This window comes from Bifidobacterium imperatoris (assembly GCF_002860405.1).
GTDB classification, from domain to species: Bacteria; Actinomycetota; Actinomycetes; order Actinomycetales; family Bifidobacteriaceae; genus Bifidobacterium; species Bifidobacterium imperatoris.
Genome location: NZ_NMWV01000004.1, coordinates 1 through 52,840, shown reverse-complemented (window position 1 = coordinate 52,840; position 52,840 = coordinate 1). Strand labels below are relative to the sequence as shown.

Below are 52,840 nucleotides of genomic sequence, written 5' to 3'. Positions count from 1 at the left end.
GCGTCTTCAGGCCGGCAGACGACTGCGTCGGATCGCCGTGGCGTTGGCGCGCGTCAGGAACAAGGATGACGCGGCGGCGTGGCTCGTCTCCTACAACCAATGGGAGCAGGACTTCGCCGGTTTCCTCGACGAGCAAAGCCGGTACGCGGACGGCAGCGTGAACGACGCGCACCAGCGGCTCGTCAAGGCCAGGCGCATGATCCGCAGACGCATCCGCGAGGACCAGCTGCTCACGTTCCTCGACGAGGAGCTCATGGCCGCCGGTCCGGTGCCGTCGACGAACAACCTCGTCGAATCATGGAACGGTCGGCTGCGTGACATGCTGCGCCATCATCGCGGCCTGCGCCTGATACGACGGCTGAAGGCGATCTGCTGGTGGTGCCACCAGCACACGGAACGCCCCGAGACGGACGCGTGGCTCGCGGCCAACGCGATCACCGACCGGCGGCTCGAGGACCTCTACAAGCACGCATGGGAGCAAAGCCCACAAGGCATGCACGAGACGTTCGGCATTCCCATGCGATACGGCACCGGCATCGACTGGAACGACTTCCACACCCACGTCGAATGGACATCAAACAACTAGGCCACCAGACACACAATTTGGCCTATAACCCGCATCCCAAGCACAAGAAATAGGGCTGGCTTCCTATCCTTAGAAGCCAGCCCTTATGCGATTGATAGAATCGAACCCACGTCGGCACTTTGCCGACCCGCTCAGTTTATCGCAGCACGCCAATCACACCCACTTGGATTCCGAATCGCCACTGCCTGGCTGATTCGGCACCAGAAGCTTCAGGATGCGATCCATGTCTTCCGGGGAAGAGAACACGATTTCGATGCGACCGTGCTTCTGCGTGCCCTTAATGGACACCTTGGTATCGAAATGATTTTCCAAGCTCTGCTGCACAGCTGAGCCAACCCACGGATTGGTCTTGGACTTCTTCGGTTTCTTCGGCTGCTCCCCCGACGCAATCTTCATCGCCACAATTTCTTCGGTGCTGCGCACAGAAAGACCTTCGGAGATAATGCGAGATGCCAGCTTGTCCATTTCCTCAGGATCGCTCAAGCCCAGCAGAGCGCGAGCATGACCAGAAGACAGCACGCCAGCAGCGACCTTCTTCTGCACTGCAGCAGGAAGATTCAGCAGACGCAGCATGTTGGCAATCTGCGGGCGAGACTTGGAAACCGACTTGGAAAGCTGCGCCTGGGTCAGACCGAACTCATCAATCATCTGCTGGTAGGCAGCCGCCTCTTCAAGAGGATTCAATGCCACGCGATGCAAGTTTTCCAGCAACGCGTCACGCAGCATGTCATCGTCAGCAGTGGTCTTGACGATGGCGGGAATGGTTTCCAAACCAGCCAGCTGCGACGCACGCCAACGGCGTTCACCCATAATCAGCTCATACGGGCTGTCCAGATGACCAGCGAACGGATTGGCAGACGATTCCTGATCGTCCTTCTTGGCTTTCGCTTCGGCAATCTGATCGGCCGGGCGCTTGCGCACCACAATCGGCTGCAAAACACCGACTTCCTTGATGGAGGCAGACAGCTCGTTGAGCTCATCCTCATCAAAAATGGTACGCGGTTGATGTACGTTCGGGCCAATGTCGCTGAGCTTCAACTCTGCAAGATAGCCGCCCTGCACAGGCTTTAGCTCAAGCTTCTCTTCGTCCTTACCGGATTTAGCGGTCTTAGCGGGCTTCGATGTTTCACGTGAAACATCCTTGCTCGTCGCCTTCGGGAGGTCGGCAACCGGAAGCTGCGGTTGAGGCGAATCCGAACCGAAGAACAAATCACTCGGGTGAGCAATATCATCCAATGCTGGCATGGCCGCGCGTTTGGCCATGTTCTTCTTCACATTGCTCGATGCCTTACCGGGAGTCGCCACCGAAGTAGCAGCAGAGGCCAGCACCTTGGTTGCCGACTTCGTTTCCGCCACCTTTTTGGCATTCTCAGGAGACTTTACTTTCTTCTCGACAGTCTCATCCCCTGGCAAATCAGGAAATAGTGCGCCGAGTCCCTTGCCCAATCGTGATTTCGATGCCATTATTTCCTCCTCGAATCAAGAGCGTCGAGTACATTCTGAGAGCGTCCAGCGATTTCCAGAGCGGCTTCACCATAAGCAATAGCACCCAAACCGCGAGGATCATAAGAGATAACCGATTGAGAGAAGCTCGGAGCTTCGGAAATCTTGACCGAGCGAGGAATCGTAGTATCCAGCACGATATTAGGATAGTGCCCCTTGACCTCGTTGTACACTTCCCTACTGAGCAGGGTACGACGATCGAACATCGTGACCAGCATAGTAGACACCAGCAGCACAGGATTGAAATGATCCTGAACCAGACCGATGGTGTTAATCAGCTGTCCCAGACCTTCCAATGCATAGTATTCAGCCTGAATCGGAATCAGCATCTCCGTCACCGCGCACATGGCATTAATTACCAACAGGCCAAGGCTCGGCGGGCAGTCAATGAAGACGTAATCATAATGCTTGTCGGACTGGCGCAGATACTGCTCAAGCGCTTCCTTCAACAAGGTATTGCGATTCGGCAAATCCGCAACCTCAAGTTCGGCACCACTCAAATCGATAGATGCCGGCACCACATCAAGCGTCGGGAAATCAGGGCAAACGCTGATGACATCTTCAATAGAGGAACGGCCTTCGAGCACATCGTATGTAGAAGGATCGCCAGAAGCATGAGGAACACCCAGTGCCGTGGAGGCATTGCCCTGAGGATCCATGTCGATGACCAGAACCTGAGCACCAAACTGTGCCATTGCAGCAGCAAGATTCACGGTGGAAGTAGTTTTACCTACACCACCCTTCTGATTGGCGACGGCAATCAGTCGAGTACGCTTCGGCTTCGTAAATACAGCCTGCTGCAGAGCCTCGTACCGTGAATTTTCATCGGCCATCTGGCTACCCAACCCAGAATTATCCCCACCAAAAATACGATGAAGGGTTTCGGAAGCAGACTCAATCACTTCCTCTTGATGATCCTTCATGGCCATCGCTTCTCCTTGCACTGATATAGTTTCAAGTCTTCCTATTCGCATGGACAGGGCGCGAAGTTATCCACTTTTTCAGACCCCAATGTGGATAACTGTGGATAAGTAGGTGTCTTCACCGCTGTCTTTTGCGTTTTTCCTTGCCAAAAATCCTTGATTTTTGAACGATTTCGAGCTTATCCACGTTTTTGCACTACCAATGTGGATAACTTAAGAGGCATGTGCAAAATGTGGATAAGTGGATAGTGGATACAATCACGCTCATCACCGCTTATCAACAATGACCACATGCGTCGGTTCCAGATTCGGACCCACAGGGGCCTCCACTACTCGCGCATTACGCCCACCGAAACGCTCTATCTGATCCTTTGCCTTGTCGAGCTCTACCTGTGCGGAACGACCCTTCAGAGCAATGAGTTGACCAGACGTCTTAAGCAACGGCAACGTCCACCCCGACAATTTGGTCATGGGGGCAACAGCTCGGCAGGTGACCACGGCAAATGGATGAATCTTATGCTTACGTACCTGAGCGATGACTTCATCGGAACGACCGCGAACCAATGTCACATTGTTCAGACCCATCAGATCCACACACTCGGTCAGCCAGTCGATACGACGTTCCATTGGCTCAATCAACGTAAATTTATGATCCGGGAGGCAAGCCGCAGCAACCAATCCCGGGAACCCACCACCACTGCCAACATCGGCCACCGTTTTAAATCGAGCCCCAGTGGTCGACTGCTGTACATATGGCACGATGGCTGCTGAATTCAGAATATGACGTTCCCAGATGATATCCACATCACGCGGACCGATAAGACCCCGAGGTTCGCCTTCGCTCTCGAGTTTCTTATGGAACAATTCGAGTTGAGGCAGCGCATCCCCAAGAATCTCGGACAGAACCGGAGATCCTTCCAAAGCGTCTGTCATGGTCACTCCCCTCTTGTGTTTCACGTGAAACATCACACATGGAATGAGGCGCCGCTGGTACGACGCCTCATAGACATGAAACCAAATGCAATCACATGCTGCTGAGATGTGGAACTACCGTTAAGCTCGGCTTTATCTCAACAGCATCCGAAATCACTCCTGGTCGAAATCCTCAGCGTCTTCGGAATCCTCGCTCTTATTGCGCAGGTAGACGGTCACATAACGATGAGGTTCTTCACCGTGAGAGCGGGACTTCAAGCCTTCCTCACGAACCACATCGTGTACGACCTTACGCTCGAAGGAATTCATCGGCTTCAAATCATATGGCTCGCCGGATTCCTTCACAGCATCAACGGCATCAAGAGCGATATCACGCAGGTGCTGACGCTTGCGCTTCAGGAAGCCATCCACATCGACAATCAGATGGGAACGCTCACCGGTCTTCTGCTGCACGGCAAGACGAGTCAGCTGCTGCAGAGCATCGACTACTTCACCATTGCGACCAATCAGATGCTTGATGTCGGTATCATCATCGGCAACGATCTGAATGGTCGGACGATTGTTGCGAATTCCCATTTCGATATCGCCTTCATAGTCAGCGATATCAAGCAAGCCCTCGAGGTAATCGGCAGCGATGTCAGCCTCTTCGTTGAGCTGGTCGATTGACTTCTCGTCATCCTGTGCCATGCGGTACTCCTTCTAACAAATGCTAAGTTTCAAGTCTAGGCCCTGTTTCCATGAACAAGGTCCAAAGTGTCGAATGTGCTCCATGTTTCACGTGAAACATGGAGCACATTCAATCAACAGATGGTTTTACTTGCGCTTGCGCTTACGCTGAGGCTGGACTCGCTGATAGCCCTTATTGTCCTTATGCTCAGCTGCTTCCTTGGCCTTGATCAGCTCCTCTTCTTCCAGAGAAGGCAGACCAGCCTTTTCGCGGCGAGCGTTCTCGCGGCGGTGATCACGCTTCTCCTTATCCTCGGCAGCCGGGGAGCCCGGAGTCGGGAAGTACGTGACCTGCCAGACCGTGCGGATCAAGTTGCAAACGTTGTTGGTCAGCCAGTAGACCAGCACAGCGAATGGCATGGCGATACCCGAGAAGATGTACATGATTGGGAAGATCCACAGCATCATCTTCTGCATGGACTCGGCCTGTTTGTTCATAGAAGCAGCGGCCATATTGCGCTTCATGCTGAAATACTGCACGAACCACAGGCAGAAGCACATCAACGCCACGAAGATGCCGATGACGATCTTGCCTGCGAAAGCGGCGGAAGTAAAGTTGTCAGTGACGCTAACGATACCGAACACATCGGTCTGGGTGAACTGCTTGGCAGTGGCCACATCGAATGCACCCAACGGTTCTTTACGCACACCATTGGCGATGTACGGAATAGCGGACAGCGTGTAGAACATGGCCATGAACACAGGGCCCTGAATCAGCATCGGCAAGCAGGATCCGGCCGGATTGGCGTTGTTGTCCTGATAGAGCTTCATCATTTCGCGGCTCTGAGCTTCCTTGGAAGCCTGATCCGTCTTGCCCTTGTACTTGTTCTGGATGCGCTGCATCTTCGGAGCAAGCGCCTGCATCTTGCGCATCGACTTGATCTGCTTGTAGAACAGCGGGAAGATGCAGATCTGCACCACCAGCACCAGGCAGATAATGGCAAGGACCCATGAAACGCCGATCTCGTTCATGCCGAGCAGCACGAAGAAATCATGCACAAGCTTCAGAATCCAAGTCTGGAGCCACTCGACCGGAGTCAGGAGCTTATAGAAGAATCCCCAGAATCCGCTATCGAGAAGGAATTGGTTTGGATTAGTCATCGATGGGCCTCTCCTTGGGTCGTGGCCAATGGTGTCAGTCGAGGTTCCTCATGAGCCTTCGACCAAGAAAATCTATAAAAAATTGAATATTGTTGCGGCACGTCGTCTATTCCCCCGCGACTCCACGGCCGGCAACGAAGCAATCGCAATACGGCGAGCACTCCCCCTTTGAAAGCGCCATACCGTTCGAAAGCCTCAATGGCGTAATTTGAGCATGACGGATAATACTTACAACAAGGCGGTGTATTCGCGGAAATGTGACGCTGGTACCAGCGCACACCGCAAATCATCACCGCCTTGATGGAAGTAGACATATCACTTCGCCTTGTTCGCCACGGCAGCAAAGCATTTGGCAATTTGGTGGTCCAAGGACTCAAACGAAGCGGAAGCTGCGCTCGGCTTGGCGCGCAACACAATGTCGCAATGTTCCGGGAGTTGGTGCTCATGCATCCTGGCCAGGACTCGGAACCTGCGCTTCACCGTGTTACGGGTAACCGCTTTACCTACGGATTTGGAGACGGCTAAACCCAGGCGACGATGATTCGCCTGGTCGTCATGCTGTTCGTCGAGCACCAGATAATGCACGACGATGTCTCTGCCACCGACTTTTCGCCGACGTTGTAATACGCCGACAAAATCACGATGGCTTTGAAGCCTCTCCACCTCGACTATGCCGCTGTGGTAATGATCGCTACGATCAGGCGGACAGGTTCTTGCGGCCCTTGGCGCGACGGCGGTTGATCACCGCGCGGCCGGAACGGGTGCGCATACGCAGGCGGAAGCCGTGCTTCATGTGACGACGACGGTTGTTCGGCTGGAACGTCCTCTTCATATCAATGCTCCTAGGTCTATTTGGCAACGCTTCGCGCTGCCCTCACGTGAGTCAAGCTATACCAACGTACTCTCAACCCTGGTCACAAGTCAAAATAAGGCACGAGTTTTCACATTTCGACACAGTGCCCGCAACACGCCGAAGACCTGAGAAGTGGCGTAATATCAACCGTTTCGCCCTAAAAGTTATCCACAAATTACATTGATGTTATTCACAATCCAGCATTTCCAACACGCAACACGGTGGATAACTTCCGTGGATAGTAGTAAACATTACCTATTGTATCCATGTACGTACGAGCAAGAAGAAGGGGTCTTTATGGCTGGTTCATCTGCCGACCCCGCGGTCGAGGCAGCCCGCATCTGGTCGGATGCGCTCACCATGCTCAAACACAGCAATTCGCTGACCCCGAGAGAGAAGGGTTGGCTCGAAGGTGTGGTTCCCGAAGGTGTATTCGGTTCCACCATTGTGCTGTGCGTGGAGTCCAATGACACGTTGCAGGCCATTCAGGGCAATCTCAATGAGCAACTGCTGCGCACTTTGCAAACCGTGACCGGCATCACGATGTTCCCGGCTTTCAAGGTTGCGCCGAAGCCCAGCAAGCCTGCGCCTGCCGCAACAGCCCAGCCGAAGGAATCGTATCCTCGGGAAAGCGCACCTACGGTCGCCGAGTTCGGTCGCGACCCTTATGGTCTCAAACAGCCTGAGCCAGTGGCGAAGCCCGAACCGAAGTATTCGCCGGTGCCGGCTTCCGAACCGCAGCAATATCCGGTCGGTGGGCAGAAGATGAATCTCGATCCGGAGACTCATCTCAATAAGAACTTTACGTTTGATTCCTTTGTGCCTGGCGATTCCAACCGTTTCGCCCGTACCGTGGCACTTGCGGTGGCCGAGGGATCGGGCCAGGACTTCAATCCGTTGTGTATTTATGGCGGATCCGGTTTGGGCAAAACCCATTTGCTCAACGCCATCGGCAACTATGCGCTGGTCAAGGATCCGAATCTGAAGGTTCGTTATGTAACCAGTGAGGAATTCACCAACGAATTCATCGATGCGTTGCAGAACCCGAACCAAAGCCAAGGCCAGATTGCTGCATTCAACCGCCGTTACCGTCAGGTCGATGTGCTGCTGATCGACGATATTCAGTTCCTCGGTGGCAAGGAAGCAACGTTGGATCAGTTCTTCCATACGTTCAATTCCTTGCATCAGGCGAATAAGCGCATCGTCATCGCGTCCGATGTGGCGCCGAAGAACTTGAAGGGCTTTGAAGCTCGACTGATTTCCCGCTTCGAATCCGGTCTGACCGTAGACGTCAAGCCGCCGGATCTGGAGACCCGTATCGCCATTTTGAGGATGATCGCCTCAATGAACGGCTCCAAGATTCCAAGCGACGTGCTGGATTTGATTGCCGAACGTTTTACGGAGAACATTCGAGAGCTGGAAGGTGCGCTTACCCGCGTAACCGCAGTGGCTTCACTGAGCAATCAGCCGGTGACTCGTGCTCTTGCCGAGCAAACGTTGCAGGATTTCTTCACTACCGACGTAGAAATCAAGCCCACGGACATCATCGGGCAGGTGGCCAAGTACTTCCATTTGACGTTTGATGATCTGGTTGGCCGTTCTCGTACCAAGAATGTGGCTTTGGCTCGCCAAATTGCCATGTATCTTGCCCGTGAAATGACCAGTATGAGCTTGCTGGATATCGGTGAAGTGTTCGGTGGACGCGATCACACCACCGTAATGCACGCATATACGCGTGTCAGCGATGAAATGCAGCAGAAGCAGGAGATCTATACCTACGTTACGGAGCTCACTGTTCGTCTGAAGCAAAATAACGCTGAATGACACAAGCCGTTTGACAGACCGTTTTCGCCACTTTTTCCAGAGGCATCAGAAAAAACGTCAAAATCGGTCTCCAGAATCGATTCTCCTCGATGATATTCGGGTTCAACACGCCGTGCGCCTGACGAAAAAGCATCAAAGTTATCCACATAGTTATTCACAAATGTGGGTAAAGTCTGCGGATAACTCGTGGATTACCCACTCATTTTCGGTGGAAAACTCGTGTATAAATCGCGTTTTGATGTGGAAATCTGAAAAGCATCAAAAATCCTGTGGATAACTCGGCTGTTTATCCACCGTTATGCAGAAGTTATCCACATTTGGAAATCTCTCGCGACGCGTTGCGGCAGAATACTTTTCCCCACTTATCCACACTATCCACCGCGCTTATTATGTAGATTACTTACAGGGTACTTAGAAAAGCATCGTCACCACAGCAACTGCCCGAGCTTTACCCGAATCAACTTCGCCGCCTAACGGCTAGAATGTTCTTCAGCAAATTCAGACGAAGGGAAAACCCACATGAAAGTCGAAATCGATACCGCGGCCTTGGCCGATGCCGTAGCCTGGACGTCTCGCGTCATCGACGCTCGACCCTCCAATCCAATTCTGGCTGGCGTTCGCCTCGAAGCCATCGATGGCACGCTCCAGTTCTCAGCCTTCAACTACGAGATTTCCGCTCGCCACCACATCGAAGCTGGCGTGGACGAAGCAGGTTCCGTTCTGGTTCTGGGCAAGCTGTTAGCAGATATCACCAAGTCGCTGCGCTCCGAGAAGACCTACTTGAGCACCAGCGATTCCACGCTGACCATCACCGCTGGCAAATCCACGTTCACTTTGCAGCTCATGCCGGATACCGAATACCCGGATTTGCCCACCGTGCCTCCGGCACTTGGCCAGGTTGATGCCCCGACTTTCGTGCAGGCAGTGAATCAGGCTTCCGTGGCAGTGTCTCGCGAAGAAAATCGCCCGGTTTTGACTGGTGTTCGTATGCAATTCCAAGGCGACAAGGTTGTTATGACCTCCACCGATCGTTTCCGTTTGGCTCGCGCCACCTTCACTTGGACTCCGCAGGACCCGGCCGTGGAAACCACCACGCTGGTTCGCGGCTCCCTGCTTAAGGATGTGGCTCGTTCTCTGGATGAGCACCAGAATATTCGTCTCGACTTCGATGCCGATAACCCAACGCTTCTGGGCTTCGAGAATGCGGGTCGTGTTTCCACTTCCCAGCTCATTGATGGTGAATTCCCGGCAGTCGATCGCCTGTTTGCAGACGAATACCCGATTCAGGCCGTGGTGAACAAGCAGGATCTGCTCGACGCCATCAGCCGTGTGGCACTGGTTGCCGAACGCAACGCTCCGATTCGCATGTCCTTCACCGGTCAGGAAGTCGCACTGTCCGCTGGTTCCGCTGATGAGGCTCAGGCCAACGAAACCTTGGACATCGACATGGATGGCGACGACATCACCGTGGCATTCAACCCCTCCTACTTGAAGGAAGGCCTTTCCGCCATCGCCGAGCCATTCGTCCGCATCAAGATGACCACCCCGGTCAAGCCGGTTGAGTTCAACGGTCAGCAGGAAGCCGACTCCGACGAGTCGATGGATTACCGCTACCTGCTGGTGCCGATGCGCTTCAACAGCTGAGGCAACCGACCGGATATCAAGAAGAAATCGTTCACATACTGATGTACGTTTCGCGTCTCGCACTCGACCACTACCGCTCCTGGAGCCAGGTAGTGGTCGATTTTGTACCAGGCGTGAATCTCATAGTGGGGAAAAATGGGCTTGGTAAAACCAATCTGGTAGAAGCCGTGGAAATCCTCTCTACCGGAGCCAGCCACCGCACCTCCAGCACCTTGCCTCTTATCGAACGAGGGCAATCCACCGCTACGATTCGCGCGAACGTGGTAGGCGCTGAATCAGCGGACGATACCGACCAAGTCACCACCTACGAGGCATCCATTCATGCACGCGGTGCCAATCGAGCCCGCATCAACTCCGGTTCATCGCTCTATCTGCGCGACATCGTCGGCCAAATCCCCTCAGTGGCCTTCACACCCGAGGACCAGCGTCTCGTTTCAGGAGATCCAGCTGCCCGGCGAACCCTGCTGAATCAAGCCGGTGCATTGCTTGAACGCGGCTACCCCGAAGCATTGCAGCAGTTCACGCGCATCGCCAAGCAGCGTGCCACCTTACTGAAACAGCTCAATGCCAGTTCCAATACTGGGCAGCCGGTAGACGCTGTCTTAAGCGGGCTGGAAATCTGGACTGGGCAGTTCATCGAAGCTGGCATTGTCTTGACTCGTATGCGCAAGCGCATCATTGATTTGCTCGCCGAACCATTTGCTGCAATCTATCGTGAACTTGCCGGCGAGACCGAGCAGGTGACACTCAGCTACGTGCCCTCATTCGACGAAGTACTGCTCTTTGACGAGCCTCATAACGCCATCAGTGAGCATTTCCAGCGCATCTACCCCGGAGAAGTGGCCCGCGGTGTGAATCTTATCGGCCCGCAGCGCGATGATCTCAGCCTGGAACTCTTCGATATTCCCGCCAAGGAATTTGCGTCCAACGGTGAAATGTGGACTATGGCATTGGCACTGAAAATGGCCTTGTTCCAAGTGATTCGAGAGCAGCTGGGCATGCGTCCGATTGTGATTCTCGATGATGTGTTCGCCCAGCTGGACGATAGCCGCCGCAGCCAGATTCTTGATTTCGCAGCCCAGCAAGAGCAGGTGCTGATTACCGTGGCATCCGAAGGTGATGTGCCGGAATCCGCGCACACCATGCTGGGTGAGAAGGCTCATGTGATTGATGTGGCCGCACTCAAGGATGCATTCAAAGATCCATTCGCTGATTTGGTACAGCAGGTGCGAGCATGATTCCGCCAGTGGCTTTTCGTCTTCATCTTGACCAGACCAAGCTGGCCTGCGAAGTTTTTGAACGAATCTCACGACGTGGAGCACTGCTGAATGATCGTCAGCATCTTCAGCAGAGACGTGAAGAAGCCATCGAAAACTTCGGTAAACCCGGGCGCGATCCCGCTGAACTCGGCAATGTGATGTCTACCATCGCCGGCAATGGCGTGTGGAGTACGAACCTGAAACTGGCGCAGTTGCGCAACCATTGGGACCAAGTAGTAGGCCCAGGCGTCGCTGCGCATTCAGCTGTGGCCGACTTCAGCGGCGGTGTGCTGACCATTCGTGCCGAATCCACGGTCTGGGCCACTCAGCTGACGTATCTGATTCCACAGCTGACTGAAACCATCCGCGGCAATCTCAAAGGATTGACCATCAACGAGATACGCGTGACCGGTCCGGCCGTGGGATATTCGCGCAAATGGGCCAGAAGAAAGTAGAAGGCAATAAAAGCCTCGCTATGGCGCTCGTCGTGCTAAACGAGTAAAATCACATGCAGTATGGTCAAAAGGCTAGAAGAGCCCTTTACGGGCTTCTTAAGCCATATCGCCCCTGCAAAAGACGAGATTTGCAAGGCTGACCTGGTAGTTACGGAAGGAAGCCTGTTGGCAGACGAAACCAGCAAAGAGGAGCAGCTGAAGGCGGCTGCAGAGCATATCAATAATGCGGAACTCACTGAAGGCGAACTCGACGAATCCATGGCCCCCGAACATTATGAGGCCTCTGATCTGAGGGTGTTGGAAGGCCTGGAGGCCGTGCGTATCCGCCCGGGTATGTACATCGGTTCCACCGGCCCGCGCGGCCTGCACCACTTGGTCTACGAGATCGTCGACAACTCGGTCGATGAGGCTTTGGCGGGATACGCCAGCCATATCGAAGTCACCATTCTGCCGGACAACGGCATTCGCGTGGTGGACGACGGCCGAGGCATCCCAGTTGACGAAGTGCCCGGCGAAGGCGTCTCCGGTGTGGAAACCGTGATGACCAAGCTGCACGCCGGCGGCAAGTTCGGCGGTGGCGGCTACGCAGTCTCCGGTGGTCTGCACGGCGTAGGCATCTCCGTGGTGAACGCACTCTCCACTCGCGTGGACATCGAAGTGCGCCGCCAGGGCTTCCACTGGACCCAGACCTACATCGACCAGCACCCCACCGCTCCGCTGAAGCAGGGTGAGCCGATGGCTGAAGGCGAGTCCACCGGTACTTCCGTGACCTTCTGGGCCGATCCGAAGATCTTTGAGACCACGGTCTACGACTTCGAAACGTTGCGTTCCCGCTTCCAGCAGATGGCCTTCCTGAACAAGGGCCTAAAGATCAGCCTGACCGATCTGCGTGAACCTGATCAGGCCGGCGATGAAGTGGCTGGAGACAATGCGCCGGAAGCCGGCGAAACCCACCAGACTGTGACCTACCAGTACCTGAACGGTATCAAGGATTACGTGGATTATCTGGTCAAGTCCCGCAAGGCCAACCCGGTTGAGGAAGAAGTCATCAGCTTTGAAGCCGAGGATCTGAAGCTCGGCATCTCCGCCGAACTGGCTATGCAGTGGACCACCGCCTACTCTGAGGCAGTGCACACCTTCGCCAACACCATTTCCACCACCGAAGGCGGCACCCACGAGGAAGGCTTCCGTGCAGCGCTGACTTCGCTGGTCAACCGTTACGCACGCGAGAAGAGCATCCTCAAAGACAAGGACGAGAACCTCTCCGGTGACGATGTGCGCGAAGGCCTGACCGCCGTAATCTCTGTCAAGCTCACCAACCCGCAGTTCGAAGGCCAGACCAAGACCAAGCTCGGCAACTCCGAAGCCAAGACCTTCGTGCAGCGCGTGATGACCGACAAGCTCGGCGATTGGTTCGACTCCCACCCGGCTGAGGCCAAGAACATCATTCAGAAGGCCATCGAGGCCTCCCGTGCTCGTCTGGCCGCGAAGAAGGCTCGTGAGAACACGCGTCGCAAGTCCATCTTCGAGTCTGCCGGCATGCCGGATAAGCTCAAGGACTGCCAGTCCTCGAATCCGGAGGAGTGCGAGCTGTTCATCGTGGAGGGTGATTCCGCAGGTGGCTCCGCCATTCAGGGCCGTAACCCGATCACCCAGGCCATTCTGCCGCTTCGAGGCAAGATTTTGAACACCGAGCGTGCCAGCCTGGACCGCATGATGAAGTCCGACACCATTGAATCGCTGATCACCGCGGTCGGCGGCGGCTATGGTGAGGACTTCGACATCTCCAAGGTTCGCTATCACAAGGTCATCATCATGGCCGATGCTGATGTGGATGGTGCCCACATCGCCACGCTGAATCTGACCCTGTTCTTCCGCTACATGCGCCCGATGATCACCGCAGGCTACGTGTACGTGGCCATGCCGCCGCTGTACCGACTGAAGTGGACCAAGGGCCCGCACGACTTCGTCTACACCGATGCCGAGCGCGACCGCGTGCTCGCCGAAGGCAAGGCCGCTGGTCGTCAGCTGCCCAAGGGCGAAGGCATCCAGCGCTACAAGGGTCTGGGCGAGATGAGCTACCAGGAGCTGTGGGAAACCACTATGGACCCTGAACACCGCATCCTCAAGCAGGTGCACATCGAAGACGCCGCAGCCGCTGACGAGACCTTCTCCATGCTGATGGGCGACGAAGTGGAACCCCGCCGACTCTTCATCCAACGCAACGCCAAGAACGTCCGCTGGATTGACGCCTGACGGAATCTCCAGTCTCCCTCTGATGAGGGAAATGTCACCGTGAAGCGGTGACGGGGAGAGACCACGTTTGAGCTTTTTAAAACACCAAAGGAATGGTAATAAGTGGCAGACGAAACAAATAACACCCCGGGCGGTGTCAACGACAACACCGACGGCGCCGACGAGCAGTTCGTTCCGGACGGCTCTATGGAGCCGTTGAGCCCGCAGGAAGCGGACAACACCGATTACGGTCTGATGACTGGAGAACGCATCCAGCGCAAGGATCTGCAGCAGGAAATGCGTGAATCCTACCTGGCCTACGCACTCTCCGTGATCGTGGAGCGTGCACTGCCGGATGTGCGCGACGGTATGAAGCCGGTGCACCGCCGTGTGGTGTACGCCATGTACGACGGCGGCTACCGCCCGGACCGTGGCTACAACAAGTGCTCCCGTGTCGTGGGCGATGTGATGGGTAAGTACCACCCGCACGGTGATGCCGCCATCTACGACACCCTCGTGCGTATGGCACAGTCCTGGTCGATGCGCTACCTGCTGGTCGATGGTCAGGGCAACTTCGGCTCCCCCGGTGACGATCCCGCAGCAGCCATGCGTTACACCGAATGCCGTATGGCTCCGCTGGCTATGGAAATGGTGCGCGACATCGACAAGGACACCGTCGATTTCGTGCCGAACTACGATGGCAAGACCCAAGAGCCGACCGTGCTGCCGGCCCGCTTCCCGAACCTGCTGGTCAACGGTTCCGCAGGTATCGCAGTCGGTATGGCCACCAACATTCCGCCGCACAACATGCGCGAAGTGGCTGAAGGCGTGCATTGGGCGCTGGAGCATCCGGATGCCAGCCGTGAAGAGCTGCTGGAGAACTTGATCCGCATCATCAAGGGACCGGACTTCCCCACTGGAGCCACCATTCTCGGCCACAAGGGCATCGAACAGGCCTACCGTACAGGCCGTGGCCTCATCACCATGCGTGCCGTGGTCAACACTGAGGAAATCAACGGCCGTATGTGCCTGGTGGTCACCGAGCTGCCGTATCAGGTGAATCCGGACCGCTTGGTCGTCTCCATTCGCGAGGCTGTGCGTGATGGCAAGATTCAGGGCATCGCCGACATGCGCGATGAAACCTCCGGTCGTACCGGCCAGCGCCTTGTGCTTGTGCTGAAGCGCGATGCTGTGCCGAAGGTGGTGCTGAACAACCTGTACAAGCACTCCCAGCTGCAGCAGACCTTTGGTGCCAACATGCTGGCATTGGTCGACGGTGTGCCGCGTACGCTGTCTCTGGATGCATTCATTCGTCACTGGGTGGATCACCAGCTTGACGTGATTGCTCGCCGTACCGCATACCTGAAGCGTGAGGCTGAAGAGCGCGATCACATCCTGCAGGGCTATCTGAAGGCCCTTGACATGCTCGACGAGGTCATTGCCTTGATTCGAGCCTCTGAAGACACGGATACCGCTCGTACCGGCTTGATGCAGCTGCTCGACATCGATCAGGTACAGGCCGATGCCATTCTGGCCATGCAGCTGCGCACGCTGACCCGCATGAACCGCGACAAGATCGTCAACGAGCATGAGGAACTGCAGCGCAAGATCGCCGATTACATCGATATCCTGGCCCGTCCGGAACGCCAGCGCAAGATCATCGGCGACGAGCTCGATGAGATTGTGGCCAAGTACGGCGACGAACGCCGCACCAAGATCCTGCCGTTCTCCGGCGAGATGAACGTTGAAGACCTGATCGCTGAAGAGAACGTGGTGGTTACCGTAACCCACTCCGGTTTCATCAAGCGCACCAAGGCCGACGAATACCGCGCCCAGCACCGCGGCGGCAAGGGCATCAAGGGCACCAAGCTGCGCGAGGATGACGTGGTCGATCACTTCTTCCTGACCTCCACGCACAACTGGCTGCTGTTCTTCACCAACAAGGGTCGCGTGTACCGCATCAAGGCATACGAGCTGCCCGAGGGCTCTCGTGATTCCAAGGGCCAGCATGTGGCCAACCTACTGCAGTTCGCTCCGGACGAGCAGATTCAGGCCGTGCTGTCCATCCCGAACTACGAGGTGGCTAAGTACTTGGTGCTCGCCACCCGCTCCGGCAAGGTCAAGAAGACGCCGCTGGCCGAATACGACTCCCCACGTCAGGGCGGTCTGATCGCCGTGCGTCTGATGGCCGACGAAAACGGCGAGAACGCTGACGAGCTGATCGGTGCCGCACTGTGCAACGCCGAGGATGACATCATCCTGGTCTCCAAGCTCGGCATGAGCCTGAAGTTCCAGGCTGATGACGATCAGCTGCGACCGATGGGCCGCCAGACCGCAGGCGTGCAGGGCATGAAGTTCCGTGAAGGCGACAACCTGCTGGCTATGGATGTGGTGCCGAACGATTCCGACAAGGACCTGTTCGTGGTCACCAACGAAGGCTTCGCCAAGCGCACCGCCATTTCGGAATACCGTCTGCAGGGCCGTAATGGCCTTGGTGTGAAGGCAGTTCAGCTGGTTGAAGGCCGTGGCTCCCTGGTGGGTGCTCTGGTGGTTTCCGAAGACGATCAGGTTATGGCCATCATGAAGTCCGGCAAGGTGATTCGCTCCAACGTGAATGAAGTCAACCGCACTGGCCGCACCACGCAGGGCGTAACCTTCGCCAAGCCAGACAAGGGCGACGAAATCCTCTCCATCGCTCGTAACGAGGAAAAGGACGAGCCGGAAGAGGAATCCACCACTGAGGCTGCACAGTCCGGTGAAGCCGCTGAAACCCCGCAATCCGGCGAGAATGTGAACAACACGGACGAGGCATGAGCCGCGTCCTGAAAAGCTGGTAGCCTCTCTAACAGCAGAGGCTACCAATAGCCTGTTTAAGGAGAAACGATGAGCGAGAATCTCGAAGGCAACGAGCCGGTTATTCAGCCCGCAGCCGTAACCCCAGCGAACGAACCCGTCGAGCCGCTGATCGGCTCTCATCAGGGTGCTCCGCGTGTGGCACGTTCTGTATCCAGTGATCCGGAGGAGTCCGCTCTGCCGAACGGCAGCACTCCGACCACCTCGCGCCCGAATGTGCGCCGCACCCCGCGTGCCCGCCGTATGAGCCTGTCTCTGACCCGCGTGGACGCCTGGTCCGTGGCCAAGGTGTCGTTCATGCTTTCCATCGCCGGTGCCATCATTCAGATTGTGGCCGCCGCCATCGTGTGGCTGCTGCTGGATGCCGTTGGCGTGTTTAACCAGCTCACCCAGATCGTGTCCGCCACCGGTCTGAACGCCGACTTCGATCTGAAGAACGTGCTGTCTCTGACCACCGTGGTCTCCGGCATGACCATCTTCTCCATCGTGGAAGTGGTGCTCTTCACCCTGCTGACCACCATCATCGCGCTGATCTACAACGTGGTCAGCTCCCTAGTCGGCGGCGTGCACCTGACCTTGGGTGACGACTGATTCGCATCCAATACCAACTACAGAAAAAGCGGCTCCTCGGAGCCGCTTTTCTATTATCAGCATCGGCCTGCAGCCTCGGAAGAATCTATCGGCCGAAGGACGATTCCTAGGCGGATTCGCGCTGGGCGATGTGGAAGTCGGCTACGATGCGTTGGCGTTTGCGGTCGGATTCGTCGTCGATACGTTCGATGAGCATGTCGACGGCCTTTTGCGCCACCATTGGGATATCCACGGCCACTGTGGTCAGAGAGGGCGTCATAATGGCTCCCATTTCGATGCCGTCGAAGCCCATTACCGCAATATCGTCGGGCACGCTGAGGCCAATATCCTTCAGTCCGCGAATCACGCCGAATGCGGTGGTGTCGGTCATGCAGAACAGGGCATCGCAGGAGCGCACAATATCGGCGTTCTGGATGATTGCCTGACGGGCATCAGTGTCATTCCAAGGCGTTGCGATAATCGGCACACTCATCCAATCCACGCCCAGCGTGTCAAACGCATTGCGGCAACCCATCAGACGGCGATGGCGGGTGTCATTGGAATCAAATGTTTCATGCTCATCGAGGCTCTCGCCCAGTCCGCCGATAATGCCGATATGTCTTTTGCCGGTACTCCACAAGTATTCAATGGCGGCCTGTGCACCGGTCTCGCTGGGCGTCAAGATCGTATCGATATCCTGCTGAGGGCGATCATCATCCAACAGCACGGTCGGTCGGTGATTCGACAACTGCTCAATTTCCGCTGCGGACAGGCGACTGGAACTGAAAATCAAGCCATCGCAGAACTGATTGGAGACTCGTTCGATGATGGAACGCTCGTTATCCGCATTGATACGGGTTTCCTGCACCACGGTCTGGTAGCCGCGCTTTTCCGCCGCTTGGGAAATCAGCGAGGCGAGCTGAGACGGATAGGGACGGTCAAGCTCGAAGATGGCGAGGCCAATGGTACTGAAATTACGCCCGTGACGGCTTGCGGAGACGCGCAGGCTGCGGGCAGACAGGCTAGTGGTGTTGAGCCGGTAGTGCAGCTTATCTGCAGCCTCGCGCACACGCTGTGCCGTCTCTGGCGTGACGTTCGTATTGCCGCGCAGCACGTTGGAAACCGTCATTGCGGAGACTCCGGCCTCGCGCCCGACATCTTTCATGGTGACCATAGAAACCCCTTTGCTGTTCACCAATATACAAAACAGGGTGGTTTATCGTTACATTGCTCGTTTTGAACCGCACCTCCGATCATCGAATCTGAATTACTTCAGTCCAACAATCGTGGTGCTGTTCAGTATCGTGACACCCCTCTTTTGTCATTTTTGTGACCGGTTACGTAGGTTGTGTATGCTTGGTAAATGCGTGACGATGGCGTCTCTTATCGATCGTCATCACAGGCATTAATCAATGCCGTTAGGCTCACTAACGGTTAGGAATCGCTACGGTAGCGATAGTCGGTCATCGGTGACTGCGAGACGGCTGACGGAAGGACGAGGAGGTCTCCTCTATGGCTGCAAGCAATGTGCAGAAAATATTTGGAGGAGTGGTCGCTGCGGCGACACTATGCGCCGGAATATTAGTAGTTCCGGCGGCATACGCAGAAGACACAGATAATCCTGTGCCAGCTACGGGAACCACATACTATGTGGATTGTTCCGCGAAAGAGAACGGTAACGGAACTGATCAAAATAGTCCGCTGAACTCATTCGCTGCAGCGAACAGTGTGACGCTGCAGGCTGGCGATCAGCTACTGTTCAAGCGTGGCACTACCTGCACCGGTGACAGTCAAACCGTTGATGGCGCTACCATCAAAGCTGCACTGCGCATCGTGAACGTAAAAGGTACTGCCGAAGCTCCCGTCATCATCAGTGATTACGGTGACGCTAACGCGGACGCGCCAAAGCTCGCTGGCGATGGCGTGGCCGATGTGGTACTGCTGCGCAATAGCGAATACATCACTGTGCAGAATCTTGATATCAGCAACACCGATCCTGAAGCGGACCACTATAAATACATGCGTCGCGGTATTACGGCAGAAAACGATAATGCCGGCGAACTGAGCGGCATCGTGATTCGCAACAATGCCATCCATGATATTTACGGCGAAAAGCAGAAGGATCTGGGCGGTTCGGCCGCAATCCAACTGGAAAATTACGGTCGTTCCATTCCGGTTGATGGCGCAACGCAAACCAAAGGCAGCATTAAATCCGATACGTCCCGCAAGACCCCTTCCTGGTTCAATGATGTACAGATTGTGGGCAATACGATCACCGATGTGAACCGCTCTGGCATCAATATGTCGTCCGACTTCCGTTGCCGTGAAGACGTGGCTTGGGAGTGTGGTGTTTCCGGATCGCTGCGTGACCAATATGCGTGGACTCCGAACACCAACCTGTACATTGCCGAAAACACGCTGAAGAATATTGGCGGCGACGGTATCGTCGTGCAGATGTCTGACGGCACAGTTGTGGAAAAGAACTATCTGGAAAACGCGGCAAGCGTATCTGGACAAGGTTCCAACGCCGGTATCTGGAATTGGAATTCGGATAACACACTGTTCCAGTACAACGAAGTGACCAATACGCAAAAGACCAGCGGTAACAACGATGGCACTGCATGGGACTTCGATTACGGCACCCGTAACACCGTATTCCAATACAATTACAGCCATGACAACGCCGGTGGTGCCACGCTCGTATGCGCCTGCACCGACTGGTACAAGTGGCAGAACAACAATGCTGAACTGATTGGCACAGCGCTGGGCGGCACCTTCCGTTACAACCTGTCCGTCAACGATGGTGTGGCAAGCAAACCTTGCGACGGCTCATCCAACACCTACCGCACCGTGACGCTCGACGGCATCACCGATATGAACTATTACAACAACACAACCATTCTGCCCAAGGGAACCAACGTCACGTTCTCGAATAATGCGCAGAACGCGGGCGTTACCTACAACAACAATGTGATTATCGCTCAGGACGGCACCGCTATGGCCGACCAGAACGACAAGCTCAACTCCGATGGCTTCCAAATCAACTACGGCAACAACCTGTATGTTGGCGGAGACAAAAACATGTGGGCTAAGGTGAACGAAAACGGCAACAAGTACGTTGCTCTTGCCGATTACATTGCTGCCACTGGTCTTGATCTTGAGGCTGTGGCCAAGGGCGATCTGAGCACGCTGTACTCCGCCAAAGCCACGGCATATGCGGCCGGCAAGGGGCGTGCAATGGCCACGGACAACTTCCCATTCGCCATCAGCAACACCTATCTGACTGGTGACAATGCTCTGAAGACTCGTGACTTCCCTCACGGCTTCAATCACGCCAAGCAGACCTACGGCACCCAGCATGTGGTGTCTGGCTGGTCTGCTCCAGCAGTAGGAGCCTTCCAAGGATCCGACACCACTGAAACCGGTGATGTGGCTGATCTGGCTGCCGGCAAGTCGGTGACTATTGACGCTCCGGGCAATGCCACCTTGGAAATCAAGGCCACTACTGCAAGCGATGCCGTGCTTGAAGCCGGCTTGGCCAATGACCGTGATTATGTGCAGAAGACCTCAGGTGCAGGCGAGCAGGTATTGCATGTGCGCACGTCGTCTGATGTGTCCAAGGTGACGTTGACCAATGCCGGAAAGTCCGGTGAGATTACTGGCATCAGCGTCAAAACCGTGTACGACCAGCTGTGGGATGGTTCATTCGAGAACATTAATCTCGGCACCAACAGTGAGCCGTGGAACGGCATTTCGCCTTGGACGCCGGCGAACCGAGACCGTTCCAAGAACCGCGACACGTACAAGGATTCCAGATTCAAGCGTTACCGCTCTGATCTGAACCAGACTGATGCTGTTGTTTCCGGTGAGCGTGCTGCCAAGTTGGGCAAGAGTGATGGCGTCTCATTCACGCAGATTGACCAGCGTAATATTCCGGCTGAGCCTGGCAAGACCTATGAGCTTGGCTTCTGGATCACCACCGGTGCCAGCAATGATGAGACACCTTCTACGGTGAGCGCCACCGTGCGCTATCGCAAGGAAGGCTCCGGCGCAGGCGGCAACTTCAGCCAGTACTCCACCGCACTGCTGAATAAGACCGTGGATGCCGAAACCGCAAAGGGCGGCGAGAAAGTCTACGTATCCGGAACATTCACTGTGCCGTGGGATGCTGCTGCCGATAGCGCGCTGTGGGTCAATATTCAGCAGCCGGATTTGGCTGACTCGTCCGCTGCATACGTGGATAACGTCACGTTGGTTGAGGCTGCTGCTCCAGCTACGGATATCGAATCCATTGCTGTGACCAAGCAGCCATCCAAGGCTGATTACCAAATTGGTGAGTCGCTGGATACAGCTGGTTTGGAAGTCACTGCTACCTTGGCTGACGGTACTACGCGCGTGCTCGATGCATCCGAATACACATTGCTGGGCTTCGACTCCTCCAAGGCCGGCGTGGTGCCGGTGACGGTCAAGCTTAACGTTGATGGCAGCAAGGTGGCACGATTCCGCGTGCGAGTGCAGAACGTGACCAACTTGGCGAACAAGTTCTGCTCGTCTGCAGCTGCTTCCGATGTGCAAACCAAGTGGGGCACGTCGAGCGCAAAGTACACTTGCGATAACAACCTGTCGACCAACTGGTCGAATTGGAAGGACTCGTCCGAAACCGCTCCAGCCAACCCATCATGGTTGAACTGGACCTTCGATCAGAAGTATGAGCTGAGCAAGCTGGAATTCTATCTCGACCAAACCAAGGCCGAGGCGGCACCTGAGCAGTTCAAGGTGCAGTATCTTGCCGACGATGGCAGTTGGGTGGATACCGACATCATCGGAAAACCTGATGCCAGTAACCCGTCCACGCCAACTACCGTGGATCTGAACAGTCTGCCGGCAACCAAGGCCATTAGCCTGATCATCACTCCTGCCAACTATGGCAGTGACTACCCATACTCCAAGGTGGCTGAGGTGAAGATCTTCCAGGCTGCCGACCCGCTGCCGACGCTCGATTCGCTGAAGATTGCAGCCGAACCGAGCCAGACCGAATACACGGAGGGTGACATGTTCTCCGCATCCGGACTCAAGGTGCAGGGTACGTGGTCGGATGGCAGCACCGATGAGCTGTCGTCTGGCGAATACACGCTGGCAGCCACCAATGCTGCCGGTGAAGCAGTGGACCTTGACCAGCCGCTGCCAGCCGGTGACCTGACCATCACAGTCACTTCTGCTGACAATGCTGAAGCCAAGGCCACATTTACGGTAACGGTTGCTCACAAGCAGCCGGAACCGGAGCCTGAACTGACGATTACGAGTATTGCTGTGGCGCAGAACCCGACCAAGACCACATATACGGTCGGTGGCCAGTTCTCTGCAGACGGCTTGAAGGTGAATGCGGCGCTGTCTGACGGCACCACACGCGAACTTGGCGCAAGCGAATACAAGTTGACTGCCTTCGATGCCTCCGATAACCCGGTTGACTTGACCAAGCCGTTCACCACGGCCGGCGAGTTCAATGTTGTGGTGACGCTGAAGTCCGACACTACCAAGACCGCCACGTTTACCGTGACCGTCAAGGCTAAGGGCAACAGCAATCAAAACAAGCCCAGCACTCAAAAGGGCGACAAGCTGACCGATACCGGTTCGTCGGTGACGATTATCGCTGGTGTGGTGGTTGCTCTGGTGATTGTGGGAGGTGTTCTGCTCATCAACCGTAAGCGTCACTAATCATTGACGAACGGCTGTTTGGCCGGAAAGCCTTTGTGTGTTCGCGCAAGTCACGTATGGTGCGCGAACATACAAAGGCTTTTGTCGTGCAAATCGTTTGTAAGTTCGCGCAGGGGTCGTGGATTGCGTGAACATACAAACGAATCAGCGCGGCAAACCTACGCTGACTGCCGAGTCACAATCTCGGTGGGCAGTAGTTTGACGGTTTGATGATCCACTACCTCGCCGTGCAGCATACGGAGCAACAGCTGCGACATCACACGGCCATGCAGCCACGAATCCTGTCGCACTGTAGTGAGCTTTGGATCCATCATCGTGGCAATCGGGGAATCATCAAAACCAGTGACCGCAATATCTTCGGGCACCCGATAGCCGAATCGACGCAGCTGATTAATCACGCCAATGGCGATATTGTCGTTGGCGCATACGATACCGTCGAGGTCATGAAGCATCGGCTGGAATTCAACTGCCGCCATCTCACCGCTGGCGATTTCCCAATCGTCGGCGTAATACACATGACTGTCATCGAAATATGCTCCCATAGCTTGTTTGAAGCCGTGCAGTCGCTTGCTTGACGATGGCGAGTAACCAGGCCCGCACACATAGGCCAGCCTGATTTTCCCTTGGTCCAGCAAATACCGGGTAATACTGCACTGACCGTCGGCGTTAGCGAAATCCACGGCTGGGTAGGAAACTGCGGTACTGCGATCGCTGGCTTCGGACAATACCACCGGACGATGCGCAGTGCGGAAAATATTGATCAGCGAATCATCCTCACTTAAGGAGAACAACAGATACCCATCGGCGAAGTCGCTTTGTACCAGCTGTGCTATGCGCTGTGTGGAATCCTCGGAATTGGCGATGAGCGTGACCATCTGATAGCCGGCATCGCCCAAGGTTTGATTGGCTTCCGCCATAGCGGCGGCAGTACTTGCTTGCAGCAGGGTGGCTATGGATTCGACCTGCACGATGAAGGCAACAGTTGAGGTACGCTGCTGAGCCAGTGAGCGAGCCGCTTTGTTCGGCGTGTAATGAGATTCTTCGATGGCCTTGGCGATGCGGCGCGCGGCATCGGTGGAAACATGCTCATTGCCGTTAAGGTATCTGGAAACAGTGCCGTAGGACACTTCGGCTAAGCGGGCCACATCTCTAATGGTCACTTTTTTGGTCGCTATTGCTGTGCGAGACATGTGGATATCCGCTTTCCTTAGTGAATTGCTTCATTGCAGTACATAATGGTAACCGGTTACGGCAAGATGTGTGAACAAAAGGCATTGATGGCGATATATCAGCTCCGTGCTTGTGACACGAAGCTTTCGCGCGGCACCAGCGTGGTGGAAAGCAGCGTATGCGTGTGGGTGGCGGAGTCGTAATTCAGCGACTGGGACAGTACCAGCAGCGCGGTTCTCGCCAGATCCTGCTGGTTGATGTCGTACGTGGTCAGCGGAGGCGACACATACTGTGCGATGGTCTGATTATTAATGCTGATCAGGCTCACATCCCGCGGCACAATAATGCCGGCCTGATTGAACGCCTGCAACATGCCCACGGCCAAAGCATCAGTGGCCACGATGAAACAATCCGGCAGGTTGCCGTCAAGTGCTTTGACCACCTGTTCGCCGAGTTTGCGGCCGCTCTCCACGCTCACCTGCTCGCTGATGAAAATCAGCCCGTCATTGTTCACGTTGAGACGCTCGCACCAGTTGCGGAAAGCCAAAGTGCGGACATCTTCCGGATACTCGTATGTACCCATGATGTGGCCTTTGCAGCCGATGAATCCAATGCGATTCATGCCGCGGGCCGTGGCCTCGCTCAAGGCATCCAATACGGTTTGCGCCAGATCCGGCTGCACTGAATCGAACAGGTTGGGCGCGGGATTCACATCGATGAATACGCCGTGAGGCAGCACATCATGCAGCTGCTGCAATTCTGCTTGACTGTGCACTTCCGGGCCGATAGACACAAAACCATCGTATTGATCGGCGTTTGCCGTCAGCGACTGCACATCTTTGAAGAACGACAAGGTAATGTGCATATCTTCTGCGGTGGCAAGCAAGGCGTTGCGCAATTCGCTGTAGTAGGCGTTCAGCAGTTCCTCGTCGCTATCGATGGCATCCAGTACGGCGATATCATGCGGGGCTAGGAAATGCCTTTCCTGCACCTCGTACCCGAGTTCTCTGCTCACCTGAAGAATCTTGCGCCGGGTTTCCTCTTTGACGGAAAACGTGGGGTCGCCATTGAGCAGGCGGGAAACGGTTGCCGGGGAGAATCCGGCTTGCTGTGCTATTTGCCTGATAGTGACCATAATGATTCCCGATGAGTTCTTTCCATGTGCTGCATTAATGCGCAACAGTAATGCGTTTACTTATTATCCATCGTAATGCATTGAATTCATGTGCGTGTGGATATGCAATATGAAGTATGCTGTTTAGTAAACAGTTTATTTACTAATCACATGGTGGTGTGCAACATAATTCAGGAAGGCGATAATCACATGACTGATTCGATGATTGCCGAACAATTCAATCCGGCATGGCTTACGGATCCACGAGTGTTCGCAGTGAACAGAGTGGCTGCGCATTCAAGCCATCGTTTCTATGACCATGCTCCGGCTGCGGGCGAATCGATGGATCTGCAGCAAAGCTTGGACGGCGAATGGGTAGTGTCGCTCGCTGATCTGTCTGACCTCGGTACTGATACGCTGACTGCTGCTGATTTTGCTGCTCCCAGTTTCGACGACTCTGCATTCGAAACCATCGATGTGCCGTCCTGCTTGGAAGTCAAGGGATTCCTGCCGCATAAGTATGTGAACCAGCAATACCCGTGGTCTGGTCACGAGGCTCCCGAGGCACCGGGCATCCCCGAGCATAATTATGTGGCGTTTTACCGCCGCGCCTTTACGCCGGAATACAAGGTTGCCGCAGCCGTGTCTGCAAATGTGCAGGCGTTGGCGGCCGGTGAGACTCCTGTGCGTCCTATTACCGTGACCTTTGAAGGTGCCTCCACCGCCATCGCCGTGTGGCTCAACGGTGTATTTATCGGTTACTCTGAGGACTCCTTTACGCCCAGTGAATTCGATGTGACCGCCGCACTGCAGCCGGGCGAGAACGTGCTTGCCGTGGCCTGCTTCCAGTACACATCCGCCAGCTGGCTTGAAGATCAGGACTTCTGGCGCATGCACGGCCTGTTCCGCTCGGTGGAACTCACCGCTCAGCCAGCCGTCCATGTTCAGGATCTGCGCGTCACCGCCGATTACGATGTCGCTGCTGGAGAGGGTGAGCTGAGCGTTGATGCATTCGTGCGCAACGCCTCCGGTGCCAATGCTTTTGAGGCCGTGCTGACAGACGCTTCTGGTGCGGAAGTGTGGCGCAACAGCATTGCTGACGTGCCGGTTATTGAAAACTTTGACGACTCCCCCATCGCCGTTAGTTGGAAGGTGAACGTTGGCCATGTGGACGCGTGGAGTTCGGAAGAGCCGACCCTGTACACCCTGACCATCACTGCGTTGGATGAGAACGGTCAGGTGATCGAAGCCGTGCCGCAGCGCATTGGCTTCCGCCACTTCGCCATCGAAGACGGCTTGATGAAGATCAACGGCAAACGCATTGTGTTCAGGGGCGTGAACCGCCACGAGTTCGATGCACGCACTGGCCGCGCGGTTTCCGAAGCTGTGATGCTTAAGGATATCCGCGAATTCAAGCGCTTGAACATCAACGCCGTGCGCACTTGCCACTACCCGAACCAGACCCGCTGGTACGAGCTGTGCGACGAATACGGCATCTACATGATCGACGAAACGAATCTCGAAACCCACGGCACGTGGACCTACGCGGACGGTACCTTCCATCCGGAAACCGCCGTGCCGGGCAGCCGTGACGAATGGCGTGCGGCCTGCGTGGACCGTCTCAACAGCATGATGCACCGCGACTGGAACCATCCAAGCGTGGTGATTTGGTCGTTGGGCAACGAGTCCTTCGGTGGCGATGTGTTCCGTACCATGCGCGACTTCGTGCATGCCAACGACCCTGATCGTCCGGTGCATTATGAGAGCGTGTTCAACGAGCCGGAATACAGCGACGTGACGGACATCATGAGCCGCATGTACGCCAAACCTGACGAAATCAAGAACTTGTACCTGTTCGGCGACGATCAGAAGCCATACATCTCCTGCGAATACTCGCATTCGATGGGCAACTCCACCGGTGGCCTGCACCTGTACACCGCACTCGAGCAATACCCGAAGTACCAAGGTGGATTCATCTGGGATTACGTGGATCAGGCACTGTTCCAGACTCTCGGTGACGGCACCGAGCGCCTCGCCTACGGTGGTGACTTCTACGACCGCCCAACCGACTACGAATTCAGCGGCAATGGCATCGTCTTCGCGGACCGCACGCCCACGCCTAAGGCACAGGAAGTCAAGCAACTGTATGCCAACGTGCGCCTAACTCCGGACGAGTCCGGCGTGACCATCATCAACGACAACCTGTTCATCTCCACCGCTGATTATGTGTTCGCCGCGCGCGTGCTGGTGAACGGTGTTGAGCGTTGGCATGCGGATTATCGCTTTGATGTGCCGGCAGGAGACACGCAGCGACTGCCGATTGCCTTCCCACGCGTCACCGATCTGGTGCCGCTGAGCGGTCGTGCGGAAGTCGTGTACGAAGTCGATCAGCGACTGGCTTCGGCCACCGACTGGGCGCCGGCCGGGTATGAGCTGACGTTCGGGCAGTATGTGGCCAGCGTGGACTTTGGCGATGCTGAGGTTGATTCCGCTGCGGCTGCTTCTCTGGCTGTGGTGGCTGAGGATCCGTTTAATGCCGGCATTCACAATGATGCCGCCGAGGCGCTGCTCTCCAAGAGCGCAGGCGGATTGGTCTCCTTCAAGCGATTCGGTACGAATGGTGAAGCCGACCGTGAAATGGTGATTCGCCGGCCTTCGCTGACCACCTTCCGTGCGCTGGTGGATAACGATCGCGGCAACCAGTCCGGATTCAATCGCGCACAATGGTTCGCAGCCGGACGCTATGCGCGCGTGGTCGGCACTGCCATCGAGCAGAACGTCGAGGGTCTGACTGGCACGTACATCTATGAGCTGGCTGATGCGGCGCATACGCCGGTTACTGTTCGTTATGAGATTGATGCCGCCCTGCGCATCCATCTGACTGCCGAATTCCCGGGCGAGGCGGATGCCGCCACCCTGCCGGCATTCGGTCTCGAATGGGCGTTGCCGTCCCAGTACGATCACCTGCGTTTCTACGGTCTTGGCCCTGAAGAGACGTATCGTGACCGCCTGCACGGCGGCAAGCTGGGCATCTTCTCCCGCACGGCGGACGAGGACTTCGCGCCATATCTGGTGCCGCAGGAAACCGGCAATCATGAGGGCGTGCGCTGGGCGGAAATCACCGACGCCGAAGGACATGGTATGCGCGTGACCGCAGCCGGAACCGATGCGCAGCCGTTCGCCGTGAGCCTGCTGCCGTACAGCTCGCTGATGCTGGAGGACGCGCTGCATGCTGACGAACTGCCGCCAGTGCGCCACACGTTCCTGCGTCTGCTGGCTGCCCAGATGGGTATTGGCGGCGACGACACCTGGGGCGCACCCGTGCACCCGGAGTTCCAGCTGCCCGCCGATAAGCCCCTGAAGCTCGACGTGACGCTTGAGCTGATTTGAGATCATCACAATTAAGTACAGAATGCCTGCTGCCATCTTGGTTGCAGGCATTTTTGTTGCGCGCATAACCGATATGTACTGCCATATGTACATTTGGTCACAAAGGGTGCACCCTTTTTCTGAATGCGGTTCGGGGGTTCCGATAGCACTTTCTCCAGTGCTATGTTGAGCGCGAGCATAGGCAGGGGGATTTGCTCAGGTTGTGGTGTATTGGGATTTCTCCCTGTTATCCACTGTGCTACATCCAATTCACAGCATAAGAGAGATTCCCATGAAGAAAACCATTCTTCGCGCTGCTGGCATACTACTGGCTGCCGGCATGATATTCGGCGGGGCCGCGGCCACCGCATCAGCTACAGAAGTTAGCAATCCAACTGCATCGCAATCATCAAGCTCAGTAAATACTACTGCTGCATCAGCTATCGACCATACCTGGTCTTTGGATGCATCAACCAATGCCGCTCTTGCCGCATTGGGCACAGTGCAAGGTGCATCGCAAACTTTCGATGGCCTAACCATTGACGCCACTGCAGTCGGAGCCAAATTCGCACCGCGCACCAACGACACCCAAATCAACGCGGGAACCATCATTGGCGTCCCGGTACCGGCTCATACCAATCCAGCGACCATCACCCTGTCGCTTTCAGGCGGCACCACTGCGGTCACTGCATCTGCGGGCGAGGTAAAAGACAATGTCATCACCGTGCCCGCATCGGATACTGACGTTACCGTCAACATCACATTTACAGCTCCTTCGTCGTACCTCAACAGCATCGTTCTTGCCGAACAGAAGCCGGAACCAGCGTTCCCCGGTACCCCTGCTGCCGTGTCGGCTACAGATACCAGCTGGGATTTCACCGAAGCTGCAACCGATCGACCAACTGTGCAAGGTGGCACTGCCGACTACCACGGCATCGCCATTGATGCTCGAGTACAAGGTGCCAAGTTCAGCCCGCGTACCACAGCAGCCAGCGGCGGTAGTGATACTCAGGTAAACGCCGGAACTATTCTGTACATTCCTGTCGCCCAAGCCGAAGGCGGTGCCAGCATCACCGTGCAGGGCCAGGCATATGGGGCCACGCTCAAGCTCAATGATGCGGATATTGCCACCGGTGCCGCAAGCGTGGTCAGTACCGACTCCACGCGTTATGTGCCACTTACCGTTGCAGGTGCCGGTAGCCTCTACCTGACCGGCATCGCCATCGATTATGCTGCCGACTCCCCCGCTGTTGCCAGCCATATCGTCACCGTTGGTCCGAACGAGCAGTACCAGAGCATTCAGGCTGCATTGGACGCGAATGATTCTTCCGAGACCAATCGACTGGTGCTGAAAATCGCTCCTGGAGATTACCGCGAAAAGGTGACGGTAACCAAGCCGGGCGTCACCTTTGCCAACGCTGACGTGACTGCCAAGCGCGCGGTGACGATTCGCGCCAGCTACTATTCCTCCAACACATTCGATGCTGCGGGCAACTTCGTGCCGCAGGATGCATTCGATCTGGGCACCAATAAGTGCGCCACTGTGACCATTGGCGCGGGTGCTACCGGTTTCGCAGCCTACGGCATCACCTTCCAAAATGATTACAACGTGGTGGATCACACCGCTGAAGGCCAGCAGACTCCAGCCGTTGCCCTGAACACTCAGGCAGACAAGGTATACCTCAAGAACAGCCGCATTATCGGCCGTCAGGACACGTTGTACGTGCAGGGGGCCGGCAATCGCGTATACGTGGATGGCGGATACATTGAAGGCACGGTGGACTTCGTGTTCGGCGACGCGAATGCATACTTCACCGGCACTGAACTGCATATGGCCGCGTTCCCCGGCAAGAACAACGGTTATTTCACCGCTGCCAATACGAAGAAGTCCGGCGTTGGTCTGGTGATTGACCGCTGCCGCCTGACCGTTTCCGATGCTTACGGTGATAATGCGAAGCTTTCGCTGGGTCGCCCGTGGCAGACATTTGCGAAGTATTCGCAGGTGCGCACGGCTGACGGCAGCAGCTACGTGACCGATGTGAATTTGAATGCGAAGAACGATACATATGCGGATATTTCGTCCGCTGTGACGTACCTCGACAGCACTATTTCCAGCAAGGTCATCAAGGACCGTTGGAATGTGTGGACCGGCAAGGATAAGAGTGGCAAGAGCGTGGACGTGACCTTCCACCCTGATGTGCGCTTTGCTGAATACGCTAGCCATGACGAGTCCGGAGCGCTGCTGAATCCCGCCGATTATTCGAAGATTGTGCTCGGCAAGATGGAAGCTTTGGATGCGGCCCAAGTACAGGCCAAGCGTGCGGAACTGCTTGCTGACATGGGCTTTGGTACGGAAGCTGGTCAGTGGGCTGCACCTGATGGCGCATGGCCGTTTGCGTTCGATCAGAAGTACTCAACCGGCACTGACACCACGGCTTCACAGCCAGGTACTGATAGCCAGGCGGGCACTGTTTCCCGTCATCGCCCTAAGGCCAAGCAGATTGCCAACACTGGTTCATCCGTAGCCGCTATCGCTGTGGTTGTGCTGCTGCTGGTGGCAGCCGGCGTTGTTTTGGTTGTTGTGCGTCATAAGCGGCAGTAGCGCTTAGATGATTGCTTGAGCACAATGAAAAACCGGTGTTTGGAGCACATATTCGCTCCAAACACCGGTTTTCTTGTTGTACTTAGCTCTGAGGGTTACAACCCAGATTTACAGAATGCCCTGGGCGACCATTGCGTTGGCCACCTTGACGAAGCCTGCGATGTTGGCGCCAGCCATCAGGTCGCCTTCCTCGCCGTATTCCTTGGCGGCGGCCAGAGACTCGGCAACGATGGATTCCATGATGGACTTCAGCTTGGCGTCGGTCTCCTCGAAGGTCCAAGACAGACGGTAGCTGTTCTGGCTCATCTCCAGGCCGGAGACGGCCACGCCACCGGCGTTGGCAGCCTTGGCCGGGCCGTACAGCAGGCCGTTCTTCTGGTAGACGGCGATGGCTTCTGGAGTGGACGGCATGTTAGCGCCCTCGCACACCACCTTGCAGCCGTTCTTGACCAGAGCCTCGGCAGAAGCCTCGTCGATTTCGTTCTGCGTGGCACACGGCAGAGCGATGTCACACGGCACGGTCCACACGCCAGAGCAACCCTCGTGGTACTCAGCGCCCGGCACGCGCTCGGCGTATTCCTTGATGCGGCCGCGGTGGCCCAGCTTGATGTCCTTGACGATATCCAGCTTGATGCCATCCGGATCGTAGACGTAGCCGTTGGAATCGGAAGCGGTCACGACCTTGGCACCCAGCTCCTGAGCCTTCTCGGTGGCGAAGATGGCCACGTTACCGGAGCCGGAGATCACCACGGTCTTGCCTTCGAAGGAATCGTTCTTGAGTACGCGCAGAGCTTCTGCGGTGTAGTAGCACAGGCCATAACCGGTGGCCTCGGTACGGGCCAGGGAGCCGCCGAATTCCAGACCCTTGCCGGTCAGCACGCCGGAGTATTCGTCACGAATGCGCTTGTACTGGCCGAACAGGTAGCCGATTTCACGGGCGCCGACGTTGATATCGCCGGCCGGAACGTCGGTGAACTGGCCGATGTGACGGCTCAGCTCGGTCATAAAGGCCTGGCAGAAGCGCATGACTTCAGCGTCGGACTTGCCCTTCGGGTCGAAGTCGGAGCCGCCCTTGCCGCCACCCATCGGCAGCGTGGTCAGGGAGTTCTTCAGGATCTGCTCAAAGCCGAGGAACTTGATGACGCCCTCGTTCACGGTCGGGTGGAAGCGCAGACCGCCCTTGTACGGGCCGATGGCGGAGTTGAACTGCACGCGGTAGCCGCGGTTGACCTGCACCTTGCCGGCATCGTCAACCCAAGCCACGCGGAACTTCACCACGCGCTCAGGCTCGACGAGGCGCTCCAGCACGCCGTTGGCCTCGTATTCAGGATGCTTGGCGACAACAGGCTGCAAAGTGTCCAGCACCTCGTAGACGGCCTGCAGGAATTCGGGCTGATCGCCGTCGCGCTTCTGCACCTGATCATAGACGCGCTTGACGTACTCGTTAGTGAGCATAGTGAAACTCCCCTTTGGGTTGGACTATCAAATAAGACGCTTCCGATTGTAGGCGTGAACTCTGGAAACGCTCAAGAGGTGCCTGCGAGATTCCTCACTAGGTGGACACCGCAGGGGGCTTGTGGTGGGTGATCGCCAAAGGATGTATGGTACGAAATTGCGCAATGGGTGAAAATGCGGGATCGTACCATTCGTTGTTCGGTACGCATGTTCCCAAGCGACGATGATAAGCCATTTTCCTTGCCGCAATGCAGGGAATCACAAGGTTCTACGATGTTGTACCACGGCACAGCAGTACAACATCGCAAATCAAATGAAAATGCGCTGATGTCCCACGAATGAGACGTCAGCGCATATGTTATGTAGCGTTTATGCAGCAATTATGTAGCAATCACGCAGCGCGGGCGATGGCCTGTTCGAAGTCCTTGGTGCCCTTGAAGGCTTCCTGCATCCACGGGTTGATGCCCTGCTTCTTGGCGCGGATGAGGATGTAGCCCAAAGCCAGCACGTTGGCCACGAGTGCGATCAGCGAAACCACGAGGTTCACGTTCGGGTTGTTCACGGACTGGGTGGAGAACACGGAGTAATCCTGGAACATCGGGAACACCTGGGCGAACATGCACCAGATGGCCAGCGTAAAGGCGCGGTTCTGAATCCAGCCACCCTTGTTCCAGAAGAAGTTGGCCACGGTTGGAGCGAGCAGCAGTGCGAGGCCGCAGTACCAGGAGTGGGTGGGCAGGCAGTTGTAGGTGTAGCAGAAGTTCCACAGGTCGTAGGCCACGATGAACACCCAAGTCATGTCCGGCCAGAGCATATCGTCCTTCTTCTTGGAAGCGTAGATGCCGAACCAGCCGGTCATGCAGAAAATGTTGAGGATGCCGGCCAAGCCGTTGAACACGTTGTGCCAGCCACCGTACAGGGTCACGCCTTCGGTGGAAACCCAGGTGCCGCCCCAGCCGCGGATGGCGGATTCAAAGTCGGAGACCACGGCGATCAGGATGTTGATGGCCACGATGACGAACGGGAAGCACTTGAACCAGTGCGATTTGCCGATGGAGCCCCACTTGTATTTGAGGGCCATGAAGCCGATGCAGCCGATGGTGGCCGCGTACAGCTTGGCGTAATGGAACCAGCTCGTCATGTGCACGTAGGTGGGGTTGTTCAGAGCCCACTCAGCACCCATAGCGGCGGCCGTGTAGATGGTAATGAAGTAGACGGTCAGGATTGCGGGAATGACGAGGAACGCCACCACGCCACCAGTTTTGGTGCGACGAGCGAGCTCGTTGGCGCCGATAAGGCAGCAGAAGACGAGAATCCATCCAATCCATTGATAGACGGCATTGTCGCCGTAGACCTGAAACAGCATAACGGTCCTTTCCGAGTGTCCTAGTTGCTGTGCCCTGTGCTCGTCATCCCTCGTTGGATGCCGGGGCCTGGGCTGTTGGCGCTTGGCTCGAGGTGCTGTGTCCTGCAATCATTGCGGAACGAGCATTGTTGACGAAGCGTCAATTTCTCTCGCAGCATATTGTAAACCCTCTTTTGACGCTGTGTCAAAAGAGGGTGTTTGCTGAGGAAATCACTGGCCGCACAAAGCCTGAATGACCATATGCGAATAGGCCTCACGCCCCAATCCCTCACCGATGGTCAGATGCACGCCGTCATCATAGAAGTACTCGCTATGCCCCTCGCTCAGCCCATACCAATCCATGATGCCCACATTCTTATGTCGAGCGGCCACCGCACGCATGGCTGCATTCACGCCCTCGGCATCCATCGCGGGGTTGCGAATCGTAATGAAATACAAGGCTTTGCCATTCACCGCGGTCACTGCATCCTCAAATGACTGTTCCGGATTCGCTCCGGCGCTATTGGTGCCCAGTGCCGCAATCACCACGCGCTTATCGTCGCCGGCCGCCAGATGCTGCTGGTAGGTGGACGGGAAGGCAACCAAACTACGGCCGATTTCATTGTCCTGAATGGCGTTCGGCATAGTGTTCACTAGCACGCGCTGTGCGCCCATCTCCACAGAATCGCTGATAATCAGCGGATCCGCACTGCATACACCGGTGGATGCGTCGTAGGTCCAGCCGGAAGTATCCAAATTATTCGGTACTTTTTCGGCCACTGGTACCAGCTTGTTGGCATCTTGGGTTTGTTGGTCGGCTTGTTGCGCGGATTCATCTGACTGCTGCGCTGGCTTTGGCGCCGACTTGGTTTGCGCTGGCGTTGCCTCGACTTTGGCGGTTACCGGACGCAGCTGCACGGATCGAGCCTGTGCAATCGCACCCCAGTCAAGCGGTAATACACACAGCAGCACAGTGCCGACCGCGCACAGCACGATAATGATTCGACGGCAAAGTTGCAGCACACGAAGAGCGATAGCGCGCGCATTATGCTTGGCCTGAGCGCGGTGCCGGTACTTGATTTGCGCAGCTGTGGCACCCAAGCGAATCGTGCGCTCAATTAGCTGATAGAACACTTCCGTGGCAATCCACAGTACGATGGCCTGCACAATCCACTCCCACCATGCCAGTTTGGTAGTGCGCGTGGCCGGATTCATCATCTCCAGCAGCGGATAATGCACTAGGTACAGCGAGAACGAACGCGAGCCGATGTACCTGAGCGGGCGCGCGGAGAGTGCTTGGCCCACCATATTGCCGGGCACGATGGCCGCTGCCAGCAGTAGCGCGGTGAGTAGCGCCACAATCAGGTAGCCGCCGCGGTAGAGCACAGTCCAACTTGATTTGGCAGCGACAAAGGCCACAATCAGCAGCATCAAAGGCACTAGTGCCAGCGCATCGCCGAAGTTGAGATGGTGAGGCTGGGAACTGTCTGACGCCGCTTGCTGATTGCCGGTGATGAGCAGTGCTAAGAGTGCGCCGGCCAGCAGCTCTGCGGCACGAGTATCCAAGCCATAGTATGAACGGCTGCCCGTGGCATTCGGATCGAAGAGGAATGCCATAGCGAGCGTGGAGGCGAGTATAAGCGCGGCGATGATGCCAAGCTGCGCTTTGCGTGACAGTTTGGCACGGTGAAGCGCCAACAATACCAATGGCCACAGTAGATAGAACTGCATCAGTACGCCGAGGAACCACAGATGGGTCAGCGGCGAAGGCAAGCCGGCGGCCGCGAAATAGGAAACATGCCGGAAGATATTCACCCAGTTGCTGACGAAGAACAGTGACGGCAGTGCGTCGGCTTGAACTTTGGGCAGGAGGCTCGGCGACGTGAGATATGCGGCTAGAGCGGTGAGTGCAATAATGACGACTGCTGGCGGCACGAGTCGCTTCAGTCGCTTGGCTAGGTACGTGCCATAGGAGATGCTGCCGGTGCGGCTGAGCTCGCCGGTAATGCTGCGGGTGATGAGGAAACCGCTGATGACGAAGAAGATGGTGACGCCAAGGAATCCGCCCTGTAATAGCGAGGGGCGAGTGTGGTAGTCGACCACGCCGAGGATGGCCAATGCTCGCAGGCCATCGATGGCGGTGAAATGGGTGCTGGCCGGCTTGGGGCTGCTATTGATGTGGGAATCCGCTGGATTCATGCCGATGCTCTTAGGGTTGCTGTCGGAATGATGCTGCGACGATGCTGCGATGCGCGCCGGACGAGGATTCGTCATTGATGAACCACTTTTCTGCAAACTGCCTGTTCTCTCTGGGGTGCATTGTAGCCGGTGGGGGTACTGAGATTTACGGTTGTGCGGTACGTTGTGCAGTGCGGTGAGTGAAAAGCAAAACCCTTGGAATAGGCTTGATTCCAAGGGTTTGGTGGTGGAGCTAGCCGGGTTCGAACCGGCGACCCTCTGCTTGCAAAGCAGATGCGCTACCAGCTGCGCTATAGCCCCATGTTGAGTTGTTGAAAAAAAGAGCGGCTCGCGAGCCGCTTCATTTTTCCGTGGGCCCAGGAGGACTTGAACCTCCGACCTCATCCTTATCAGGGATGCGCTCTAACCAGCTGAGCTATGGGCCCGATCCGCACGCTCCAAAAGCGCACAAGTGATTACAATACCACTGAATGCGAGGGTGTCAACGCAAGCGTGTTTCGGCGTGTCGCGGTGGGGGAAACAATAATAGAGAACGATTACAAGCACGGCACGGGGTAAAGGAGCGTCATGCAGTACTGCATTGAGGGCAAAACAAAGGATTTCGAACTGATTCCCGAACCTTGTGCGATTGATATGAACCCCAATGCAACAGTCCTGTTGCCGTATGTAGGGCGCATTGTTGAAAACGCGGGCGAGGCCGATATCGCTAATGTGTGGGCCCATCAGGTTGCCGACGATATTGAAGCAGCCACTGGCCTGCGATGGGATATTGCGAAAGGCAATCGGTGGCAGTCGTTTATCGCGCTATCTATCGCTTCCGATGATGCTCTAGGGCAGGATGAATATCGCCTGACGATTGCGCAAAACGGAATTGCGGTGATCGGCAGTGATGCAGACGGCCTGCGCGACGGCATCCAAACATTGCGCCAAATCATCCGCCAATGTGCCCCGGCGCTGCCTGAGCTCACCATCGCAGACAAGCCTGCCTATCAAACCCGCGGCTACTATCTTGATGCCACGCGCGGCCGTGTGCCGACATTGGATTGGCTAAAACGTTGGGCCGACAAGCTATGCCTCTACAAATACAATCAACTCCAGCTCTACGTTGAGCACACCTTCGCCTTCGACAATATGAGCGAAACCTGGCGCGGCACCAGCCCGCTCAAGCCGGCCGACATCATTGCATTCGACGAATACTGCGCGGTGCGCGGCATCGAACTAGTGCCATCAGTCTCCACATTCGGGCATTTGTATATGGCATTGCGCACGCGCGAATTGCGCTACTTGGGTGAATTTCCTGAGCAGGCCGACCGCCCATACAGCCTGATCGAGCGTATGGAGCATCACACGCTCAACATCACCGAAGCAGATGCATTCGCGCTCTCCTGCACCCTCATTGATGACTATTTGCAGCTGTTCCGTAGTCGCAAGTTCAACATCTGCGGTGACGAGACGTTCGACCTTGGCAAAGGCCGCTCCAAGCCGGAGGCGGATAAGCGCGGAGTGGCTGCCATGTATGCCGATTATGTGTCCCGGTTGTGCGAGCATCTGTCCGAGCAAGGTCGAGAGCCACTGTTCTGGGGCGATATTGCGATAGAAATGCCCGAGATTCTTCAGCGCCTGCCGAAGGATGTGACATTGCTCAACTGGCTGTATGAGCCAGATATTACCGATGAGAAAGTGCGTCTTGTGGCCCAATCCGGCGCTGTGCAATACGTGTGCCCGGCAGTGTGGTGCTGGAATGCGCTGCTGCCGCGACTGGACTGGGCTTGGGGAAACATCTCGCGCTTGACCCAATACGGGCAGCGCTATGGTGCTGCGGGATTCCTGCTAACCGACTGGGGTGATTTCGGGCATATCAATGATCCGCGTATAGCCATCCCCGGCATGATGTATGGCGCACAGTGCGCGTGGGATCCACAGTGGGCCGCAAGGGTGGGCGATGGTGCGCATGCTGAGCTCGATCGCCGCATTTCGATGGTTGAGTATGGTGATAGCACAGGCGAATTCGTTGCCGTGCTGCGCGATGCCAGCCATCAAGTGATATTCGACTGGATGAATATCGTCCGCTATGTAGAGCTTGATGCGGGCGACGGTTCTCTCAACACTGATGTTCGTGATTCGATTCGGGTCAATAAAGACGGTGGTGCTCAGAATCATCATTATGCCGGGCTCATCCATGCCAGCAGCACTGTGAGTGAGGCGCGCATGAATCTGCTTGCTTGGCTAAAGCCTGACATACTGCGCTGTGCTGAGGCCAACAGGGCGCTGCGTGCGGATATTGCTCAGCTTGGGGCGATTGCAGCACGGTTGACAACGTATGATGCTGACACTGTGCGGGGCAGTGTGCTGCAGCCGGTACTGATTGCGGCAGAGGGGCAGCGTCTGTTCAATGAGCTGGGCTTGCGCTTGGCGCTGCAAGAAGGAGTCATTGCCGAAGCTGAAGCTACGAGTGATTCGATGCCGCTGCAGGTTGCTCGTGGGCTTGAACAATGGTTTGAAACCTATGCGGCAGTGTGGCGTACGGTCAGTGCCGAGTCAGAGCTGCGGCGTATTGCTGATGTTGTTTGGTACTGTGCCGACTTGCTGCGCGAGTAGGCTGACTGTCGGTTCCGTGCGTGACAATGGCGCACATGCCGTATCGTCCATCATCTCGCTCCCATGCTGGCTCCCCTGTTGCAGCTGGTGCCAGCCTCAATGTTGACGGATTGTCGATTACGGTGGTGCGCAAGCCTATAAAGAACATGTATTTGCGCATCAAGCCGCCGAATGGAGACGTGGTGGTATCAGCTCCACGGCGCATGAGTGAGCGCACAATCATTGATTTTGTGCGCGGGCGCAGGGCTTGGATTGACGGCAATGTGCGTAAAATGCAACGTGCAAGGCAGCAATCATTGGTATCTGAGCCGGAACATACCGGATTTGTCTGGACTGATGATTTGCGCAAGCAAGCCGCGGCCAATATCAATGCGCAGCTGCCGGGGCTGCTCGCGCGATGGAGCCCGGTGATTGGCTGCACCCCTACGCATATCACACTGCGATTGATGACTACACGCTGGGGGTCGTGCACGCCGAAAACCGGGCGGATTCGTCTGAATCTGCAACTGGGCTTGATGGAGCCGCGGTTCCTGGAATACGTGTTGGTGCATGAAATGACGCACCTGTGGGAGCGTGGTCATGGTGCAGGCTTCCAGCGGCGCATCGGCTCCTATCTGCCGAATTGGCGCGAATTGCGCCGGGAACTTAATCGCCGCGTGGTGCTGTAGTACTACCCCTCAGTCCGCTGACGCGGACAGCTCCCCTGACAAGGGGAGCCGAGTGAGCCGGATACGCCAGGAACGAGAAGCGCTCAGCCGGCTCCCTTGACAAAGGGAGCCGAGAAGAAGGAGATGGTCTCCCCTGGTTTGGCTGATAAGAGCGGCGGACGCTATTGCTGGCTATCGCCGGCGATGTGGCTGATGGCCTGATCGGATTCGTCGACGATCTGCCGCATGGTGGCCTCGGCCGCTGCACCATCGCCCTTGCGGATCAGCGCGGCGACTTCAGTATGCCAGCTCAGTGCAGTCTGATCGGCTACCTTAGGCATCAATTCATGCTGCGTGCGGCCAGTCAGCGTGGAGGCAATCACATCACCGAGTGCCGCGAACATCAGGTTGCCGGAGGCCTCCAATAGTGTGCGGTGGAAGAGAATATCCGCCTCCAAATACTCGGCTTCATCGGCGTGGTCGGAATGTGCCACCATCTCGATGGCCGCGCGGGTCAACGTGGCCCAGTGCTCTGTAGTGGCGTGCGAGGCGGAAAGTCGAGCGGCCACAGGTTCCACGGCGGCGCGCAGCTGCGAGAGCTCATGCAGCGCAGAAAAACGATGTGGGCCGCGCAGACGCCACTGAATTACTTGTGGGTCCAGAATGTTCCACTGTTCGATGGGGTTTGCGGTGGCACCGGCCTTGCGCTTGACGCTGACCAATCCCATTGATTCCAATACGCGCGTGACTTCGCGCGTCACCGTGCGCGAAGGTGCGGAGTCGCCATCCATGTTCGGCTCGGGCAGCCGCTCCCCCGGTTCAACCGCTCCGCTGACTACGGCCATGCCCCACTCGTCTAGTAGACGGTCGTGCAGGGAAAGCTCGGTGGCGCCGGCATCGGATGCGGCGGTATTCGGAGAAGTCGCAGAAGTCATAAGACAAGTATTGCACGCATGGCTGGTTATGGCATACATATTCGACACGCCGGTATGAAAAAGTATTGCGTATTCCATAATCAATCGTTATAGTAGATAACAACATACGAAATGTATGCAGTGACAATGAAACGTCATTCAAATGCAACTACTCAAAGAAGAGATGGATTATGAATACGCTTGTTTTGGCTGAAGCCGCGAACACAGTCCAGCTCAACAGTACCCAGCTCGGCATCAGTGTGGTGGCCAGCATCGTCGTGCTGATTCTGCTGGTTACCGTTGCGAAGCTGCACCCGTTCGTCTCCCTGCTGATCTCCTCTCTCGTGGTCGGCATCGGCTCCGGTTACGGCCCAGTGGCCACCGTGGAAAGTTTCTCCACCACCTTCGGCTCCACAATGGCATCCGTGGGCATTCTCGTTGGTCTCGGTGCCATGCTCGGCCGCGTGCTGATGGACACCGGCGCTGCAGACAGCATCGTTGATACGCTGCTCGCCAAGACCTCCACCACGATGATTCCGTGGACTATGGCCTTGATTGGCGCACTGATCGGTCTGCCGATGTTCTTCGAAGTCGGCCTTGTAGTGCTCGTGCCGGTGATTATCCTCATCACCCGCCGCTCCAAGCTGCCGCTGATGCGCGTTGCCATTCCTACACTCGCCGGCCTGTCCGTGATGCACGCCTGCATGCCGCCTCAGCCTGGCCCGCTCGCCGCACTGAGCTGCTTCAAGAACGGTTCCGTGGGCATCACGATGATGTTCGGCCTGCCGATTGCCGTAATTACCGCTGCACTCGTTGGCCCGCTGTTCTCCAAGTTCGCCGCCAAGTGGGTGCCGGTCGGCGCTCCCGAGAACTTCGACACCGGCAAGGGCCGTGTGGATGCCGATGGCAACCCGGTCACTACTAAGCCGCCGTTCGCCCTGTCCGTGCTGTGCATCCTCGTGCCGGCCATCCTGATGCTCGCCAACGCCATCTTTGAAATCGTGGCTCCTGATCAGGCCGATTCCAAGGCCGTCTACGCTCAGGTACTCGCCTTCTTCGGCAAGCCCGCCATCGCACTGGCCACCGCCGTAATTTTCGTGATGATTGTGCTCGGCCGCACCACGCACATGTCTTGGAAGACCGTCAACGATTCTCTGAAGGCCGCACTGCCGCCGATTGCAGGCATCCTGCTCATTGTTGGTGCTGGCGGCGGCTACAAGGGTGTGCTGGTAGACACCGGCATCGGCGACATCATCGGTAAGTTCGTCGAGAGCTCCGCCATCTCCATCTTCCTGCTCGCATGGCTCATCGCCGCCTTCGTGCGCGTGGCCACTGGCTCCGCCACCGTGGCCATCATCACCACTGCTGGCATCCTCGGCCCGGTCGTCGATCAGATGGGCGTCACCGCTCCGGCCATCGCCCTGTTGGTCATCGCCATCGGCGCAGGTTCCGTGTTCCTCTCCCACGTCAACGACGCAGGATTCTGGCTCATCAAGGAATACTTCGGCCTTGAGGTTGGTGAAACCTTCAAGACCTGGACCGTGCTTGAATGCCTGCTCTCCGTGGTGGTGCTCGCCCTCGTGATGATCTGCAGCATCTTCGTGCCGCTGGTCTAACCTCACATTGCACGCGGTGCCGCCCGTTTTTTCCTTCCCTTATTTTCCGGACGGCACCCATTTCCTCTTCAATCATTCGTAATCCTCTCCCCTACTCAGCCGAAAAGAGACTCTTATGACCATCGCAACCGAGGCACATACCGACATCATCACCGCGAACACCCTTCCCGACGACTACTTCACCAACACCAAGCCGATCATCGTGCTGATGGGCGTCTGCGGCTGCGGCAAAAGCACAGTGGCTGCTCACTTGACCGAGCGCTACGGCTTGCAGTACGCGGAAGCCGACGATTTCCACCCGCAAGCCAACATCGACAAGATGGCCGCTGGCATTCCGCTCACCGACGAAGACCGTTGGCCGTGGCTCGACACCCTGGCCTCCTGGATTGACGAGCGTATTACTGCCGGCGAAGCGGCCGTGGTGACCTGCTCCGCACTGAAGAAGGTCTACCGCGACAAGCTGCGCCGCCCGGGCGTCGTGTTCGTGTACATGCAGGGCACCTTCGACGAGGTGATGGAGCGTCTCTCCCACCGCGAAGGCCACTTCATGAAGCCGAGCATGCTGCAAAGCCAGTTCGACATCCTCGAAGAGCCGGGCGACGACGAAGTGCATGTCAACGTGCACATCGGTCTGGCTGACCCTGATCAGGAAGCTATGGCTGTGGCCGGAGCCCTGAACCTGTAACAGTTCATCAACGACGATAACGAACACAGTATTTCGAAAGAAGGCAATTGCAATGCAGATGGGAATGATCGGCCTCGGCCGTATGGGCGGCAACATGGTCAAGCGCCTGCGCGAAGACGGCCATGAGATTGTTGGCTTCGATATGAACCCGGAATCCGGCCGCGATGTGGACTCTTTGGAAGCCTTGGTGGCTGCGCTTGAGGCCCCGCGCGTGGTGTGGGTGATGGTGCCCGCTGGCAAGCCCACCGATTCCACTGTGGAGCAGTTGGGCGAGCTGCTCGAGCCGGGCGACATCGTGGTTGACGGCGGCAACTCCAAGTACACCGAAGACCGTGAGCATGCGGCCGCCTTGTCTGAAAAGGGCATCGGATTCCTCGATTGCGGTGTTTCCGGTGGTGTCTGGGGTGCTGAACGTGGCTATGCGTTGATGATTGGCGGCTCCGATAAGGATTACGAGACCGTACTGCCGATTTTCCAGAGCCTGAAGCCGGAAGGTGAATACGGCTTGGTGCACGCCGGCCCGGTGGGCGGCGGCCACTTCGCCAAGATGGTGCACAATGGCATCGAATACGGCATGATGCAGGCCTTTGGCGAAGGCTTCGCCACGATGCTGCGCAGCGAATACGTCACCAATCCGGCCGAAACCATGACCTCATGGCGCACCGGTTCCGTGGTGGCCAGCTGGCTGCTCGACCTGCTCGACAACGCCACCAAGAACGATCCGGAGCTGAAGAGCGTGCCGGCTGTGGCCAATGAGTCCGGCGAGGCCAAGTGGATGGTCGAAGCGGCCCTCGAGCTCGGTGTTCCGGTGCCCACCACTGCCGCGGCCCTGTGGCAGCGCCAGACTTCGCGCGGCGGTGCCGACGACATTCTACGCGTGGTGACCGCACTGCGAGCCCAGTTCGGTGGCCATGTGACCAAGGTGGACGAAATCGCCACTCACTGATTGCGCATGATTGCTCGGTAGGCATCCTCAACGTCGAGGATATGGTTGCGGCTCCCCTCTTCGGAAGGGAGCCGCAACTGTTTGTATGTGCTATTGCGCTGGCGATGCTCACGCCAGATGAGAACGCATGAACCACTGGAATTTCTCGAGCTGCTGGACGTGATCCTGGATGATGTTGGAGCTGACGAAGTCCAGCTCATCCAGTTCAGCCACAGCCTTGCGATCTTCGGCGATGAAAGCATCGTAGTATTCGATCAGCGCCTTGAGATATTCCTCGGTACCGGCGCGACCGTCCACATCGAATGGCTTCCATGTGCGGTTACGCACAACCGCGTCCGGGCGTCCGTCTGGAGTGCCACCCAGTGTAGCGATACGCTCGGCGGTTTCATCGGCCTGAGCCAGCACGGATTCGACCTCGGGGTCAAGCATTTCGTGCACGGCGATGAAGTTCGGTCCGGTCACGTTCCAGTGTGCGTGCTTCAGCACCAGAGCAGCCTCCTGCTCCTGGCTCAAACGGTTCTGCAAGATCGCAATGGCCTTCTCACTGGTCGCTTCATCGAGGCCCGGGACCACAAATGCAAGTGTCATGATATTCCTTCCTTTCATGTTTGGGAACAGTCATTTCAGTCTAGGCTGTTTGCCTCCGCCACAAGCCCGGAGCAAACGTGGCGATAATCACGCTTCGGCAGATGGCGCGTGGTCAGGAGGCAATTAAGGACTCGCCTACGGCGAGACTCAGCATTGCCTTCGCTCGGGCTGTCGCCTCGCTCAGGCCTCGGCTACGGATAGTCCACTGGACTATCCGCTTTACGCCTCGGCCGACTTGCGCACTTCGATGGTTTCGATACGGCGTCCGTCGACCTGGGTGATCACCATGTCGTAGCCGTCGTCCGAATGCAGCACATCACCCACGGCACCCATCTTGCCGGTGTGGGCCAGGAAGTAGCCGGCTACCGTCTCGTATGGGCCGTCTTCTAGTTCGATGCCGGTCAGATCGGCGAAGTCCTCGATGGTCATGCTGGCTTCGATGGTGGCCACGCCATTCACGAAGACTGTGCGAGGCTTGCGTTCGCCGCCCTTTTCGGTCGGCAGATCGTACTCGTCGCGAATATCGCCCACAAGTTCCTCGGTCATATCCTCCAGCGTCACGATGCCATCCGTGCCGCCATACTCATCGATGACCACAGCCAGATGAATACCGCGCTTACGCAGCAGTTCAAGGCTCGGCAGCAGCTTGGAAGTACCGGGCAGGGAAATGCCTTCGCGCACCACGTCGCGTACGGTTTTGGCGTTCGGGTCGCGCACGTCGAGCAAATCGCGCACATGCACGAAGCCAATCACATCGTCGAAATCCTTGCCGGTTACCGGGTAGCGGGAGTACGGCTGGTCACGTACGAATGCGGCAGCCTCGGCAATCGGCTGATCGCCCTCGATGAACACCACATCAGCGCGCGGGCGCATCACCTCGGCCACAATCGTTTCGGAAGCGTCGAACACATCGTCCAAAATCGTGCGCTCATCCTTGGAAAGATTCGTATTGGAACTCACAAGCACACGCAGCTCATCATCGGACACCTCAGACTCGGTCTGCTGCGGATCGAAGCCAAGCAAGCGCACGATACCGTTCGTATTCTTACCAATCAGCCAAATAATCGGGCGGCAGATAGTGGCGAACGCATCAATCGCGGGCACCACAGCGCGCGCGATCTGCTCTGTACGCTGCATGGCGATACGCTTTGGCACCATTTCCGAAATCACAATGGAGCAGTAGGAAATAATCAAGGTGAGCACAATGTTCACCAAACCGCCTGCAATACCAACCGGTACGCCCCAATTTTCCACTGTCGGAATCAGGTACGGGGCGATGGAGGATGCACCGAACGAGGCAGATAGGAAGCCGGAAAGCGTCACACCGATTTGCACGGTGGACAGGAAGGTGTTTGGATCGCGCGCGATTTTGGCGACTTTGGCACCACGCGCATCCTCCTGCTCCATCTGCTCGATCTGCGAGCCGCGGAGTGAAACCAAGGCCAGCTCCGTGCCGGAGAAGACAGAGCCGATGATAAGGAACACAAAAATCAGGAGGATGTTTAAACCAAGTGACATGCATCCAACTCTAGGGGAGTGGGGAGTCAATTACGTTGAGAAGCATGCGGAATGAGGCAGCGGTACGCAATGGTGCGCATTCATATACATTAGTACGCAATAGTGTGCAATAGTACGCATTCGTACACAATGGTAAGCATTGAGATAAGGCGTAATCATGATGATTTGGTCGCTATAGCCACGGCTGTACAGCATGTCATCACGGATGCCGACGAAAGCGATACGCCCGATGCTGATAAAAAAAGGCGTTGCCATCGTGTTCGCTGGTTTGCCTTATATGGTGAATGATTTGCTGGATAACGAAGTGACTACTTTCCTCCGGCGTGCACTTCGCCGCGAACTTGATAATGTTCCCCTGCCCGATGTGAAAAATGCTTTTTTGGAGACGGTTGCGGATTCCGGCAAAACTATCAGTGAGCAGGATGCTCTTGAGGCTGCTCGTCTGTCTGAAGGATATCCATATATGGTGCAGCTCGTTGGCTATTACATGTGGCAGTCAGCGCAAAGGCGACATTCCGATATGATTACTGCAGATGATGTGGCGACTGGTTTTTCAGATGCTTTACTTGCTTTTGATGATGCTGTGTGCGCCCCGGCTTTGGATGGCATTACCGGTGCCGAGAAGACGTTTTTGATGGCAATGGCGAAAGATTCACCCGAACCTACGCAAGTGGGGGATATCGCTGACCGTGTGCGCAGGAGCCGTAGTTGGGTGAGCAAATACCGTGCGATTCTCATCAAAGACAAGCTCATTCGATCAGTTGGGCATGGGCAGCTAGAGTTTGCGGTACCGCATTTGGGCCAATATTTGCAGTCTTTGTGAGGCTGCACAAGTAGCTGCGGTCTACGCCCACACAGCAGTGTGAAGAACAGTCGGTGATTGCATGCTGCGCATTTGATGAGCATGCGCAGCACACGCTTGGTCAATCATCGACTGTTTGGTCTTAGAAGCTCAGTACCTCGACGCGACCGGTGTCGAGCTGGTAGCGGGCGCCCACGATCATGAGCTGTTCGGAGGCCAGCGCCTGCTGGATGACTTCGGAGCGATCCACCAAGGTTTCGATGGTGTGCGCCACATGCACGCGCTCGATATCGTCCAGGCAATCCAGCTCGGCCTCGCGCGCCTGCCAGACGGAAATGCCAGCCTGACGCAGCACAATCGAATCCGACTGGGCGATGCGCTCGTCCAAATCATCCATAATGTCTTCGGCTTCGATGGAATCCCGGGTTTCCTCAGCCTCGGCAGTTACCGTGCGCACCAGTTCGTTGAATTCGCGCTCGGCAACCTCGAGTGCACCACAGCGGCCGTGGCCGAGCACACATAAAAGGCTCACATGCAGCTTCTTGACCGCGTATTCCAGCGATGCGATGACCGCGTCGTCAATCATCTGACCGGCCGTGCGCACAGTGAACAGGTCACCCAAGCCCTGATCGAAGATGATTTCCGGAGGCACGCGCGAATCCGAGCAGGAGAGCACGGCAGCATCCGGCTTCTGGCCATCGGTGAGCATGTGACGGGTTTCCTTATCCTGCCAAGGATGCTCGGCTTTGCCCTCAGCGAAACGTTTGTTGCCCTGAAGCATACGACTCCAAGTGGCGTTCGCCGTGGATTCATGTAATTCGCTGGGTAGGGGAGAGGTAGATTCTACTGCTGGCTCCGGCGTCTGCCGTGCTGCCTCAACGTTCTGTTCGAAGTTCTCTTCAAAGTCCGACTGTGTCATGAAACCTCCATAATCGGCTTGTTGCTAGCTCCTAATAGTAGCTGGGGAGGTAGTACCGGTGCCGTTGTGATTATGCTCATACGCTGAATCGGCACGAGCCAGAGTCAATCTCGTTACGATGGAAAACGGTAATGCAACAGGATTCCTGAAAGGACCGATGATGACTCTGCTGCAGCATGAACTGACCGATTTCAAGGTGAACGCTTTCCAGAACAACGAATTCCATGAGGTGACCAAGGAAGATGTGCTGGGCCACTGGTCCCTGTTCTTCTTCTACCCGGCTGACTTCACCTTCGTGTGCCCGACCGAGCTGGAGGATTTGGCCGAGAATTACGCCAAGTTCAAGGAGATTGGCTGCGAGGTCTACTCCGTCTCCTGCGACACCCACTTTGTGCACAAGGCTTGGCATGACGCCAACGAGAAGATCGCCAAGATCCAGTACCCGATGCTGGCCGATCCGACCGCTCTGCTGGCTCGTGACCTTGACACCTACAACGAAGCCGATGGTATGGCCGAGCGTGGCGACTTCATTGTGAACCCTGAAGGCAAGGTTGTGGCTTACGAGGTCATCTCCTCCAACGTGGGCCGTAACGCTGAAGAGTTGCTGCGCCGCGTGCAGGCCTCCCAGTTCGTCTACGAGCACGGCGACCAGGTTTGCCCCGCCAACTGGACCCCGGGCGAAGAAACCATCGAGCCCAGCCTCGACCTCGTCGGCCAGCTGTGACAGCGTCGCAGCAAAGAAATCAGGCTCCCGTAGGGAGCCTCTTTGCTATTCGTGAAAGAAAGAATCAAATATGACTCAAACCAACAATCTCTATGACGTTGTGGTCATTGGCGGCGGTCCTGCCGGCCTGACCGCTGGACTGTACCTTGCCCGCGCGCGCTACCGTGTGCTGATTCTTGAAAAGGATGATTTCGGCGGGCAAATCACCATCACCAATGAAGTGGTGAACTATCCGGGCGTCGGCCGTACCACTGGCCGTGCGCTTACTCAAACCATGCGCCAGCAGGCCAAGGATTTCGGTGCAGAGTTCCTGTCCGCCGAGGCTACCGGGCTTGATGTCGAAGGCGATATCAAAACCGTGCACACCTCGCGCGGCGATTTCAAGACTTTCGGTATTTTGATTGCCACCGGTGCCTCCCCGCGCAAGCTTGGCTTCGAGGGTGAGCGCGAATACGCCGGCCGCGGTGTTGCCTACTGCGCCACTTGCGACGGCGAGTTCTTTACCGGCAAAGAAGTGCTGGTGGTCGGCGGCGGTTTCGCGGCTGCCGAGGAATCGGTGTTCCTGACCAAATACGCCTCTAAAGTCACCGTGCTCGTGCGCGAACCCGACTTTACCTGCGACGCTTCCGTCGCCGCCGAAGCCAAGAACAATCCGAAGATTGACGTGCGCTACAACGTTGAGCTCAAGGGCGTCACCGCTGGTCAAGGCGGCTTGCGCGAGGCCACGATCCTGAACCGTGAGACCGGCGAAACCGAGACTTGGAAGCCGGCTGGCAACGGCACATTCGGCGTGTTCGTCTTCGCCGGCTATGTGCCCGCCACCGACTTGGTGCGCGGTGTGGTGGATCTCGACGATCACGGTTATGTGATTACCCACGGCTACTTGGAAACCTCGGTGCCCGGCGTCTACGCTGCCGGTGACCTGCGCGTCAAGAATTTGCGCCAAGTAGTCACCGCCACTGCCGATGGTGCTATCGCAGCCGTGGAATTGGAACGCTATGCCAAGCAGTTGAGCGAGAAAACTGGGCTTGTACCGCCGCGCCCGACCGCTTCCGCTTATGAGCAGGCCGAGGCCACGGCAGCTGCCAAGACTGCCACTGCCGGCACAACGCCTGCTCCCGCGCCAGCTAAGCGCAGCGCTGATGCCGCTGCTGCCGCCGCGCAAACCGCCATGAAGCCCGGTGAGTTGTTCTCTGCATCCATTAAGCAGCAGCTGGGCGTGGTATTCGGCCGCATGGCCCGCCCGGTGACGCTGGCTCTGGAGCTTGATAACACTCCGCTTTCCGCGGAATTGCAAGGATTCATCGGCGAAACGGTCGCATTGTCTGGCGGCAAGCTGAATTCGGTGGCAGTCGGTGCAGATGGTCTGATTACTGCAATTGATGGTGCGTCTGCGCCTGCGAACTTGGTAGTAGGGGAGCCGCTTGAGGTGACGCTGCCGGGCGATGATGCTGTGTTGACCACCTATGGTTCACTTGACGACTCCGGTCGTGCTGAGTTCGATGTGGCTGCTGCATTGCCGCTGGCTCGCCCGGCTGTACGCATCTGCACAGCGAGCGATGGCGGCAAGCTTGTTTTCACGGGCTTAGCCTTCCACGGTGTGCCGTCCGGCCATGAGTTCAATTCGTTCGTGCTAGGCCTTTACAACGCAGCCGGTCCAGGCCAGCCGCTCGATGATGATTTGCGTGAGCGTGCCGCAGCCATTGCCAGCCCGCTCGACGTGATGATTCTGGTCTCCCTGACCTGCACGATGTGCCCGGAAACCGTGCTTGCCTCGCAGCGCATCGCCTCACTCAATCCGAACGTGCGTGCCGAAGCCTATGATGTTTCGCACTTCCCTGAGCTCAAGGACCAGTACGGTGCGATGAGTGTGCCCTGCATCGTGATTAACAAGTCAGACTGTAGTCAAACCGTTGAATTCGGCAAGAAGAGCATCCCGCAGATGCTTGATTTGCTGGGCGCGTGAGCTTCCCGGTTAACAACTGATTGCTCGTATCGTCAGCGTACGTTTTTGTAGAGAAGATTGAATGTATTCTCGCAAAGCGTACGCTGATTTTCGCTGAGCGTATGTTTTGTGAGATTCAGACAATCAGGCTGGAACAACGTATATTGCGACGGTGATGCCGCCATCGATAGCGGGTATAGTCAAGAATCATCTCAACGATAAGGTTGAGTTGAAATGCGCGCATCATCAGGGAGAAGATCAGTCATGGTGACATTGAAGGACGTGGGTGAGCTTGCCGGTGTCACCGCCACCACTGCTTCGGCTGCTCTGCGCGGCAAGGACTACGTCAAGCCGGAAACCATGCAGCGCGTCAAAGATGCTGCGCGCAAACTTGGTTACAAAACCAACCTTTCCGGCCGCTCCCTGCGCTCAGGCCGCAGTGACACGATCACATTCCTCACCTCCGGCATCGAAGGCGACTACTTCTCGAACCTCGCCATGTGCGTGGCCGAGGAAGTGCATGAGCGCGGCTCCCATATGCTTGTCGAGCTCTCACGCTACCTGTCCGACGACAATGACCTCTCATACAGCTTCTCGGACGGCATCATCGCCATCAATGCGCCCCGTGCCGTCGATATTCTGCGCCATCATCCAGCGGTATTGCTGGAGAACTACGACACCAGCCTGCAAATTGATACGGTGAACGCGCCTAGTGACACCGGCTCCCGCGTGGCGGTGCGTCATCTGATCGAACGTGGCTGCAAGCGCATCGGCATCGTCGGTGATAATCGCGACCCCAGCAAGGCCATCATTCCCGGCTCCCGTGATATCCGCATGCATGCCGCCGCCGATGAGATCGCCAAAGCCGGGCTGAAATTCGATGAGAAGAAGGATTTCATCACATGCGCTTGGTCAATCGACGGCGGTATTGAAGCGGGTCGGGCCATCGCCAAAAGTAGAACCAAATACGATGGCCTGTATTGCCTGAACGACGGCATCGCCATCGGCGTGCTGCGCGGTCTTGCCGATGCCGGCGTGCACGTGCCGGATGATGTGCTGGTCATCGGATTTGATGGCCTCGCTCAAGGCGCCTACGCCGTGCCGACATTGACCACGGTGGCCACGGATTTCAAGGGCATGGCCAACACCGCGCTGACAATGCTCATGCGCCGCATCGAACACCCGGATGAGGAATTCTTCCCGCAGACCGTGAGCGTAGGCTACAAACTCATCGAGCGTGAATCCACAAGGCGGTAGCGCTGGTTTTAATGCAGAGCGCGTGCTTACAGGCTGGTTCCGGAGGAATTCATACGGATATAGGCTGCGTGCTCACGCAAGTACTGGCGCAGATACGGAATGGCAAAATCCACCTTTCCGTAGCCCATGTCTTTAATTACCTGTGCTTCGATAAGTCTAGTGCGATAGATGTTTGCATATGCAACGTCCTTACCCATACGTTCTGCCACGGTGGAGGTTGAGGATGGGCCGTTATCTTGGGCCATCGCAAGCAGATATGTTTTGTCAATCGGGGATAGGCCGTCCAATTCTGGACCATGTACGGCGTCGCCGAGCCTACTGAGTGCATTGGCGATGCCCTGTTCGGTATCGCGTTCGGTTACGGTGATGGCATCACGTTGATTGCTGCCGACATTTCTGTTTCGACGGTAGGCAATGCGCCAAATGTGGTACCCGACCAGCTGAATCATGAATGGGTAGCCTTCCGTGGCCTTAGCTGCCATGTCCAGCGCTTTTCCCTCAATGGATATGCCGGAGTCCTCGAAAGTGTCCTCGAAAGCGTCCCGGACATCCTGCAGAGGGATATCGCCCAACTGCTCCGCTTGGGCTCGTCGCAAGAATGTGAGCACCTCATCGTTGAGCCATTTGGAAGCAATAGTAGGTAAGCCTGCGAATACGAATGCGATATTGCGTTCCTCGCGAATCAAGTGCTGCACTGCCGTGGCGATAGCGACCATATCAGATCGTTCGGCTGCTTGGGCCTCATCGATAGTCACCAGCAGGCCGGCATTCTTGTGCTCCAGTTCATCGAGCCGTTGGCTCATTGCGGCCCGCAGAGTCAACGGCATTTGTTTCGAAGATACACTGGCCTCGCCGAGGCTGACTCCTCCAAGTCCGGCGATGGAGACTGAGGGTTTGATGGAAAGGCTTACTGAGGGCTTATCTGGCGTGAGGCGATTGATCAGTCGTTGGGCCAGTCCTTCCGAAGCTGTTTCGTCAATGACCTCCCATTTCCGTGCTTTAGCAATGCGCCCGAATTCAGTCAAAATGACGGTTTTACCCACTCCACGTGCGCCGGTTACACGCATAAGGCGGCCGGGCGCGCCGGGACCATCATCAAGACCTTCCTCGAAGTCATCAATGATGGTATCGCGACCGATGAGCAGTGGAGGCATACGGCCAGCAGTCGGCTTGAATGGATTGCTCTGACGCATTGAAGTCACGACGTCCTCGATTCCTCTGATGCCCAAATATAAAGATTATAAAAG

At 56.5% G+C, this 52,840-nt stretch carries 37 protein-coding genes, 2 tRNA genes and 2 pseudogenes; 20 read left to right on the top strand and 21 right to left on the bottom strand.

The annotated features are described in order from the left end of the window. Positions 1-586 (top strand): annotated as a pseudogene (locus Tam1G_RS01235) (IS256 family transposase); the annotation flags it as partial. A 153-nt stretch (positions 587-739) separates the two neighbouring features. On the opposite strand, the gene Tam1G_RS01230 reads toward Tam1G_RS01235, so the two are convergent. The 8 genes from Tam1G_RS01230 to rpmH all read right to left on the bottom strand — a co-directional run bounded on the left by Tam1G_RS01230 (position 740) and on the right by rpmH (position 6,604). Continuing rightward, positions 740-2,050: a ParB/RepB/Spo0J family partition protein gene (locus tag Tam1G_RS01230; protein ID WP_101625168.1), complete on the bottom strand. Its 1,311-nt coding sequence runs from the start codon at positions 2,048-2,050 to the stop codon at positions 740-742. After that, a complete protein-coding gene (locus tag Tam1G_RS01225; RefSeq protein ID WP_165781861.1) occupies positions 2,050-3,018 on the bottom strand; it encodes a ParA family protein in 969 nt (322 codons plus the stop codon). The genes Tam1G_RS01230 and Tam1G_RS01225 overlap by 1 nt, the downstream gene beginning before the upstream one ends. A gap of 261 nt (positions 3,019-3,279) precedes the next feature. After that, a complete protein-coding gene (rsmG, locus tag Tam1G_RS01220) occupies positions 3,280-3,945 on the bottom strand; it encodes a 16S rRNA (guanine(527)-N(7))-methyltransferase RsmG (protein WP_101625167.1) in 666 nt (221 codons plus the stop codon). A gap of 153 nt (positions 3,946-4,098) precedes the next feature. Continuing rightward, positions 4,099-4,632 carry a Jag family protein gene (locus tag Tam1G_RS01215; RefSeq protein ID WP_101625166.1) on the bottom strand — a complete coding sequence of 178 codons (534 nt, stop codon included), beginning with the start codon at positions 4,630-4,632 and terminating at the stop codon, positions 4,099-4,101. Positions 4,633-4,758: 126 nt separating this feature from the next. Beyond that, the gene (gene yidC, locus Tam1G_RS01210; RefSeq protein ID WP_101625165.1) at positions 4,759-5,772 is read right to left on the bottom strand and encodes a membrane protein insertase YidC; all 1,014 of its coding nucleotides are present in this window, start codon (positions 5,770-5,772) and stop codon (positions 4,759-4,761) included. Further along, on the bottom strand, positions 5,769-6,086 hold the full coding sequence (gene yidD, locus Tam1G_RS01205; RefSeq protein WP_101625164.1) for a membrane protein insertion efficiency factor YidD: 318 nt from the start codon (positions 6,084-6,086) through the stop codon (positions 5,769-5,771). The genes yidC and yidD overlap by 4 nt, the downstream gene beginning before the upstream one ends. Position 6,087: 1 nt before the next feature. After that, a complete protein-coding gene (rnpA, locus tag Tam1G_RS01200; protein ID WP_101625163.1) occupies positions 6,088-6,435 on the bottom strand; it encodes a ribonuclease P protein component in 348 nt (115 codons plus the stop codon). 34 nt (positions 6,436-6,469) lie between these two features. Next, the gene (gene rpmH, locus Tam1G_RS01195) at positions 6,470-6,604 is read right to left on the bottom strand and encodes a 50S ribosomal protein L34 (protein WP_003825298.1); all 135 of its coding nucleotides are present in this window, start codon (positions 6,602-6,604) and stop codon (positions 6,470-6,472) included. Positions 6,605-6,922: 318 nt separating this feature from the next. Between rpmH and dnaA the strand changes: the two genes are divergently transcribed. From dnaA to Tam1G_RS01155, 7 genes are all read left to right on the top strand, one after another. Beyond that, entirely contained in the window at positions 6,923-8,449 is a 1,527-nt protein-coding gene (gene dnaA, locus Tam1G_RS01190; RefSeq protein ID WP_101625162.1) for a chromosomal replication initiator protein DnaA, read from the top strand. Between the two features lie 519 nt (positions 8,450-8,968). After that, a complete protein-coding gene (gene dnaN, locus Tam1G_RS01180) occupies positions 8,969-10,093 on the top strand; it encodes a DNA polymerase III subunit beta (RefSeq protein ID WP_033891492.1) in 1,125 nt (374 codons plus the stop codon). A gap of 41 nt (positions 10,094-10,134) precedes the next feature. Then, positions 10,135-11,331 (top strand): DNA replication/repair protein RecF, encoded by a 1,197-nt coding sequence (gene recF, locus Tam1G_RS01175; protein WP_101625161.1) that lies wholly within the window; start codon positions 10,135-10,137, stop codon positions 11,329-11,331. Continuing rightward, a complete protein-coding gene (locus tag Tam1G_RS01170) occupies positions 11,328-11,807 on the top strand; it encodes a DciA family protein (RefSeq protein ID WP_101625160.1) in 480 nt (159 codons plus the stop codon). Before recF ends, Tam1G_RS01170 begins: the two co-directional genes overlap by 4 nt. Positions 11,808-11,972: 165 nt before the next feature. Continuing rightward, a complete protein-coding gene (gene gyrB, locus Tam1G_RS01165; RefSeq protein ID WP_033891644.1) occupies positions 11,973-14,063 on the top strand; it encodes a DNA topoisomerase (ATP-hydrolyzing) subunit B in 2,091 nt (696 codons plus the stop codon). A 186-nt stretch (positions 14,064-14,249) separates the two neighbouring features. Next, positions 14,250-16,856: a DNA gyrase subunit A gene (gene gyrA / locus Tam1G_RS01160; protein WP_101625173.1), complete on the top strand. Its 2,607-nt coding sequence runs from the start codon at positions 14,250-14,252 to the stop codon at positions 16,854-16,856. 69 nt (positions 16,857-16,925) lie between these two features. Further along, the gene (locus Tam1G_RS01155; RefSeq protein ID WP_033891487.1) at positions 16,926-17,486 is read left to right on the top strand and encodes a DUF3566 domain-containing protein; all 561 of its coding nucleotides are present in this window, start codon (positions 16,926-16,928) and stop codon (positions 17,484-17,486) included. A gap of 106 nt (positions 17,487-17,592) precedes the next feature. On the opposite strand, the gene Tam1G_RS01150 is transcribed toward Tam1G_RS01155, so the two are convergent. Continuing rightward, entirely contained in the window at positions 17,593-18,639 is a 1,047-nt protein-coding gene (locus tag Tam1G_RS01150; RefSeq protein WP_101625159.1) for a LacI family DNA-binding transcriptional regulator, read from the bottom strand. Between the two features lie 338 nt (positions 18,640-18,977). On the opposite strand from Tam1G_RS01150, the gene Tam1G_RS01145 reads away from it, so the two are divergent. Further along, entirely contained in the window at positions 18,978-23,180 is a 4,203-nt protein-coding gene (locus Tam1G_RS01145) for a bacterial Ig-like domain-containing protein (protein ID WP_081890082.1), read from the top strand. Between the two features lie 158 nt (positions 23,181-23,338). Here the strand turns inward: Tam1G_RS01145 and Tam1G_RS01140 are convergent, their stop codons facing one another. Both Tam1G_RS01140 and Tam1G_RS01135 read right to left on the bottom strand, forming a co-directional pair. Further along, positions 23,339-24,370 carry a LacI family DNA-binding transcriptional regulator gene (locus tag Tam1G_RS01140; RefSeq protein WP_033891485.1) on the bottom strand — a complete coding sequence of 344 codons (1,032 nt, stop codon included), beginning with the start codon at positions 24,368-24,370 and terminating at the stop codon, positions 23,339-23,341. A 98-nt stretch (positions 24,371-24,468) separates the two neighbouring features. Beyond that, positions 24,469-25,485 carry a LacI family DNA-binding transcriptional regulator gene (locus Tam1G_RS01135; protein ID WP_033891483.1) on the bottom strand — a complete coding sequence of 339 codons (1,017 nt, stop codon included), beginning with the start codon at positions 25,483-25,485 and terminating at the stop codon, positions 24,469-24,471. A 189-nt stretch (positions 25,486-25,674) separates the two neighbouring features. Here Tam1G_RS01135 and lacZ point away from each other — a divergent pair, with 189 nt between their 5' ends. Beyond that, positions 25,675-28,854 carry a beta-galactosidase, LacZ type gene (gene lacZ / locus Tam1G_RS01130; RefSeq protein ID WP_033891481.1) on the top strand — a complete coding sequence of 1,060 codons (3,180 nt, stop codon included), beginning with the start codon at positions 25,675-25,677 and terminating at the stop codon, positions 28,852-28,854. A gap of 271 nt (positions 28,855-29,125) precedes the next feature. Continuing rightward, positions 29,126-31,435: a pectinesterase family protein gene (locus tag Tam1G_RS01120; protein WP_237746130.1), complete on the top strand. Its 2,310-nt coding sequence runs from the start codon at positions 29,126-29,128 to the stop codon at positions 31,433-31,435. A gap of 108 nt (positions 31,436-31,543) precedes the next feature. Here Tam1G_RS01120 and gdhA read toward each other — a convergent pair whose 3' ends face one another. From gdhA to Tam1G_RS01095, 5 genes are all read right to left on the bottom strand, one after another. Continuing rightward, on the bottom strand, positions 31,544-32,890 hold the full coding sequence (gdhA, locus tag Tam1G_RS01115; protein ID WP_033891479.1) for an NADP-specific glutamate dehydrogenase: 1,347 nt from the start codon (positions 32,888-32,890) through the stop codon (positions 31,544-31,546). Positions 32,891-33,281: 391 nt separating this feature from the next. Then, positions 33,282-34,256, bottom strand: coding sequence for a DUF5692 family protein (locus Tam1G_RS01110; RefSeq protein WP_033891478.1), 975 nt, complete (start codon positions 34,254-34,256; stop codon positions 33,282-33,284). 210 nt (positions 34,257-34,466) lie between these two features. Further along, entirely contained in the window at positions 34,467-36,509 is a 2,043-nt protein-coding gene (locus Tam1G_RS01105; RefSeq protein WP_101625158.1) for an acyltransferase family protein, read from the bottom strand. Positions 36,510-36,658: 149 nt separating this feature from the next. Further along, positions 36,659-36,734: transfer RNA gene (locus Tam1G_RS01100), tRNA-Ala, on the bottom strand. Between the two features lie 51 nt (positions 36,735-36,785). Then, positions 36,786-36,859 (bottom strand) — tRNA-Ile (locus Tam1G_RS01095). Between the two features lie 142 nt (positions 36,860-37,001). Here Tam1G_RS01095 and Tam1G_RS01090 point away from each other — a divergent pair. Continuing rightward, on the top strand, positions 37,002-39,032 hold the full coding sequence (locus tag Tam1G_RS01090) for a beta-N-acetylhexosaminidase (RefSeq protein WP_165781860.1): 2,031 nt from the start codon (positions 37,002-37,004) through the stop codon (positions 39,030-39,032). 35 nt (positions 39,033-39,067) lie between these two features. After that, complete coding sequence (locus Tam1G_RS01085; RefSeq protein ID WP_101625157.1) at positions 39,068-39,700, top strand: M48 family metallopeptidase; 633 nt, start codon at positions 39,068-39,070, stop codon at positions 39,698-39,700. Positions 39,701-39,861: 161 nt separating this feature from the next. On the opposite strand, the gene Tam1G_RS01080 is transcribed toward Tam1G_RS01085, so the two are convergent. Then, positions 39,862-40,614 (bottom strand): FadR/GntR family transcriptional regulator, encoded by a 753-nt coding sequence (locus Tam1G_RS01080; protein ID WP_101625171.1) that lies wholly within the window; start codon positions 40,612-40,614, stop codon positions 39,862-39,864. Between the two features lie 170 nt (positions 40,615-40,784). On the opposite strand from Tam1G_RS01080, the gene Tam1G_RS01075 reads away from it, so the two are divergent. From Tam1G_RS01075 to gnd, 3 genes are all read left to right on the top strand, one after another. Further along, positions 40,785-42,209 (top strand): GntP family permease, encoded by a 1,425-nt coding sequence (locus Tam1G_RS01075; RefSeq protein WP_101625156.1) that lies wholly within the window; start codon positions 40,785-40,787, stop codon positions 42,207-42,209. A 115-nt stretch (positions 42,210-42,324) separates the two neighbouring features. Then, positions 42,325-42,894: a gluconokinase gene (locus tag Tam1G_RS01070; RefSeq protein WP_242689687.1), complete on the top strand. Its 570-nt coding sequence runs from the start codon at positions 42,325-42,327 to the stop codon at positions 42,892-42,894. A 52-nt stretch (positions 42,895-42,946) separates the two neighbouring features. Then, complete coding sequence (gnd, locus tag Tam1G_RS01065) at positions 42,947-43,840, top strand: phosphogluconate dehydrogenase (NAD(+)-dependent, decarboxylating) (RefSeq protein ID WP_101625155.1); 894 nt, start codon at positions 42,947-42,949, stop codon at positions 43,838-43,840. A gap of 108 nt (positions 43,841-43,948) precedes the next feature. Here the strand turns inward: gnd and Tam1G_RS01060 are convergent, their stop codons facing one another. Continuing rightward, positions 43,949-44,428 carry a Dps family protein gene (locus Tam1G_RS01060; protein WP_101625154.1) on the bottom strand — a complete coding sequence of 160 codons (480 nt, stop codon included), beginning with the start codon at positions 44,426-44,428 and terminating at the stop codon, positions 43,949-43,951. Positions 44,429-44,647: 219 nt separating this feature from the next. Next, positions 44,648-45,946 (bottom strand): hemolysin family protein, encoded by a 1,299-nt coding sequence (locus Tam1G_RS01055; RefSeq protein WP_165781859.1) that lies wholly within the window; start codon positions 45,944-45,946, stop codon positions 44,648-44,650. Between the two features lie 153 nt (positions 45,947-46,099). Here Tam1G_RS01055 and Tam1G_RS01050 point away from each other — a divergent pair. Then, positions 46,100-46,769: pseudogene (locus Tam1G_RS01050) on the top strand (ATP-binding protein); the annotation flags it as partial. Between the two features lie 121 nt (positions 46,770-46,890). On the opposite strand, the gene Tam1G_RS01045 reads toward Tam1G_RS01050, so the two are convergent. Continuing rightward, the gene (locus Tam1G_RS01045; protein ID WP_101625152.1) at positions 46,891-47,529 is read right to left on the bottom strand and encodes a carbonic anhydrase; all 639 of its coding nucleotides are present in this window, start codon (positions 47,527-47,529) and stop codon (positions 46,891-46,893) included. Between the two features lie 298 nt (positions 47,530-47,827). Between Tam1G_RS01045 and ahpC the strand changes: the two genes are divergently transcribed. The 3 genes from ahpC (at position 47,828) to Tam1G_RS01030 (ending at position 51,593) form a co-directional block, all read left to right on the top strand. Further along, entirely contained in the window at positions 47,828-48,391 is a 564-nt protein-coding gene (gene ahpC, locus Tam1G_RS01040) for an alkyl hydroperoxide reductase subunit C (protein ID WP_101625169.1), read from the top strand. 70 nt (positions 48,392-48,461) lie between these two features. After that, a complete protein-coding gene (locus Tam1G_RS01035) occupies positions 48,462-50,357 on the top strand; it encodes an FAD-dependent oxidoreductase (protein WP_101625151.1) in 1,896 nt (631 codons plus the stop codon). A 243-nt stretch (positions 50,358-50,600) separates the two neighbouring features. Further along, complete coding sequence (locus Tam1G_RS01030; protein WP_101625150.1) at positions 50,601-51,593, top strand: LacI family DNA-binding transcriptional regulator; 993 nt, start codon at positions 50,601-50,603, stop codon at positions 51,591-51,593. 26 nt (positions 51,594-51,619) lie between these two features. Here the strand turns inward: Tam1G_RS01030 and Tam1G_RS01025 are convergent, their stop codons facing one another. After that, the gene (locus Tam1G_RS01025; protein WP_101625149.1) at positions 51,620-52,786 is read right to left on the bottom strand and encodes an ATP-binding protein; all 1,167 of its coding nucleotides are present in this window, start codon (positions 52,784-52,786) and stop codon (positions 51,620-51,622) included. Positions 52,787-52,840 lie beyond the last annotated feature (54 nt).

Coding starts and splice junctions, on each gene's coding strand:
- Tam1G_RS01230 (WP_101625168.1), bottom strand. CDS start 2,050: ATGGCATCGAAATCACGATTGGGCAAGGGACTCGGCGCACTATTTCCT.
- Tam1G_RS01225 (WP_165781861.1), bottom strand. CDS start 3,018: ATGGCCATGAAGGATCATCAAGAGGAAGTGATTGAGTCTGCTTCCGAA.
- rsmG (WP_101625167.1), bottom strand. CDS start 3,945: ATGACAGACGCTTTGGAAGGATCTCCGGTTCTGTCCGAGATTCTTGGG.
- Tam1G_RS01215 (WP_101625166.1), bottom strand. CDS start 4,632: ATGGCACAGGATGACGAGAAGTCAATCGACCAGCTCAACGAAGAGGCT.
- yidC (WP_101625165.1), bottom strand. CDS start 5,772: ATGACTAATCCAAACCAATTCCTTCTCGATAGCGGATTCTGGGGATTC.
- yidD (WP_101625164.1), bottom strand. CDS start 6,086: ATGTCTACTTCCATCAAGGCGGTGATGATTTGCGGTGTGCGCTGGTAC.
- rpmH (WP_003825298.1), bottom strand. CDS start 6,604: ATGAAGAGGACGTTCCAGCCGAACAACCGTCGTCGTCACATGAAGCAC.
- dnaA (WP_101625162.1), top strand. CDS start 6,923: ATGGCTGGTTCATCTGCCGACCCCGCGGTCGAGGCAGCCCGCATCTGG.
- dnaN (WP_033891492.1), top strand. CDS start 8,969: ATGAAAGTCGAAATCGATACCGCGGCCTTGGCCGATGCCGTAGCCTGG.
- recF (WP_101625161.1), top strand. CDS start 10,135: ATGTACGTTTCGCGTCTCGCACTCGACCACTACCGCTCCTGGAGCCAG.
- Tam1G_RS01170 (WP_101625160.1), top strand. CDS start 11,328: ATGATTCCGCCAGTGGCTTTTCGTCTTCATCTTGACCAGACCAAGCTG.
- gyrA (WP_101625173.1), top strand. CDS start 14,250: ATGGAGCCGTTGAGCCCGCAGGAAGCGGACAACACCGATTACGGTCTG.
- Tam1G_RS01155 (WP_033891487.1), top strand. CDS start 16,926: ATGAGCGAGAATCTCGAAGGCAACGAGCCGGTTATTCAGCCCGCAGCC.
- Tam1G_RS01150 (WP_101625159.1), bottom strand. CDS start 18,639: ATGGTCACCATGAAAGATGTCGGGCGCGAGGCCGGAGTCTCCGCAATG.
- Tam1G_RS01145 (WP_081890082.1), top strand. CDS start 18,978: ATGGCTGCAAGCAATGTGCAGAAAATATTTGGAGGAGTGGTCGCTGCG.
- Tam1G_RS01140 (WP_033891485.1), bottom strand. CDS start 24,370: ATGTCTCGCACAGCAATAGCGACCAAAAAAGTGACCATTAGAGATGTG.
- Tam1G_RS01135 (WP_033891483.1), bottom strand. CDS start 25,485: ATGGTCACTATCAGGCAAATAGCACAGCAAGCCGGATTCTCCCCGGCA.
- lacZ (WP_033891481.1), top strand. CDS start 25,675: ATGACTGATTCGATGATTGCCGAACAATTCAATCCGGCATGGCTTACG.
- Tam1G_RS01120 (WP_237746130.1), top strand. CDS start 29,126: ATGAAGAAAACCATTCTTCGCGCTGCTGGCATACTACTGGCTGCCGGC.
- gdhA (WP_033891479.1), bottom strand. CDS start 32,890: ATGCTCACTAACGAGTACGTCAAGCGCGTCTATGATCAGGTGCAGAAG.
- Tam1G_RS01110 (WP_033891478.1), bottom strand. CDS start 34,256: ATGCTGTTTCAGGTCTACGGCGACAATGCCGTCTATCAATGGATTGGA.
- Tam1G_RS01105 (WP_101625158.1), bottom strand. CDS start 36,509: ATGACGAATCCTCGTCCGGCGCGCATCGCAGCATCGTCGCAGCATCAT.
- Tam1G_RS01090 (WP_165781860.1), top strand. CDS start 37,002: ATGCAGTACTGCATTGAGGGCAAAACAAAGGATTTCGAACTGATTCCC.
- Tam1G_RS01085 (WP_101625157.1), top strand. CDS start 39,068: ATGCCGTATCGTCCATCATCTCGCTCCCATGCTGGCTCCCCTGTTGCA.
- Tam1G_RS01080 (WP_101625171.1), bottom strand. CDS start 40,614: ATGACTTCTGCGACTTCTCCGAATACCGCCGCATCCGATGCCGGCGCC.
- Tam1G_RS01075 (WP_101625156.1), top strand. CDS start 40,785: ATGAATACGCTTGTTTTGGCTGAAGCCGCGAACACAGTCCAGCTCAAC.
- Tam1G_RS01070 (WP_242689687.1), top strand. CDS start 42,325: ATGACCATCGCAACCGAGGCACATACCGACATCATCACCGCGAACACC.
- gnd (WP_101625155.1), top strand. CDS start 42,947: ATGCAGATGGGAATGATCGGCCTCGGCCGTATGGGCGGCAACATGGTC.
- Tam1G_RS01060 (WP_101625154.1), bottom strand. CDS start 44,428: ATGACACTTGCATTTGTGGTCCCGGGCCTCGATGAAGCGACCAGTGAG.
- Tam1G_RS01055 (WP_165781859.1), bottom strand. CDS start 45,946: ATGTCACTTGGTTTAAACATCCTCCTGATTTTTGTGTTCCTTATCATC.
- Tam1G_RS01045 (WP_101625152.1), bottom strand. CDS start 47,529: ATGCTTCAGGGCAACAAACGTTTCGCTGAGGGCAAAGCCGAGCATCCT.
- ahpC (WP_101625169.1), top strand. CDS start 47,828: ATGACTCTGCTGCAGCATGAACTGACCGATTTCAAGGTGAACGCTTTC.
- Tam1G_RS01035 (WP_101625151.1), top strand. CDS start 48,462: ATGACTCAAACCAACAATCTCTATGACGTTGTGGTCATTGGCGGCGGT.
- Tam1G_RS01030 (WP_101625150.1), top strand. CDS start 50,601: ATGGTGACATTGAAGGACGTGGGTGAGCTTGCCGGTGTCACCGCCACC.
- Tam1G_RS01025 (WP_101625149.1), bottom strand. CDS start 52,786: ATGCGTCAGAGCAATCCATTCAAGCCGACTGCTGGCCGTATGCCTCCA.